This window comes from Azospirillum endophyticum (genome assembly GCF_016595245.1).
Taxonomy (GTDB): Bacteria; Pseudomonadota; Alphaproteobacteria; order Azospirillales; family Azospirillaceae; genus Azospirillum; species Azospirillum endophyticum.
Genome location: NZ_JAENHM010000090.1, coordinates 1 through 52831 on the forward strand (window position 1 = coordinate 1; position 52831 = coordinate 52831).

Here is a 52831-nt window from a genome sequence, read left to right on the forward strand (position 1 = left end):
CCGCCAGGTCACTCAGGCTCAAGAGACGCTCCATACACGAAGCTCATGCTTGCATCTTCACCACTCATTGCGAACGCCCCGGCTCACAAAAGCCGGGGCGTTCGCGCATTTGATCATGTGAGCACCCGCGGCTTTGCCATGTCGGGTGCTTCGGCTCCAACTGCGGGCGGTTCCGTCGTGAGCATTTCGGCCTGGAAGGCCGCCACGCGCTCAGACAGCCAACTCCAGGCCTCCCGCTCCCGTGTTCCGGCGGTTTTCTCGACGGCGATGGCAAGGTAAGCCATTTCCCGTTCTACCTTATCCCTCGGCAGCAAATGCAGCCGGCTGCACAGGATCGCAGCTTCGATCACGGCGGCGGCGGCGCGGTTGTGGCCGGCGAATGGCCGGTGCGTCTCCTCATGGACGGTCTGGCAATGGAAGCGTGGGCGCACCGGGTCGGTCTCGATCCGCACCACCTCCAGTTCCCAATGGGCGAGGCTGTCGGCCAGACGCACGCCGGCGATGACGGTCGCCGGGACCAGCGGCCAGTCGCGCCGCCCGGTCAGGCAGCCGGCGAACAGCCGGGCGTCGTCGGTGTGGTTGACCACGGCCCGGCCGGTGGCCTCCAGCGCGTCGAGCGTGACGGAGGGGCGGAAGGGGGCGATCACCAGATCATCCCCGGCCCGTGTGACGCCGAAAGGAGCGATGTGCGGGGTGCCATCGGCGCCCAGCGTGGTGACGATGGTTTCCAGGATCATGATTTCTTTCCGCAGGCCCGGCGGCGCTCCTGCAACGTTGCGCCCGCCGTCTTGAAGCCGTGGACATCGCTGTCCGCCTCGCCCCCCGCTTCCACCGCGCATCCCCAGGCGAGATCCTCGTCCTGGACATAGCGCTTGCCGAGCTGCCAGGCGAGGAAGGCCTTCTGCAGTTCGACGCCCATGTAGAAGGCGTGCCCACCGTCCTCTGCCAGATCGAGCAGCGGATAGAGGCGATAGGGATCGGTCGCCACATGGTGGCCGTCACGGTTGTAGACATGGACGCCGTCCTCCGCCACCTCCACCCGGAAGGAGGGGTCGCGGATGCTGCGGGCGGTCTCCGCGATCTCGGCCGGGGTGCCCGCGAAGGGGCGGCGGTCGCGCAGGGCCATCAGCCCGTCGTCGATGCCCTTGGGCAGGCTGCCGCTTTCCGCGGCGGCATGCATGATCCGCCGCGCCCGGTCGGCCTCGCGCACCGCGGTGCGGGCGTGCGGGCTGACCTGGAGGGTGAGGACGGCGCCGATCGACAGTTCCGACACCATGCCCATCAGCAGCGCCGTGGTGCCGGTGGTGTCTGCGTCGGTCAGTTCGGTCAGGTTGCCGATGCCCATCAGGATTTCGATGTCGGGATAGCGTCGACGCAGGACGTGATAGCGGACCACCGAATCCGTGAAGCCGTAATGGATGGGGTCGAGCACGGGATCGGCGAGGAAGCGCCGGCCGGAGGCTTGCAGGCGGTCGACGGCGCGGCAGAGGGACTCAAGGTCGCGCGCTTTCCCCGGAATCAGGATCGGGGTCGCCCCCGTCCGTTCCAGCACCCACAGCGTGTCCTCGCTGAGGCTGAGCATGTAGGAGGCGCCGGCTGCCGCCCCGCGCAGCAGCTCCTCTGGGTCGGCGCTGTCGACGCTGACGGTGTGACCGGCGGCGACCAGGGCGCCGACTGCGGGTTCCAGCCCCTCGAACCTTTCGCCCGGATGGCAGCCGAGGTCGATGACGTCGGCGCCGTCGCGGCGCAGCCTTGCGGCGGTCTCCAGCAGATTGTCGACGGAGCGGTGGGGAGCGTCGACGATCTCGGCGAAGATCGTCACCGCATGGCGGGACAGGTCGGCTCGCGCCGCCCGCCCGCCGAGATAGGCGGGGAGGTCGCGCAGTTCCTCCGGTCCCCGTTCGAAGGCGACGCCGAAATGGTCGGACAAGGCCGCCAGATCGCAGCGGGTCCGGCCGGGCAGGATCACCCGGGTGCCCGGCGGCGGCGGCGGCAGGCGGCGTTTGATCAGCTCCCCGGTCATCAGGGCGGCGACGCTGACGCCGATCTGCGCCACGTCGAAGCTGAAGGGGGTGGACGCCATCCCGCCCAGCACCGCCCGCAGGCGCGGCTCCGCCAGCTTTCCGGTCACGAAGACGAGGTGGTCGGACATTCAAGGCGCGCCTTCAGCGCGGATTCGAGTTCGGGCACGGTTTCGACGACGGTGGTCGCCTCGAACCCGCGCAGCCGGTCGACATTCTCCAGGTCGATGCGCCGGGGATAGACCGGCACCATGCCGTGCGGCGCCTCGGTCATCATTTCCGGCGCGGTGTCGCAGGCGAAGACGATGCAGGGCACCCGGCATTTGCCGGCCTGGGCGAAGGCGTTGGTCGGCAGCGTGTCTGAGATCCCCTGCACGCATTTGGCCACCGTGTTGGAGGTGGCCGGCCCCACCACCAACGTGTGGTATTCACCGAAATAGAACCGGCCGATCTGCGGTGCGCTGGCGGCGCGGTCGCGGAACAGGCGGGTGCCGGGGGGAAAGTTGCCGTCGCGGCGGCGGTACATGCGCATCACCTCCTCGGCCGCCCGGCTGAGGAAGACGTCGAGCGGCGCCAGCCGCGCCATCAGGTCGAGCGTCTCCTTGATGTAATGGCCGGATCCGGTCAGCGCCCAGGCCAGCCGTGGCGGAGCGGGGAGGCGGGTGATTTCGTTCATGCCCGCACGCCCGGCCGAGCCTCCACCTCCGGGCTGCGCAGCAGGGGGCAGCCGGGACTGCCGCGGCCCGCCAGCGCCTCTTCCATCAGGGCATGATCATCGCGATGGATGCACCAGCTCTCCCCGGCGAAGCGCGCGCGCCAGAGCGGGAAAGCCGCGTCGACCAGCCCGTCGCGGGCCAGCGCAGCCGCATCGGTCGCGGCGCAGGGGCAGGGTCCCGACTTGACCAGAACCAGCGCCGCCGCCTCCAGCTCCACCGCCAGCCACGCCGCGAGACTATCGGAAGTGACGTCCCAGCTTTCCGCGATTTCCGGCTGGTCGAGCGCCATGGCGGACGGCAGCCACACCGCCGGCATCCGCGCCCGGATCAGCGACCGCAGCCGCTCGCGCGTCGTCGCCGTTTGCAGGGCCGGGCAGATGCCGTGCAACATCAGCCCGAACTGCTCCATCGCCAGCAGGGCCATGCGGTGGGCGAGCCGGTCGTCGAAGCGCCAGTTGTCCTGGGCGTCGCGCACCGCATCGGCGAAGGGGCCGCCGCCCGGCACGATGACCAGGGGATGGCGATGGCCGGGGCGGGCGATCAGATCCAGCCAGGTCCCAAGCCGGTGCCAGTCCGACAGGCTGCCGCCGATCTTGACCACCCAGGGCCGCGCCGCGGCGTGTGGCGATCTGTGGGCCGCCGACGACTCGTCAGGCAATTTGTCGGTGGGCGATGCGTTGGCCGTCATCGGGTCAAATCCGCCGGTCTGTCATGGGCATCAGGCGGCGTGACGCCGGCAGGGATTGGCCCGGCATCTGGTCGCGTGTCCGTTCCAGCCGGATGCCCGGAACCGCGACGCCGTCATAGATGTCGAGTTTCGCCACCGACACGCGAGCCGACTGCACCTGGTCGTGGGCCAGGCACAGGCGGGCGATCTTCTCCGCCAGCATCTCGACCAGGTTGGTATGCTCGTCCAGCAGGACCCGCTTCAACCCGGACAGCAGATCGTCGTAGGACAGCACGGCGCCGATATCGTCGGAAAACTGGGCGCCGTCCTGGCGCACGTGCAGCAACAGGTCGATCCGCACCCGCTGAGGCTCATCGCGCTCGTGATCGAAGACGCCGATCCGGCAGGGCAGGACGACGTTCTCCAGGAACATCTCGTAGAGGCCGGCGGGGATGGCGGCTACGTGGGAGTCTGCGGCCGCGCCGCGCGCGCATTGGGCGGAAAGGATCGTTTCGAGCATCGGTGCCGTCCTCCTGGCTGTTGTCCGGCGGGGCCGGACGCGGATCGGGTGCCGGGCAGGCCTTTTCGTACCTTAGCAATATCCGGGGAGCGGCATCTGTTCGAAAGCGACACCGAACTGGCGATTTCCGCCGCCTCCCTGTTTTCCCGAAGCCGGCCCCCCTCCGCTGCATCAGGTCAGGCCGGCGAACTCGTGTGCGGCGGCAAGCGGACTGTGCCGCTGGTTCTGGCGGTCGCTGCGCGGAGCGATGCCGAAATGGTCGCGATAGCATTTGCTGAAATGGGTGGCGGAAATGAAGCCGCAGCTGATCGACACCTCCATCACCGACATGCGGGTTTGGCACAGCAGCTGCCGCGCCCGCTTCATCCGGAGACCGAGATAGTATTTGGCCGGCGAGCAGTTCATGTATTTGCGGAACAGCCGTTCCAGATTCCGGCGGGACTGGCCCAGTTCGGCGGCGAGCGTCAGCAGATCCAGCGGTTCCTCGATGTTGGCCTGCATCACCGCCACGGCGGCATTGAGATCCTCGTGATCCAGCAGCGGGTTGACGTGAAGTTCTTCCTGCTGACGGATGCTGCCGGCGCGGATTTTGGTGTGTAGGAGCTGCTCGGCGATGTCCATCGCCAGCTTGTCGCCATGACGGGCGGCGATCAGGTGCAGCATCATGTCGGTGGCGGCGGTGCCGCCGGCACAGGTGAAGCGGTTGCGGTCGATGGTGAACAGCTCGCCCGTCGCTTCGATCTCCGGGAAGGTCTCGGCGAAGCCGGCCATGTTCTCCCAATGGATGGTGCAGCGGTAGCCGTTGAGCAGGCCGGCCCGGGCAAGGATGTGGCTGGCCGTGCACAGGGCGCCGAAGGCGATCCCCTGGGCGGCCGAACGCCGCATCCACGAGAACATTGCCCGATCCTCGTACCAATGGCCGCCGATGCCGCTGCACACCATCACGGTGGACAACGGGGGGGCTTCGGCGATGGCGTGATCGATGCAAAGTCCGATGCCGTTGCTGGCCTGCAGAACACCGCCCTTCGGGGAGAGCAGCACCCAGCGATACAGCTCCTTTCCGCTGATGTGATTGGCAAGGCGAAGAGGTTCCACCGCCGCGGTGAACGCGATCATGGAGAAATCGGGAATTAGAAGAAAACCGATGGTGTCGACTTTGGAAACGCCGGATTGCTGTTCATTGCACTTCATCGTCCCGTGCCCCTCTTCCGCTTTCCTGTTCGTATCGTCGTGGGTCGCGAATGGTCGGCGAACACGCTGTTTTCCCGCGGCCTGTTTGTTGAGGCAGCCACGTTCGGATGGGCGGGAGGTCGATCTCTTTCCGCACCATCTAGTTTTTATGACAAGCAGCCTACGCGGGAAGCGGCCCGGCGACATTGAACAAAGCGGACATAATTCTTGAAGGAGCGCGACGTTGATCGAGTCGGGACTGTTTTTAATACAAATCATCCGCCCTGGCGAGTGATGAGGGCACTCAGCGGGGTAACCCAGCTTCCTTAATGCGGCCGCATTCGGATGAGGTCCGGGCCGGAGCTTTCAAACGCAGGCAAGCAGCTCGCCGCGTCCGCCAAATCCGCGGTCGCCCAGCCAGCGGCGCGCCCGCCCGGTCAGGCCCCGGCAGGCGGGCGGAACCCCGTCCAATCCGAACAGATGCTTGTCCAAAAGCGACAGGAAGGGCAGCTGGTTGAGGCCGCAATCGGCGAAACCCGGCAGCGGATCGATTTCATCGCGCAGCAGGATGGTCCCGTTGCGCATGCCATGCCCGATGGCGGCACCCGGTTTGCCGCCGACGAGCAGGCTGCCGGCATTCATGTGCAGGGCGGCATAGGCTCCGGCATTGCCGCCGATGGCGATCAGCCCGCGGCGCATGCGTTCGCCGGCACGGTCGCCGACATTGCCCTGGACCAGGATCCGCCCGCCCGTCATCCCCGTCCGCTCACCGGGCAGGGCGCCGCCCAATTCGCAGCCGGCATCGCCGCCGATATACAGTACGCCGCCGCGCATGGCGGCGCCCGCCGCCAACCCGGCCGATCCTTCCACCAGCAGCGTGCCGCCGCTCATGCCGGTGCCGGCACGGTGGCCGAGCGGTCCGGCGACCCGGATGGTGCCGCCGTCCAGTCCCGCGCCGACGAAGTCGAGCCGCCCGTCGCCCTCCAGTTCGACGGTGTCGCCGGGGCTGCCCGACAGGTCGAACAGGTCGCCGGCCGCGACATGGCTCCGGCCGAACCGCAGCGGCAAGGCGGCGATCTCCGACAGGTTCAGCGCCGCCAGCCGGTACGGCAGCAGGGAGGAGGCGTCGATGCGGCCGGGCAACGGCCCTTTCAAGCGGAAGCTCAGCACGCTCATGACAACAGCTCGTGAAGGTGGAAATGGTGGCGGCCCAGCTTGCCGCCGTAATTGCCGGCGGTGACGCCCCAGATGCCGGAGCCGCGGCCGCGGCCGATCAGGCATGCCAGCCCGGCGGTCATGGCGGCGGCGACGTCGGCGGCGCTCAGCCCGTCGATGACGATCTCCAGCACCGATTCCACCTCCGCCGGCAGGCGCGAGCGGGGCAGGCCGCGCAGCGTCGGGCAATAGGCATCGTTGGTGGAGGCCGGCATCCCCTTGTACTTCGCGCCGATCTTGGAGCCGGAGCGGACGACACCGCCGGGGAAGGGCAGCACGACGTTGGGCACGGCGCGCATGGCGTCCGCCGCCGCTTCCGCCGCCTCCAGCGCCGCCATCCGGGCGTCGGCGAGGATCAGCAGGTTGCCGCCGCCGACGGCCGGGACGCTCCAGCTCGATTCCTCGCACAGGAACTCGCCGTCCATCACCGGAATGCGCCAGTAGCGCCGGCCGTCCAGCAGCTTCGACATCTGCTGCCCATCGCCGAAATAGCGCAGCTTCTGGCCCATCGGCACCAGATCCTCCCTGGCGCCGCGCGGCACGCCGGAAAAGCAGGCGGTGCCGGGACAGGTCAGGATGCACTGGCCGAGCCGGGTCTCGACCTGCTTGCCCAATACGCCGCGGCCGGTGGCGAAGAACAGCAGGGCGACGCCGGGGCGCCCGTCCGGCGTCTCGTCGGGTGCCAGCTCCCGCTCGATCCCGGCCTCGCAGCCGCAGGCGATGACCGAGGTGGCGAAGCCGGTCGCAGCCATGCCGGCGTGGCGCGCCCAGGCCGGCGTGTCGGCGGTCACGATCAGCCGGGTCGCCTTCATGTCGAAGGCCTCGGCATAGCTGTTCTCGATGTGGATGCCGTTCAGAAGCATGAGTCGGATGCCGTCAGGGTCGGAACGATGGACAGCCCGCCGTGGTCCCGGTCGAGGATCTCGCCGTCGGCAATGCGGAAATTGCCGAGCCGCACGGTCTGGTGATCCTCGAACCACGGCTTCAGCCGTCGTTCGATGGCGATATCGAACTCCGGCCGGACGACGATGGTGTCGCCCCAGCCGGTTGCGGCCAGTTCTCCGTTGCGCGCCACCAGCCGGCCGTTCTTGAACACCCACGCGGGTGCTGCGAACATCGCCTCGCGGTCGGGCAGGTCGTCGTAGACCACCACGTCGGCGACGGCGCCGGGACGCAGGTGGCCGCGGTCGCGCAGCCCCAGCACGCGGGCGGGGCCGGCGCGGGTCATGACGGCGATCTCCTCCAGCGTGTATTCGCGCCCGATGGAGCCGAGCCGGCTGTGCGCCGCGACATCGGGGTTGATCCGCGCCAGCTGCTCGTTGCGGAAGCTGCGGTCCATCAGCAGCCGGATCAAATGCGGATAGCTGGTGAAGGGGCCGCCGTTCGGATGGTCGGTGGTCAGGTAGACCCGCCAGGGATCCTCGATCAGCAGGAACAGCTCCAGCCCGATCGCCCATTGCAGGGCGTTGACGAAGGCCTTGTCGCGGTAGCGGAACGGCACAAGCCCGCAGCCGCCGTCGCATTCGATGTCGGCGCACACCCATTTGCGCGGGCTGGCGAGGCCGCTGTTGCGGAACTGCGACATGATGTCGGCCGATGCGGTGATGGTCTGGCCGAAGATGATCTGGCCGACATCGACCGAGATGTTCGGGCTGCGGTTCACCGCCTCGGCGATCTCGGCGGCGGCCGAGGAGAACCGGCGGTCGCCCTCCGTCCCGTAGCTGTGGAATTGCAGGTGGGTCAGGTGGGCGGGCAGCCCGTCCAGCGCGGCGATCGTGTCGCGCGTCACCGCTTCGTTGCCGGGGATGCCGAGGTTGTTGCAGTGGATGTGCAGCGGATGCGGCACCCTCAGGTCGGACAGCGCGGTGGCCAGCATGGTCAGGATGCGGCGCGGCGTGATCCCGTAATGGGGATGCGCCTCGTCCAGGTCCAGGCGGCGCTGGTTGAACTTGAAGGCGCTGATGCCGCCGGGATTGACCACCTTGACGCCGACCGCCTGGGTGGCGTGCAGGATCCAGGCGACATAGTCGTTGACCTCCGACTGCGTCGCCCCGGCAGCCAGCCGCTCCAGCAGGAAGTCGTCGTTGCCGAGGACGGCGTAGCAGCCCTTGTCGATGATCGGGACGTCGCTCAATTCCAGATGGGTGTGGCGCGCATTGGACGGCAGCATCGCCGGCTCGAAGGCCGCCGTGTAACCCATCTCGGCATAGCGGTAGCCGGTGACGAAGCTGGACGGGGTGAACAGGCCGCTGCCCGACCGGCGCAGCCCGTCCGGGCCGCTGCCGTGCTCGCGGTGCTCCTCCGGCAGCAGCAGCCTTGCGAGGTTCACCTTGCCGCCGCCGATGTGGCTGTGGATGTCGATGGCGCCGGCCATGACGATGCGGCCGTCCAGGTCGACCACTTCCCCGATGCGGACACCCTCCGGAGGCGTTGCGGCGATGCGGCCATCCTTGAGATAGAGGTCGCGCAGGTCGCCGCCGTCCGCGGCCCCGATGGGATCGCAGACCCGGCCGCCGCGCAGCAGGGTGTAGGTGTCAGACATGTGCCGTCTCCCGGATCAGGACGGGAGGCGGGGCGGCGGGAAGCCGGTCGCACAGGCCGTTCAGCACCGCCGCGGCCGGCGGCAGCATGGCGGCGGGCCGCAGCCGACGCAGCGGCAGGGCGGCGACACCGTCGCCGCGGTGGATGCTGCCGCTATGGTCGAGGCCGGGGACGGCGACCGGGATCAGCACCTCGGGGTCGCGGGGCAACGGCTGGCCGGGACGGGCCAGCACGATCATCGGCGTACGGGTGTCCGGCACCTCCGCGCCGTTCAGAGCCGACAGCCAGACCAGCGCATCGACCTCGCCCCCGGCCAGCAGGCTCTTCAGCCGGTAACGCAAGGGATCGTGCTCCGGTGGGCCGGCGCCCAGGCGGGACCGCAGCGGCACGCCGTACTGCCAAGCGCAGACGTAATTGGCGCCCAGCGCGTTGCCCTTGCCGCCCAGAGCCAAGCCGGCGCAGCGGGTGGATGCATTGGTGGTCACGACCAGCCGGTTGAAGGACTCGACCGCGACATCGCCGGCCGCCGGGTCCAGCGTGGCGGCGATCCAGCCGACGACCCCGAAGCGTGCCTCCCGCAGTGCCGTCGCGACACGGGCGAGATCCTCCATCACGATGCCGCCAACCCGATCACCACGCGGCCTTTCGCCGGCCACCAGCTGTGACAGCGCGGCGGCGATGACGGGGGCGTGGACCAGGTCGGCGGTCAGGCGTTCGAACCCGTCCGACGTCGCGCCGTCGTCGGGACCGATGAGAAAGCCGCGCGCCGCGCCGGGCTCGCGGAACAGGGCCGTCGGCGGACGAACGATGCGGTCGAACAGGCGGGGGGCGTGACGGTCGAACTCCGAGCCGAACAGCACGAACAGGTCGGCCCGGTTGCGCAACTCGCCGAAGGTAGCGGTCATGGCCCCGGTCACCTGGAGCGCGCGCAGGCCGTGGAACAGGCTGTCGGACGCGGCGTGGTCGACCACCGCACCCAGCCGTTCGGCCAGCGCCAGGGCTGCGGAGATCCCGTCGGTGTCGGCGGCCAGCCCGCCGACGGCCGGCGAGGCGGCGTTCCGCAGCAAGGCCGCCGCCGCGTCCAGTGCTGCGTCGAGCGGCACGGCGCGGCCCCTGATGAAGCAATGGGCCGGCAGCGCCGGAAGGGCGAACAGGCTGCGCGCCCGCGCACAGCCGTTGGCGGTCACCCTGAGCTGGCCGCCCCGATCGCGCATGACCGCGAGGTCGTCGCAGGCCATTGCGCAGAACGGGCATACGACATCGCCAGTCGAAGTCTGCAAGTGGGTTTCACCGGGTTCGCTGTCCATATCCTAAACCCCGCAGGTGACGTCGCATGTGGAGGGTTTGCAAAATGGCATGAAAACCCCATCTCGCTTCTATAGGGAAGCGAGAAAAACAATATAAAGCGAGTTCATATATTTAAAGGAGTAAGAATTTTTCTCTCTGTACTCATTGATTTTATGATCGTCAACTTTATTATGGATGAAAGGCGGCTGGTCGCCTTGGCTTTTGCGACAGGTAGGCCATGATTTGCGGCGAACAGCGCATGAGGGTCGACGCGGTGCGGGTGGAGGTGCCCGCCCGGCTGCATCTTGGATTCCTCGACATGGAGGGCGGGCTGGGCCGGCGCTTCGGCAGCCTGGGCCTGACGCTCGACGGGCTGGGTACGGAGCTGACGCTGGTCCGGGGCGACCCGGCGGGCGATGGTCCGGGCCGGGACTGCGACCGGGCGAGGGGATATCTCGACCGGCTGTGCGAGGCGCTGGATCTGGAGACCGGTTTCGCCCTGCGTCTGGGCCGGACCATCCCGTCCCATTCCGGGCTGGGATCGGGCACCCAGCTGGCGCTGGCCGTCGGGGCGGCGCTTTCGGCGCTGACCGGCCGGGCCCTGCCGCCGCGCCGGGTCGCCAGCCTGCTCGACCGGGGGGCGCGGTCGGGCATCGGGGTCGGTGCCTTCGAACAGGGCGGCGTCATCCTGGACGGCGGCAAGGGTGCTCTCGACGAACCGCCGCCGGTCATCAGCCGGATGGCCCTGCCGGAGGCATGGCGGATGCTGCTGGTGTTCGACGATGCCAACCGCGGCCTGTCCGGCACGGCCGAGACGGTTGCCTTCCGCGACCTGCCGCCCTTTCCGGCGGACAAGGCGGCCCATCTGTGCCGGCTGGCGCTGATGGTCGGGCTGCCGGCCCTGGCGGAAGGCGATGCGATGCGGTTCGGGGCGGCGGTGACGGAACTCCAGAGCGTGGTCGGCGACCATTTCGCTCCCGCGCAAGGAGGACGCTTCAGCAGTCCGGATGTCGCCGAGGTGTTGCGCTGGCTGCCTTCGGTCGGCGCCGCGGGAATCGGGCAGAGCTCCTGGGGGCCGACCGGCTTCGCCATCTTCGGCGATGCCGGAACGGCGGAAGGGGCGGCGGAGGATGCGAGGGCGCGCTGGCGGGGGCAGGCCAACCTGCGCTTCGTCGTCTGCCGGGGGCGGAACCGGGGTGCGGTGGTGGAAACCGTCTCCGGGCGTGGCGAAGTCGCTGCCGAATACGAAAAAGTCGCAAAAAAGACAGCATGAGAAGGTAAGGTAAAAGAGAGTGGCAGGAAGCGATCCAGGGGCTTCATGTCATGGAAAAACCATACATCATTCACGCCATTACTCCGGTGAAGGCGGTCAGTCCATTCGACATCAACATGGCTTACGATGCCGGCTATGGGGTCGTGGTCCCTTACACCAATGTCGAGACTGCCGAGGTCCCGGGTCTTGTCCAGGACATGATCTTCTCGCGTGCGCCGAGTGACACCAAGCGGACCGGGCTGTTCATCGCCGGTCGCGACATCCTGAAGGCGCTGGACATGCTGGAGGCGGCCCGTCAGGCCATGGTGCCGCCGTTCGAAATCTCGGTTTTCGCTGATCCGTCCGGGGCCTACACCACCGCCGCGGCGATGATCGCCAAGGTCGAGGCCCAGCTTGAAAAGGCCGGAATGGGGTTGGCAGGGGCACGGGTCGCTGTGTTCGGCGGCAAGGGGCCGGTGGGCGGCATCGCGGCGGTGCTGGCTGCGCGCGCCGGAGCGTCGGTGCGGCTGATCGGCCATGATGGCGCCGCCTCCGTCGCCGAGCGGGCCGCCTCCTACCATCAGCGGTTCGGCGTGACGCTGGGGGCGGTGGATGGGTCTACCGACGCCCACAAGTCCGCCATTCTGGCGGAGACCGACGTGGTGCTGGCGGTTGCCCGCGCCGGCGTGCAGGTGCTGAGCCGCGCCCAGATCGCCGCCGCCCCCTCGGTGCGGGTGGTGGCCGACGTCAACGCCGTGCCGCCGGCCGGAGTGGAGGGGGTGGACGCCTTCAGCGACGGCGCGCCCATCGACGGGACCGATGCGGTCGGCATCGGCGCGCTCGCCATCGGGAATGTGAAGTTCAAGACGCAGCATGGCCTGTTCAAGGCGATGCGCGAGGCGGCGAAGCCGGTCTATCTGGCTTTCGACGACGCCTTTACCCTGGCCCGTACCCAATGCCGGAAAGTGGCATGATCCTGGTCGCCGCCCTGTCGGGTCGCGCCATCGCCCAGGCGGTGGCGCGCACCGGCGCCGTCGTGGCGACGCTGGACCAATTCGGTGATGCCGACCTGCCGGCGCCCGCCCGTCGCGTGCCGGGCGATCCCGTCGCCGGCTTCGACGGAGACGCGCTGATCGCCGCCGCCCGGGCGCTGGCCCCACCGGGCAGCGGCTTGGTCGTCGGATCGGGGTTCGAACAGGCTCCCGATCTGTTGGCCGCCCTGATCAAGGCCGGTCCCTACCGCTTGCTCGGCAACGGGCCGGAGGTGGTGCGGGCGGTGAAGGATCCGACCGACTTCGCCGCGCGGCTGGCGGCTCTGGGGCTGGAGGAGTTGAGCATCGGCCATCCGGAGACACGGACGGAGCCTCCCGGTGACGCGGTTCCGGGGGAATGGCTGGTCAAGCGCACCGGGGCGGCCGGGGGCTGGCACATCGTGCCCTGGGATGGCGGTCCGTTGCCGGGCGGACATTACCTGCAACGACGGGCGGCAGGCCGACCGGCCTCCGTCGCCTTCATCGCCGACCGATCCGGCCGGTGCGAGTTGGTGGCGGTCAGTCGGCAATGGGCCGATTCGGCGCCGGATGCGCCCTACCGCTATGGCGGGGCGGTGCTGCCGGTGGCGGTTCCGCTGTCGCTGGCCGACCGGCTGGCGGAAGCGGCCCGCCGCATCGCGGCGGAGTTCGGGCTGGTTGGGCTGAACAGCCTGGACCTGCTGGTCGATGGTGGAATGGATGGTCCATCCGTGACGGTGCTGGAGGTCAATCCGCGTCCGGGTGCCACGCTCGACCTGCTCGAACGCCATCGGCCGGGCGGGGTGATGCGCGCCCATCTCGACGCCTCGTCCGGGCGTGACTGGAGCCTGGGGGCGCCTCGTCCGGGCGTCATCGCCGGAGCGGTGGCCTACGTCACCGCGGCGATGACGGTGCCGGTCGGTTTCGCCTGGCCCCCCTGGTGCGCCGACCTCCCGCGAGCCGGCAGCGTCGTGGAGGCCGGGCAGCCGCTGTGCAGCGTCACCGCCTGGGGCGGCGACGAGGGGGAGGCGAGGCGCCGCCTGTCCAGCCGGATCGAACGCATCGTCGCGGACTGCGCGCGGCGGGCCTGCCTTTTGGAAGAAACTGGCTCCAGGGAGAAAACCGGCGATGTCCTCGCTTCCCTTCAGTGTTAACCGGCTTGCCGCTCCCCTGGTCCATGCGCTGGTGGCCGATGCTGGCATGTTGCGGATCGAGGTGGAGCAGCATCCCGCCGGCTGCACCGTGATCGATGCCGGCATCGACCGGCCCGGCAGCCTGGAGGCCGGTCGCCGCATTGCCGAGATATGCCTGGGCGGTGCCGGCAACGTGCGTATCGCCATGGACTCCCCCTTCGCCCATTGGCCGGCGCAGGTGACGGTCGGCGCCGCCGATCCGGTCCTGGCCTGTTTGGGCAGCCAATATGCCGGCTGGAGCCTGTCGGGGGAGAAGTTCTCGGCCCTGGGGTCCGGCCCTGGCCGTGCCCTGGCGGTGAAGGAACCGCTGTTCGCCGAACTCGGCTATCGCGACATGGCCGACCGTGCCGTGCTCGTGCTGGAAACCGACAAGCGGCCGCCGGCGTCGGTGGTGGAGAAGGTGGCGCGCGATTGCGGCGTGCCGGCCGAGCGCGTCACCCTGATCCTGACGCCGACCCGCAGCCCGGCCGGCATCGTCCAGATCGTCGCCCGCGTGCTGGAGGTGGGGCTGCACAAGCTGCACGCCCTGAACTTCCCGCTGGATCGGGTGCGCGACGGCGTCGGCTGCGCCCCGTTGCCGCCGCCGGGCCGCGACTTCGTCCAGGCGATGGGCCGCACCAACGACGCCATCCTGTTCGGCGGCACCGTCCATCTGCTGGTCGACGGGCCGGACGACGATGCGGCCGATCTGGCGGCCCGTCTGCCCAGCTCGGCCTCCGCCGACTACGGCCGTCCCTTCGCCGACCTGTTCGCGGCGAGCGGCTTCGACTTCTTCAAGATCGACCCGATGCTGTTCAGCCCGGCCCGCGTGATCGTCACCGCCTTCGAGAGCGGCCGGAGCTTCAGCGCGGGAGCGCTGGCTCCGGCGCTGCTCGACCGCTCCTTCGGCATCGGCGTGTAGGGGGCCGACGATGGGACGGAGCCGCATCGCCATCTTCGTGGACGGGGCCGACTGGCACACCCGGCGGCTGACCGCCGCCTTCGCCCGGCGGGGTGCGAAGGCGGCTGCGGTGTCGCTCAGCGCCTGCGGCTTCGGTCCGGACGGGCCGATAATTCCCGGCTTCGACGGTGGATTGCCCGACGCCTGTCTGGTCCGCACCATCTCCGCCGGCAGTTTCGAGCAGGTGACGCTGCGGCTGGGCGTGCTGCATGCGCTGGCCCATGCCGGGGTGCCGGTCGCCAACAATCCGGTTTCCATCGAACGCTGCGTCGACAAGAGCGCCACCGCCTTCCGGCTGGCTGCCGCTTGTGTGCCGACCCCGCGCACCTGGACCGTCGCCGATCCCGTCCAGGCGTCCGCCATCCTTGCCGCCCTCCATGCCGAGGGGCGGGCCGCAGTGCTGAAGCCGCTGTTCGGCTCGCAGGGCAAGGGGCTGCGCCGGCTCGATCCCGGCATGGGCCTGCCCGCTGCGGAGGAGGTCGCCGGCGTCTACCATCTTCAGGAGTATGTCGGGGCGGCGGATGGCGGCTGGTTCGACTGGCGCGTCTTCGTGGCGGACGGGCGACCGCTGGCCGCGGTGGTCCGTCAGGGCGACCACTGGATCACCAACGTCAAGCAGGGGGCGCGCTGCCACCCGGCCAATCCGGCGGGCGTGCTGGGCGATCTGGCGGTGGCCGCCGCCGCTGCGGTCGGCGCCGACTATGCCGGGGTGGACGTGATCCGCGCACCCGACGGCCGCTTCCTGGTGCTGGAGGTCAACAGCATGCCGGCTTGGCGCGGGCTTCAGGCGGTGACGCCGGTCGACGTGGCGCAGGCGCAGGCCGATCTGGTCCTGGCCCGACTGGCTTCGGCCTCACCTGTGTCGGCGGATGCGCGGAGGGCGGGATGAGCGCCCTGCTGCCGAACCCCGGCCATGATTGCCGGGCCTTGGTGGAGGAGGCCGTCTTCACCGCCTGCCGGCTGGAGCTGATGGCGCTGAAGCCCGGCAACGTCCACATCCACGCCGAAGGCCACGGCATGAGCGTGGCGCAGTTCCTGGACAGCGCCGCCGCCATCGCTCCCATCCTCGCCATGCCGGGCCGCCGGGTGGGGGAAGCGATCCTGGATGCCGTCGGGGCGACGCGGGAGATCGCCGGCTGCAATACCAATCTCGGCATCGTCCTGCTGCTGGCGCCACTCGCCGCTGCCGCGCTGTGCCGTGACAAGGGCGAGCCGCTGCGGCTGCGGCTGGCGCGGGTGCTCGACGGGCTGGATGTCGCCGACGCCGCCGACGCCTTCGCGGCGATCCGCCTCGCGCTGCCCGCCGGGCTGGGAGAGGCGGATCAGCATGACGTCGCCGAGGCGCCGCGCATCGACCTGCGGGCGGCCATGGCGGCGGCGGCCGACCGCGACCTGATCGCGCGGCAGTACGCCACCGCCTTCGCCGACGTCTTCACCTTCGGCGTGGCGCGCGGCCGCTCGGCCCTGCGCCGCGGCGCCGGCGCGGCGGAGGTGGCGAGCGCCATCCATCTGGGATTCATGGCGCTGCACCCCGACTCCCACATCGCCCGCAAGCATGGCGGGGCGGTGGCCGAGCGGGTGCGGCAGCAGGCGTTCCGGCTGGAGCGGCGCCTCGCCGTCGGCCCCTCCTTCGGCGGCAATCCCGATGCCGCCCGCCGGCTCCTTGCTTTCGACCGCGCGCTGAAGCGGCGCGGCCTCAATCCGGGCACCTCCGCCGATCTGACGGTGGCCTGCCTGTTCGTACTTCGGCTGGCCGGCGAACTGCCGGCCGGACCGTGGCCGCCGGACGATAACCGGCGGAGCTGCCTGAAACCAATCATCGTGAAACCAACCGACACAGGGGAAACGCAATGCCCAAGATCGACAAGGTTATGGTCGGCGAAGCTCTGGTGGGCGACGGCAACGAGGTCGCTCACATCGATCTCATCGTCGGTCCGCGCGGCAGCGCCGCCGAGACCGCCTTCTGCCAGACCCTGACCAACCAGAAGGAAGGCGTGAACGGCCTGCTGGCCGTGCTGGCGCCCAACCTGATGGTCAAGCCCTCCACCGTCATGTTCAACAAGGTGACGATCAAGAACGCCAAGCAGGCCGTGCAGATGTTCGGCCCGGCCCAGCGTGCCGTCGCCCTGGCGGTCGCCGAATGCGTTGAGGACGGCACCATCCCGGCGGACGAGGCCGACGACCTGTTCATCTCCGTCGGCGTCTTCATCCACTGGCAGGCGGAGGACGATCGCAAGATCCAGGACTACAACCACGAGGCCACCAAACTGGCGCTGAAGCGCGCGGTGGCCGGCAGCCCGACCGTCCAGGAGATGTTGGACGGGATGGCCGCCGCGGTTCACCCCTTCGCCGCCTCCTGACCGGCCGCGAAGGTTTCAGACGCGAAGCGGGCGAGCGTCCCGGCGTCAAGACGCCGGTCGTGGAGCGCGCTGGCCACCAGCACGGCATCGGTCCCGTGCGCGGCCAGCGCGTCCAGATCCGCCGCGTCGCGCACGCCGCCGGCCCCCCACACCCGGACCCCCGGGCGCCGGGCCGCCAGCGCCGCGATGCGGTCGAGGTCCGGACCCTCGCCCGAACCGACCCGGTCCAGCGTCATGGCGATCACCCGTGCGGGCCAGCGGCCGGCGTCCTCGTGCAACGCCGCCGGCCCCAGCGCTTCGCCCTGCCGGACGTCCAATGACAGCGCCACCCTGTCCTCTCCGGTCAGCGCCAGCGCCGCCTCCAGCGTCGTACCGTCGGTCTGGCTCTCGCTGCCGATCACCAGATGGCGGAGGCCGGCGTCGAGCCAGCGGCGGCAGTCGTCCGGCGTCGCCAGCCCGGCATCGATCCAGAAGGCGACCGCCGGCCAGCGTGCCTGGAGAGCGGCGACGGTGGCGCGATGGTCGCCGTTTCCGCGGATCGCGTCGAGATCGGCGACATAGCAGGCGCGGAAGGGTTGCAGCGCCAGCAGCGCGGCCACGATATCCTGCGGTGCCGATCCTGGGGTCAGCGCGCTTTCGATGGGGCGGTAGCGGTCGCGCTCCCCCCGCTTGGCATGAACCACCTGCCCGCCCAGCAGGTCGATGACGGGAACGATGTCCATGGAGAACAGCCTTCGTCGGGTTCTGGTCTGCGAGTATGTCACCGGCGGCGCGCTGTGCAACGCGCCGCTTCCGACGGAGCTGATGGCGGAAGCCAACGCGATGGTCGCGGCTCTCGTCGGCGATCTGGTCGCGCTGGATGGAATACACGTCACGCTGTGCTGGGACAACCGCCTTCCCCCGCCGTCCTTCCCGGCCGACCGGGTCGCCCTGTTCCCGGTGGCGCCCGGCGAGGATCCGGAAGCGCGCTGGCGCGCGGCGGCCGCCCTGTGTGACGTGGTCTGGCCGATCGCGCCGGAAAGCGATGGGCTGCTCGGGCATGTGGCGGCCCTGTTCCGGGACACTGGCCGGCCGGTGGTCGCCTGCGCCCCCGATGCCATCGCCCTCGCGTCGTCGAAGACGGCCACGGCGGAACGGCTGGCCGCCCACGGAATCGCCGTCATTCCCACCGTTCCCTTCGGTGCCCTGCCGCTGCCTGCCGCCCGCCATGTGGTGAAGCCGGACGATGGCGCCGGCTGTCTCGACACCTTCGTCGTCGACGACCTCGCCGCCTGGACGCCGCCGCACCCCGGCCGCTGGATCGTCCAGCCGCTGGTGGAGGGGGAGGCGTGCAGCCTGTCCATGCTGGTCGACAAGTCCGGCGGGGTGCGGCTGCTGGGCTGCAACCGGCAGAAAGTGGAGCGTGGTGAGGGGAGCTTTTCCTTCCATGGCGTGGAAGTCGGGGCGATGGAGCACCGCCGTGCTGCCTGGGAACCGCTGGCCCGCGCCATCGCCGCCGCGATTCCGGGGCTGCGCGGCTATGTCGCCGTCGACCTCATCGACCGGCCTGATGGCCCGGTGGTGGTGGAGGTGAACCCGCGCCTGTCGGTCGGCTATTCCGGACTGTCGCGGGTGCTGGGCTGGAACCCGGCTCGCGACATCCTGACTCTGTTCGACACCATGGCGGCCGACACCGGCCGGGAGGCCGCGCATGTCTGAGACTCGTGGATCGGCCGTGATCGGCTGGGACATCGGCGGCGCCCATTTGAAGGCCGCGTGGGCGGAGCAGGGGAGGTTGCGCGATGCAGTGCAGGTGCCCTGCCGGCTCTGGCAGGGGCTTGGAGAACTCGATGCTGCGCTGACCGAAGCACTGGCCCGTCTGCCGGCCGATGCCGACCATGTGATGACGATGACCGGCGAGCTGGTCGATCTGTTCGATGACCGCGCCCAGGGCGTCCACACCCTGATCGACCGCATCGGCGCGGCCTTGCCGCAGGGGCGCCTGCGCGTCTATGCCGGTCGGCGCGGGCTGCTGGCGCCGGCCGAGGCGCGCGGACAGGTGATGGACGTCGCCTCGGCCAACTGGATGGCGACTGCCGCCGTCGTCGCCCGGTGCCTGCCGGCGGCACTTCTGATCGACATGGGCAGCACCACCACGGACATCGTGCCCGTGCGGGACGGCAGTGTGGTGGCGCGCGGCGTCACCGATCACGAGCGGATGGCGGTGGAGGAACTGCTCTATACCGGGCTGACCCGCACGGCGGTGATGGCGATGGAGCGCACGGCGCTGGTGGCGGGCGAGCGGCTGCCGATGATGGCCGAGTATTTCGCCACCAGCGCCGACCTCTACCGCATGCTCGGCCGGTTGGACGAGGCCGCCGACCAGCACCCGGCGGCCGACAACGGGGCGAAGACGGTCGAAGCGAGCCTGCGCCGTCTGGCCCGCATGGTCGGGCATGATGCCGGCGACTACAATCCGGCGGTCTGGCGGGCGATGGCGGGCGATCTGACCGAACGCCAGCTGCGCCGCATCCACGATGCCGCCTGTCGTGTGCTGTCGGCCGGGGCGCCGCCCCTGCCGAGCGATGCGCCGGTGGTCGGGGCCGGCGTCGGGCGTGCCGTCGTGAAGGAGGTGGCCGCCCGGCTTGGCCGTCCCTATCTCGATTTCTGCGATGTGGTCGGCGCCCCCGGTCAGGACTGGGTCGCCAGTTGCGCCCCCGCCGCCGCCATGGCACTGCTCGGGTAAGGGGGCAGGGATGAGCCGAGCCTTCGTCAAGGAAAGCGACGCCGAAACCGAGGGGCCGTTGCCGCAGATCAACGGGCCCCTGCATGTGTCGGCCGCCACCGTCGCCGCCTGGCAGGAGGAGCTTGCCGCGGCCGATGCGGACATCGCGACATTGCGGGGCTGTGATGCGCCGGAGGACCGGCAGGCAATGAGCAGCGCCAAGCGGCGCGGCGACCTGCTCCGCGCCCGTTTGGCCGCCGCCGTGGTGGTCCGTCCGTCCGGTCCGGCGGAGGAGGCCGGCTTTGGCTCCGTCATCGTCGCCGAGGATGAAACCGGGCGGCGATGGACTTTCACGCTGGTAGGCGGGGAGGAGGCCGATCCCGCCGCCGGCCGCATCAGCTGGCAATCGCCGTTGGGGGAGGCCCTGATCGGTGGACGGGCCGGGGACGTGGTGGACTGGCCACGCCGGGACGGCCCTCTGTCCCTTACCATCCATTCGGTCTCGTCACATTGACCACTCGTAGAAATCCGAAGAAAAACTTAGGTATAGACGACGGACTCAGGTCGATCTGCGACAGATATTGAAAATTAGATTCAGTGGACACGTGTAACTAATCTGTCATAAACTGCGCCTCTCAACTGAAAATCTTGGGCAGTTCAGGGTAATTCCCAGAACAGTCGGTACCACGCCAACGCGGTGGTTCCGGTCTCGAAGAATCGTGTCTTTGAACAGGGAAAGAAAGGGCGCAGATGAAGACGTTTTTCCGGTCCGCGCTGCTCGCGGGCATGGTCGCGATGGCCCCGGTGGCGGCCATGGCCCAATCCGCCACCCCGCAACCGCTCGCCCATTGGCCGGCGGAAGCGGCGGCAAGCCTCAAGACGCTGGTGTCCGCCAATGCCGGCAAGGGCGCCTATGCGGTGTTCGACGCCGACAACACGCTCTACCGCTACGACCTCGAGGAATCCCTGCTGCCCTATCTGGAGCGCAAGGGCGTGCTGTCGCGCGAGAGCATGGATCCGTCCTTGAAGATCATCCCCTTCAAGGACGTGAACGGGCACAAGGAAAGCCTCAACAGCTATTATTACCGGCTGTGCGAGATCGACGATCAGGTTTGCTATCCCTGGGTGGCGCAGATCTTCTCCGGCTTCACCCTGGCCCAGTTGAAGGGCTTCGTCGACGAGATGCTGGCCGACGGCAAGCCGGTCCCCGCCACCTATTACGAGGGCGACGCGGTCAAGACGGTCGAGGTCAGCCCGCCGAAATTCTACACCGGCCAGCAGGAGCTGGTGAACCACCTGACCGCGAACGGGATCGAGGTCTATGTGGTGACCGCCGCCAGCGAGGAGCTGGTGCGGATGGTCGTCTCCGACCCGAAATACGGCTACAACGTCAAGCCGCAGAACGTCATCGGCGTCACCATGCTGCTGAAGAACCGCGCCACCGGCGAGGTGACCACGGCGCGCAAGCTGATCGCCGACGGAAAATACGATTGGGCGAAGACGATGGACCTGGAACTCGGCACCTATCTGTGGGCGCCGCTGACCTGGTTCGCCGGCAAGCAGGCGGCGATCCTCACCTACATCGACCAATGGAAGAAGCCGGTGCTGGTGGCGGGAGACACCCCGACCAGCGACGGCTACATGCTGCTCCATTCCACCGACGCGGCGAATGGCGGCCTGCGGGTCTGGGTCAACCGCAAGGACAAGTACATGAAGCAGATCAAGCAGATGTGGGAGACGGCCGCCGCCGGCCAGGCGGCCCAGCATCTGCCGGTCCTCGCCGACCGGAACTGGGTCGTCGTCCAGCCGAACGACATCCAGTGAGGCCAGCGGCTCTTGCCGGCCATCCTTGAAAGCACGAAGGCCCCGGTCGCATTGCGGCCGGGGCCTTCGCTTCAGCCGCTCGGTTGTGATCGGCCCCCATCCAGCGCACGCAGCAGCGGACGGATCTTCACCATCATCTCGTCATGCTCGCGGCCGGGATCGGAATCGGCGACGATGCCGCCGCCGGCCTGGGCGATGACGCGGTCGGCCGTGACGGTCAGGGTGCGGATGACGATGCTGCTGTCCATCGCCCCGTCGAAGCCGATCCAGGCGACCGAGCCGCAATAGGCGCCGCGGCGGGACACCTCCAACTCGTCGATGATCTCCATGGCGCGGATCTTGGGGGCACCGGTGATGGAGCCGCCGGGGAAGGTGGCGCGCAGCAGGTCGACCGGCCCCAGGCCCGGTTTCAGCCGTCCTTCGACCACCGACACCAGATGGTGGACGGAGGCGAAGCGCTCCACCCCGCACAGGACCGGCACCGTGACGCTGCCGATGCGTGCCACGCGACCGATGTCGTTGCGCAGCAAATCGGTGATCATCAGGTTCTCGGCCCGATCCTTGATGCTGCGCTCAAGCTCGCGGGCCAGGGCGTCGTCCTCTTGCGCGGTGGCGCCGCGTGGGCGGGTTCCCTTGATCGGACGGGCTTCCATGCGGCCGTCGGCATGCAGCCGGATGAAGCGCTCGGGCGAGGCGCTGGCGAGGCCGGCGCCGCCAGGCAGCGATAGGCAGGCCGCGAAGGGGGCGGGGCTGAGCGCCAGCAGGCGACGGTACAGGTCGAGCACCGACAGACCTTCCGGCCGGTCGGCCAGGAAACGCCCGGTGAAGTTGGCCTGGAAGATGTCGCCGGCGCGGATGTACTCCAGCACCCGATCCACCCGATGGCAATAATCGTCGCGTGCGATCTCCGGCCGCCAGGGCGCGGTGGCGGAGCGGGGCGGCGGCAGGGCGGGGGGCGCCGCCGCCAGGGTATCGGCGAAGGATTGCAGGCGGCGGGCGGCGCGGAGGCGGCGCCGGATCGGGCCGTGTTCGGGAAATCCGCTGGACAGGATCCAGCCGCGCCGATCCCGGTCGTCGAAGACGATGACGGTATCGTAGAGGCCGAAGGCCATGTCGGGCAGGCCGGTGTCGTCGCCATGGCGTGCCGGTAGACGCTCCAGCACCTGTCCCAACTCATAGCCGAGGAAGCCGACGGCGCCACCGGCGAAGGGAACGGGCAGGTTGGCGGGAATGGGCGCGCGGTGGGCTTCCAGCTGCCGTTCCAGCACGGTGAACGGATCGCCGGCGACGGCATCGCCGTCGACCGTGACGGAGCCGCAACGGGCTTCGACGGTGCGGAAGGGGTCGACGGCGACAATGCTCCACCGGCCCCGACCGCCTGCCTCCGCGGCACTGTGCAGAAGGGTGGCGAAAGGCCGGCCCGACCAGGGGGCGAAGGCGGCGACCGGATCGCGATAGGGGATCTCGCGGATCAGCAGCGGACAATCGTCGCCCGCGCTCTCTCCGGCCGGAAGGTCCCTAGCCGGAATGTCGAGGACCAGGCCATCCTGGGGCATGCGTCATGCTCCGATGCTGGCGGCGAGGGACTTCACCCAGAAGCGGAGCGGTTTGGCGGTCTCCTCGCGGTCGCAGGCGTCGCACCAGGACAGGGCGCCGCCGATTTCCGGCTCCAGCCGATAGCCCAGCCGCCGCCATGCGGCATCGGGCGTCCGGTATGACTTGGGCCGGCGGGGATGGTCGGTGGAGCGCACGATCTCACCGAAGGCGACAGCCGCGAACCGGCCGCCGCGGATATGGGATTCGCCGATCTCAAGCAGCGCTGTCCCGACACCCCTTCCGCGATGGGAGGGCAAGACCACCACCTCGCCGAAATAGAAGATCGAGCGCGGATCGCGGCCTGCATGGATGAAGGGGTCGCGCAAGGCGTCCAGTTCCTGGTCGAGCGGTGCGCCGGTGGCGGCCGCGACCATGCGGTGGCGGTCGAAGGCGGCCAGGATGAGCCCGCCCGGCAGGCTGGCCAGCCCCGACAGATAGCGTTCCTCGTAGGCGGCCGACCCGGGATAGAGATAAGGGAACTCGCCCAGCACCGCCAACCGCAGGACCGCCAACTCCTCCAGCCGGCCGGCCAGTGCGGCGCCGGCCAGCCGTTCCACCCGGATGTCGCCCGGCGGCGCATCGTCCACCGCCGTGTCGTCATTCAGCCGCGGCCCGTAGGGTGGCGCGGGCCGCGCCGGAAGGGCGGCGGCGACGCCCCCTTCCGGAAGAACCCCCGCGCTCACCGCGCCGGCACCGGCAGGAAGCGCCGCAGCAACGCGAAGCGTGCCGGGCGTGCGGCTGCAGCGGTCCGGCCGAAGCTCTGGGTGATGCGGTCGAGGATGATCGCCAGCAGCACGACGCTGAGACCGCTTTCGAAACCGAGGGCGATGTCCAGGCGCTGGATGCCCTGCAGCACCACGTTGCCCAGGCCGCCGGCACCGATCATGGACGCGATGACGATCATCGACAGCGCCATCATCATGGTCTGGTTCACGCCGGCCATGATCGAGGGCAGGGCGTTCGGCAGCTGTACCTTGAACAGAAGCTGGCGGTCGTGGCAGCCGAAGGCCTTGCCGGCCTCCACGATCTCGGCCGGCACCTGCTGGATGCCGAGCGCGGTCAGGCGGACGGCGGGCGGCATGGCGAAGATCACGGTGGCGAGGACACCCGGCACCCGGCCCAGCCCGAAGAACATCACGGCTGGGATCAGATAGACGAAGGCCGGCATCGTCTGCATGAAGTCCAGCGTGGTGCGGACGACGCTCTCGACCACACGGTTGCGCGCCATCCACACGCCCAGCGGCACACCCAGCAGCAGGCAGAGCAGGGTGGAGGTCAGGACCAGACCAAGGGTGGAGGCGGTCTCCGTCCACAGCCCCATGCCGACGATCAGCAGGAGGGACGCGACCGTGAAGACGGCGAAGCCGATGCCGACGCGCCAAAGGGACGTCGCGACGATCAGCCCGATCAGCAGCCAGGCCGGCGCCCCGACCAGCACGAAATCGACGGCGCCGCCGAAGCCGTTCACCACGGTCGCGATCGCGTCGAAGGTCGGCTGGAAATGGTCGAGCATGAAAGTGACCAGATCCTCGACCCATTTGCCGATTCTGATTTCGAAGTCCATCGGTCAATCCCCCCGAACCAAGGTGTGGAGCATGAGGGCGCGTGAGATGGCGCCGAGGAAGTTGTGGTCGTCGTCGACGACGGGCACCGGCCATTCGGTGTCGGCGACGAGGCCGAGCAGGGCGTGGATGGGCGTCGCGGCATTGACGGTGCGGACGTCGGGCAGGAAGGCGTTGACGAAGCGGGGCTGCGGCCCGTTCAGCTCGCGCTCCAGCGTCGTCTGCGAGACGACGCCTTCGAAGCGGCCGTCCTGGGTGCGGACATAGCCGAAATTGTGGTGGTTCTCGCGCAGCTGGTGCAGCGCCGGGGTCAACTCGCCGGGCAGGCGGATGACGGTGTTGCTCGCTTCGAAGCGTGCCACGTCGCCGGCGCGTAGCACCTTCGAGGCATCGACGTTGCGGAAGAAGGAGCGGACGTAATCATCGGCCGGGCGGCTGAGGATCTCGTAGGGCGTGCCGACCTGCACGATGCGCCCGCCTTCCATGATGGCGATGCGGTCGCCGATGCGCATCGCTTCGTCCAGGTCGTGGGAGATGAAGACGATGGTGCGTTGCTGCTCGCGCTGCAGGCGCAGCAGCTCGTCCTGCATCTCGGTGCGGATCAGCGGGTCCAGCGCGGAGAAGGCTTCGTCCATCAGCAGGATGGTCGGGTCGTTGGCCAGCGCACGGGCGAGGCCGACGCGCTGCTGCATGCCGCCGGACATCTCGCGCGGATAGCGATGGGCGTAGGTACCCAAGCCCACCTGTTCCAGCGCCTGCTGTGCCGCCTTGTGGCGCTCCGCCTTGGAGGCGCCGGAGATCTCCAGACCGAAGGCGGCGTTGTCCAGCGCGCTCAGATGGGGCATCAGGGCGAAGGACTGGAAGACCATGCCCATGTTGCGGCGGCGGGCCTGGATCAGCTCGGCCTTGGACATGCTGACCAGATCCTTGCCGTCCAACAGGATCTCGCCGCTGCTGGGCTCGATCAGCCGGTTCAGCAGGCGGATCATGGTGGATTTGCCGGAGCCCGACAGCCCCATGATGACGAAGATCTCGCCGGAGCGGACCTGAAAGCTGGCATCGAGGACGCCGACGTTGACGTTCAGCTTTTCGAGAACCTCCGCCTTGCTGGCGCCCTGGCGCAGCATCGACAGGGCGGGCTTGGGATCGGCGGAGAAGACCTTGTAGACGTTCCGCACCTCGAGGCGGATTGCCGCGTCGTCGCCGGTGCCGCTCCTGGCGGCTCCGCGGGGAAAGCCCAGGCTGGCCGGACCGCCGACCGAAACCGTGCTTCGCATCATCGTGGTCATCGACAGGCCTCCCCTGGCTTCGCGACAGCGTGACCTGTGATGCCGGGAGGATCGTTGTGCATGGTCATGGCAGTATTCCCTGTTCGACGAGGCTGTCGTAGATGGCCAGCGCTCCCGCTTCAGCTGTCGGGTTGACCAGCAGTTGGCCTTTTCCGCTCTTGCTCTCGGTCGCCGCCTTCAGCCGGTCCAGGGCCGAGCCGCCGCGTTTCACGCGCATCAGCTTGGGCTTTGGGCGCCATGGCCGATGCTCGCAGTCCGATAGGAAGAGATCGGCGGCCGCCTGGGCCGCCACCGGCTCGATGACGCCCCGCCGGGCGGGTCCGAAAGCGGACGGGCGCGCGGGCGGGGCGGACGGATGGATGGTCGCGACGAAGGGGCCGGTGACGATCAGCGCCCGTCGCTGTCCGCGCGGCAGCGCCTGGACGAGGTTCGCAGAGCCCGGCTTGGTGTCAGGCGCGTCGGCGGGGCCGATCCGCACCACATCCGGAACGACGGCGGCGTCGAGACCGCGGGCGATCAGATAGGGCAGCATGCCGCTGCCCTCGCCGTCCTCCGCCTGCCGGCCGGTCAGGATCAGCGACGGGGCGAGGCGGCGCAGATGGGCGACCAGCGGTTCGACCGGATCGCCTCCCTCCGGCAGGACCAGCAGAGTCAGTCGCTCCAGACCCATGCCGAGATAGGCCCGCAGCGCCTCGCCGTCGGCCACCGGTCCGGCATGGATCGCCGTCAGCCGCCGCGGGCGCAGCGCCAGCGCCATCTCCAGCGCCTGCGCGTCGGTGGCGGCGCGGCGGGCGCGGCCGGAGACCGGATGGCGGCCGATGGACAACAGGACGGCGACATCGAGCATGGCCCAGTCAATCATGGCTGCATCGGGCATGGCTGCATCAGGCATGGCGGCGCTCCCGGATCAGCCGGATCAGGGCGGGCATGACGGCCTGGGCATCGGCGACGATGGACAGGTCGGCGCGCTTGATCATCTCGGCATGGAGGTCGGTGTTGACGGCGATCACATGGCGGACGCCGGTGATGCCCTGGAGATGCTGCGGCGCTCCGGCGATGCCGAAGGCGAGGTAGCAGCGCGCGCCGACCACCGTGCCCGACGCGCCGACCTGCCGGTCGCGCGGCAGATGGCCGGCGTCGCAGACCACGCGGCTGCCGGCACGGGTGGCGCCCAGCGCCTCGCCCAATTCGGCGAAGCTCCGCCAGTCGGTGACGCCGTTGCCGGCACTGAGGATGAAGTCGGTTTCCGACAGCGACAGGGCGTCGGGATCGACGGCCAGCCGGCGGGCACCGCCCAGGCGGGGCAGGATCTCCTCCCCAGCCACCAGCGGGGTGGCGAGGTCGAGCGGCCGGGCCTCGTGCCGCACGCCGTCGAGCGGGGCGAAGGCGTCCGCCGCGACTGTCATCAGCGTGGTCGGGCGGTGCCCGGTCTCCCGCGAGCCGCCGGCCGACTGCCGGGTCGCGCGGTCGGGGCCGAGACCCTGCACGCCGGCGAACAGCCGCTCTCCCGCCGTGGCCGCGACCCGACGGGCGACGTCGCCGCCGTCGGCACTGTCCGGGAACAGGACATGACGGGGCGACAGCGCCGTCATCAGTGCCAACGTGGCGGCGGCGCGCCGTTCCGGCACGTAATCGTCGGCCCAGCCGTCGGGCAGGGCGACATGGCGGTCGGATCCGGCCTCGGCCAGCGCCTCGCCCGAGCCGGTCGAGACGGTCACCACCGCCCCGCCCCCGTTACCGCTGCCGCCCCCATCGCTGCCGCCATCGGCCAGCAATCGGGCGGCAGCGATCACCTGACGGTCGTGCTCGCTCACTTCCCCCCCGGGACGGTCGAGCATCGCAAGGACCAGATAGGCCGGCTCGGCAATCACCTGCAGCGGAATGGCGGGGACCGCGGCGACGAAGACGCCCGCCGCAGACGGGGTGCCGGCGGACGCGGTGTCGCGGGTCCAGTCGTAGCGCGGGCGCGGCTGACGCTGGACCAGGGCGGCCTCGTGAACGGCGCGGGGGTCGCGGCGACGCTCGTTGACCACCGCATTCGCGGCCGGCTGGCGCAGCAGGCGTGGACGGGAACCGGCCAGGACGGTGCGGGCGGCACGCTCGGCCCGGGGATCGACACGGCGGCGGGTGGTTGGGGGCTGGCTCATCGGGCGGTCTCCGTCGCGGCGAGCACCAGTTCGGCGATCTCCGCCACCTCCGGCCGGGGGCCGACCACGCCCTCCAGCATCACGACGCAGTTGGGGCAGGCGACGGCGACCATCGCGGCGCCGGTCTCGCGGGCATGCTCCATGCGGACGTCGGGGATGCGGCGCTCGCCCGCCACGTCGGTCAGCGGGGCGCCGCCGCCGCCGCCGCAGCAGCTCGACCGCAGGCCGGAGCGCAGCATTTCCCGGCGCTCCACCCCGATGGCGTCGAGCAGGGCGCGCGGCGCCTCGATCTCGCCATTGTAGCGGCCGAGATAGCAGGGGTCGTGGAAGGTGACGCTGCGTCCGACCGGCTTGGTCACCGTCAGCGCGCCGCTGCCGACCAGCTCCAGCAGCAGGGCGGTATGGTGGACGACGGTCCAGCGGCCGCCGAAAGCCGGATATTCGTTGCGCAGCGTGTGCAGGGCGTGCGGGTCGGCGGTGACGATGCGGGTGAAGCGCCGGGCGTTCAGCGCCGCCACGTTGCGGACCGCCAGCGACTGGAAGGCCGCCTCGTCGCCCAGCCGGCGGGCCACGTCGCCGCAATCCAGCTCCTCGTCGCCCAGCACGGCGAAGTCGACCCCGGCACGGCGCAGCAGCTGAACGAGCGCCCGCAAGGAGCGCTGGACCCGCAGGTCGAAGGCGCCGTCGCCGACCCACAGCAGGGTATCGCAGGACCCGCCGGCCGGCAGCCGGGGCAGCGACAGGTCGGCCGCCCAGTCCCAGCGCCGGGCGAGCGCGCGTCCGCCGGGAGTGTCGGTGGCGCGCAGCTCCTCCAGCATGACGGCGGCCTTGGCCGGAGTGGCGCCGAGTTCCAGCGTCTGGAAGCGGCGCAGGTCGACGACGGCGTCGACATGCTCGATCATCATCGGGCATTCCTGCACGCAGGCGCGGCAGGTGGTGCAGGACCACAGCGTGTCGGGATGGATCATCGCATCATGGCCGACCAGCGGCAGCGCCGCCCCGCCATGGGCCTTGCCGATTCCCCGGCCGGGGTGGGGGTTGCCGGCATAGGCGGCGTCGCTGGCCTGACCGTCCATGGCGACGACCAGATCCTGCACCAGCTTCTTCGGGTTCAGCGGCAGGCCGGCGGCATAGGCCGGGCAGACGGTTTCGCAGCGCCCGCATTGGACGCAGGCGTCGAAGCCGAGCAGCCGGTTCCAGGCGAAATCGACGGGACGCTCCACCCCCAGCGCGCCCGGCTCCCCGATGCCGGCATCGCCCTGCGGAGCGAGTGGCAGCGGCTTCAACCCGGTATCGCGGCCCGCGCCGTCGTGGAAGCGGGCCGGACGCGGATGGAAGGCGAGGTGCAGCGCCCCGTGTACGGCGTGCTTCAGCGGTCCTTTCCACACCCCCCACACCAGATCGGCCAACGCCACGCCGGCAATCGCGACCAGCACCAGGGCCAGCGTCTCCGGCATCACCCCGCCCATAGCTTGGTCGAGCGCCACCACCAGCAGGCAGCCGGAAAATCCCAGGAGCGACAGCGGAAGGCGGGCGAAGCGGCCCTGCGACAGCTCGCGCGGGCGGACCACCCGGCGCCGGTGCCGGACCATCAGGGCGCCGGCCAGCATCGCCGCGAGAACCACCGCCAGCAGCAGCCAGACGATACGCCACCCGGCGATGCCGGCACCCATCGCCACCAGCAGCGCGAGCGATGCGAGGAAGCCGCCGGCGACCAGCGCATGGAAGCGGGCGTTGAACGGGGTCCGTCCCACCACATGGTGGACATCCACCAGATAGCGGCCGGGCAGGGCGCGCAGCCCGGCGACCACATCGACCGCCGCCGGACGGCCGGCCAGCCAACGCCGCGACTGCCAGACGGCCAGCGCCGCGCCGATGGCGAGGACGGCAAGGACGACGGTGGTGAGAGCGGTGGCGATCACGTCGGACGGCTCCTGTCGCTTGGCGGGGGTGTAGGCGTCAGATGTCCTTGCAGAGACGCGCCGCGTCGTAGATCGCGGCATGGATGTTACGCCCGGCCACCGCGTCGCCGATGCGATGCAGCGTGTAGCCGCCATGGCCGTTGGCCTGGACCGGCTGCGGCCGGCCGGCGATCAGGCTGTCCAGATCGGTTTCGCCGCGGTTCAGCGAGTGGTCCTTCAGGTCGAAATAGAGGGCGTCGTTGGGCAGGGTGCCCAGTTCCACCACGATCTGGTCGACCAGCCGCTCCTCCTCCTCGTGGGTGTATTCGTTGCGCAGGACGGCGACGCGACGGTTGCCCTCCCGGTAGATCTCCACGAGCTGATGGTTGGTGGTCATCACCACGTTCAGCTTGTACAGCTCGCGCAGGTGGATCGGCTGGTTGGTGGTGCCGACCTCCTCGGCGACCATGCGGTCGGGGGTGGCGATCTCCACCAGCGCGCCGCGCTTGGCCATGAACTCCGCGCAGGACGCGCCGTGATGCTGGCCGGTGCCGTCATACATCAGCACCGTTCCCGTCGGCTCCACCGCCCCGGTCAGGACGTCCCAGCTCGACACCGCCAGATCGGCGCCCTTGAAGTCGCCGCGGTTGGGACGGCCGCCGGTGGCGAGGATCACCACGTCCGGGTTCTCGGCCTCGACGGTCGAGCGGTCGGCCTCCACGCCCAGGCGCACATCGACGCCCAGCTTGGCGGTCTGCTGCGACAGCCAGCGGGTGATGCCGCTCATCGCCTCGCGCCAAGTCGCCTTCGCCGCGATACCGATCTGGCCGCCCGGGGCGGCGTTGCGTTCGAGCAGCACGACCGAATGGCCGCGTTCGGCGCAGACGCGGGCGGCTTCCAGCCCGCCGGGTCCGCCGCCCACCACGACCACGCGGCGCTTGCGCTCCGCCTTCGGGATCACGTGCGGCATCGTGCGCTCGCGGCCCGTCGCGGCGTTCTGGATGCACAGCGCGTCGCCGCCGACATAGATGCGGTCGATGCAGTAGCCGGCACCGACGCACTGCCGGACGTCGTCCAGTCGCCCCTCCATCAGCTTGCGCACCAGATGCGGGTCGGCGATGTGGGCGCGGGTCATGGCGACCATGTCGACATGGCCCTCCTCCACCGCGCGGGCGGCGGTGGCGAGGTCGGTCACGCGCTGGGCATGGAAGACCGGAATGCCGGCCTCGCGCTTGATGCCGCTGGCCAGATGCAGGAAGGGGGCGACCGGGAAGGACATGTTGGGCAGCGAGATGGCATGCGCCAGATGATCGCGCGCCTGCCCGCCCAGAACGTTGACGAAATCGATCAGCCCGCGTTCGGCATAGCTGCGGGCGATGGCGATGCAGTCCTCGTGGCTGAGGCCGTCGTCGATCAGCTCGTCGCCCGACATGCGCATGCCGATGACGTAATCGTCGCCGACCTCGGCGCGGATCGCCTCGAACACCTCGATGCCGAAGCGCATGCGGTTTTCCAGGCTGCCGCCGTACTTGTCGGTGCGCCGGTTGACCGAGGGGCTCCAGAACTGGTCGATCAGGTGGCCGTGGGCGGCCGACAGCTCGAAGCCGTCGAGGCCGCCTTCCTTGCAGCGGCGGGCGGCGGCGGCATAGCCGGCGATGATCCGCTTGAAATCGAAATCCTCCATCTCCTTCGGCGTGTTGCGGCTCGCCGGTTCGCGGGCTGCCGAGGCGGAGACGGTGGGAAGCCAGTTCTCGGTGTCCCAGCGGGTGCGCCGGCCCATGTGGGTCAGCTGGATCATCAGCGCCGCGCCATGCCGGTGCACCCGATCGGAGAACTCGCGGAAGAAGGGGATGACGCTGTCGTCGGCGACGGAAATCTGGCTCCACGGCGCCGCCGGGCTGTCCACCGCGACGGAGGAGGAGCCACCGAACATCGTCAGGCCGATGCCGCCCCTCGCCTTTTCCTCGTGGTAGAGCTGGTAGCGTTCCTTCGGCTTGCCTTCGGACCCGTAGCCTGGCGCGTGGCTCGTGCTCATCACGCGGTTACGGATCGTCAGATGCTTGATCTGCAGAGGCTTCAGCAGGGCTTCGGCGGGTGAGGACATGGCAGGAACGATCCCCAGTATTGAGCCTGCCAAGTATTCAGCGCCGGCGTCCCTGTCGCGTTGCCCCCCGCGACCGGGAATTACCTTTTTGCGACAGCGGCCGAACGACCCGATGCGGCCCTGTCAAATATCTGAATCCTTGGGGTAAATTGGAGTGATGCGCTACCCCTTCAGTCTATCCGTGCGACGTCCCGGGCCGTCGGCGCCGGATCCTCGAACAGGCGGCGGTCGGGCAGGAGGGAATCGCCGTTCGTGCGCCGGAACGCGTCGAGCGGCGAGACGTGCGGATCGGCCTCCACATCCGGCCCGGCGGTGCGGCGCACCTCCGACGGCGAAACGGCGAACAATTCGCGGAACTGGCGGGAGAAATGCGCGCAGTCGGCGAAGCCGGCCTCGTTCGCGATGGCGGTGACGGAACGCTTGGTGTTTCGCAGCAGCCAATGGCCATAGCGCAGGCGCAAGCTGCGGTAATAGGTGGCCGGGCTGGTGCCCACGGCCAGCCGGAACAGCCGTTCGAACTGCCGGGTGCTGACGTTCAGCCGGCGGACGATCTCCTCCACTGAAAGCGGGTCGCTGATGTGCTGCTCCATCAGCAGCAGGGCACGGCGGACGCGGTCGTTGGTGATCTCCACCATCGTCGGCGGCTGCGGTTGCGATTGGCTGGCGGGACGGGCCTTGTCGATCAGCAGGATGTGCATGGTTTTCTGGGCGGTGGCGCGGCCGAGATGGCGCTCGATCAGGAAGGCGGCCAGATCGGCCACCCCGGCACCGCCCGAACAGGTGATGCGGTCGCGGTCGACCACGTAGAGTTGGTCGGCCACCGGCACCAGATCGGGAAATTCCTCGATGAAATCGCGGTGATGGTACCAGCTGACGCAGCAACGCCTGTTCTTCATCAGGCCGATGCGGCTCAGCACGAAGCTGCCGGTGCACACGCCGACCAGGGTCACGCCATAGGAGGCCGCGGCGCGCAGATACGCCAGCGCCTCGTCGTCCAGCTGGGGGCCGGCATGCAGCAGCCCGCCCACCACGACCACATAGTCGAAGCGGCGGGGATCGGTCAGCGGTTCCCAGCGGGCGACGCCGATGCCGCAGCTGGACATCACCAGCTCGGCCCGCGACCCCATGATGGTCCAGCGGCAGCGGATCTGCCTTGATCGGTCACCCTCGTCGGCCGCCAGCCGCAGGGCGTCGATGAAGGGGGCGAGCGCGGTCAGGGTGAAATTGTTGGTCAGGATGAACCCGACCGACAACAATGCGCGTTCCTCCTGCCGGGGGGCGGGACCGCTACCGCCGAACCGGCGATATTCCACTGTCTTCCCCACCAGGACATCCTCCCAGTCTGACGGCGCTGTTCCGCCCTTCGGAATGCTAGCGTCAGCGGCTTGCCCCCGGAAGACAATTCATTGACGATGCTTCTAACGCTCTATCACCAGATCGCTGGTCGGGCGGCTGCAGCACAGCAGGATCAATCCCTGGTCGATTTCGCGTTTGCGGATGCCGCCGGTATGATTCATCTCCACCGTGCCGGAGATCAACTTTGACTTGCAGGTTCCACACAGCCCGCGCGAGCAGGAGGTCGGAACCCGGATGTCGGCGGCCGATGCCGCATCCGCCAGGGCCATATCCGGCGGACAGGTGAAGATCTTGCCGGTCTTGGCGAATTCGATGCGGAACCCGGCCGAAGGCGTCACCTCCTGGGCCGATGCGGCCTCGACCGGCGGTTCCCCCGCGGCAAGTTCGGCCGACAGTTCCTCGAAGTTGAAGCTTTCCTGATGGTAGCGGCCCATATCGAAGCCGCCCTCCTCCAGGAAGGCGCGCACGGCCTTCATGAACGGGCCTGGACCGCAGACATAGACCTCCCGCTCCATGAAGTCCGGGGCGATCAGGCCCAGCATCGGCAGCGACAGCCGGCCGGTGAAGCCGGCCCAATGGGCTTCGCTTCCGACGCCCTCGCAGACATGGGCGACACGCAGGCGGCGCCCGGGACCGGTCAGCGCGTCCAGTTCGCGACGGAAGACGATGTCGGCCGGCGTCCGGGCGGCGTGGACGAAGACGACGTCGTGGTCCTCGCCCAGATCGTCGAAGGTCCGGGTCATCGACATCAGGGGCGTGATGCCGCTGCCGCCGGACAGGAACAGGAACTTGCGCGGAGCCTCGGAGCCTCCGGGAGTGAACTCGCCGAGCGGGCCGACGGCGCGGACCGTGTCACCCGGCTTCAGGGTGTCGTGCAGCCAGTTCGACACCGGGCCGCCGGGCACGCGCTTGACGGTGATCGACAGCCGGTGCGGCCGCGCGGCGGAGGAGGAGACGGTGTAGCTGCGATGGATGGTTTCGCCGCCGATCGGCAGTTCCAGCGTGATGAACTGACCCGGCTTGAACCGGAACAGGCAGGGGTGCCGCGCCGAGAAGACGAAGGTCTTCACGTCGTGCGTTTCGTCCCGCACCGCCCGGCACACCAGCGTGTCGTCGGTTTCGGGATCCCAGTCCCGGACCGCCGGCGGAGCCGCATCCTGCTGCATCGTCATCCCTCCCTGAACCGAAAACCCTTGCATCGCGTCATTCCGCGGCGACGCCCACTGCCGCCGGCTTGCCCAGCAGATGCTCGGCCATGCGGCCGACGTACCACTCCGTGAACTTCTCGACGAGCGGCTCGGTGTAGGGCGAATAGGGACCCGGCTCGTAGGCGGGGCTGAGGGCGCCGTTGTGCGAGATCTCGACCAGATCGGCATCCTGCTGGTTGGTCGCCTCCCACACCTCGGTCAGGCGGTTCAGGTCGTAATCGACGCCTTCCACCGCGTCCTTGTGGACCAGCCAGCGGGTGCGCAGCAGATTGCGGTCGGGACCGAGCGGGAACACCGAGAAGGTGACGATGTGGTCGCTCATGAAGTGGTTCCAAGAGTTCGGCTGGGTCCAGAAGGACAGGGCGCCCAGCTTGCGCTCGGTGATCGACCCCAGCAGTTTCTGCGAGGCGCTGCGGGTATCCTTGGTGTGGGCCTCGCCGGCGCCGTCCAGCGGCAGGCGTTCGGCGCGGAAACCGGTGGTATCGGTCAGATGCTCGATCTCGCGGCTGGGGAAACCCGCCGCTTCCCAGCCGGTATGGCAGGATTGCACCAACGCATCGTACTTGGCGGCATGCTCCATCCGCTTCGGGTTGGTGCCGTCGGGGGCGAAGCCGAAGCCGTACTCGAACAGCGGGATGGTTAGTTCCGGATGGTTGCTGACGCAGTGGTAGCATTCACGATTGTTCTCCATCGTGAGCTTCCAGTTGCCCTTTTCGATCAGGTCGACGGTCTTGGCGATCTTGCAGTTCTTCAGATCGTGCGGAAGGATGTAGGGCTCGATGGCCGCCGCCATGCGGTCGATGTCGTCCGGGGCCTCTTCCGCCAGGCAGATGAAGATCAGGCCGCCGACCGACCGGATGTGCACCTTTTTCAGGTTCCGGCACTTGCGGTCGAAATCGTTGCCCATATGCTCGGCGAACAGAAGCTCGCCGTCCTGGCCGTAGGTCCACTGGTGATAGCTGCACACCAGATTGCCGACCGAAGTCTTCTCCTTGAGGATGATGCGCGCCCCGCGGTGGCGGCAGACATTGTGGAAGGCGACCAGCTCCATGTCGTCGTCGCGCATGACGATGACGGAGGTCTTGCCGATATCGACCACCATCACGTCGCCCGCTTCCGGCACATCCGGCTCGACGCCCACATGCAGCCAGTGCCGGCCGAAGATGATCTCCATGTCCAGCTTGAAGATCTCCTCGCTCGTGTAGAACGGGGCTTCCAGGCTGTGCCCCGTCTTCCGGCGCGTCAGCAGGGCTTCTATGGAAATCTCGGACGACATGGCGGTTGACCTTCTGCGGGAGTGGGGCCGTGTGTTCGTGGAACCGCTTCAACCTTGACCGGGCTGTCCTTTTTCGATTCCACGACCCACAGCCTGCCGCCGGCAGCGGGAGATCGCGTTCTGGATTGCGACATCAACTTTAAAAAGGCCGACAGGCGCTCCTGTCTTTTTGCGCATGCAGGACTTCGGCAATGGCCGGTTTGCGACATGCCGCGATTGTTCGGGAGTGATGGCCACTTCGTTCAATCGGGAGAATGGCAATCCGAAGGGGGGCATTCGGCGTCCCAAGTGTTTCATCCCGGGGGAGACTGTCGAATCGTTTCCCTATATCCACGGCAGATTTTCAAATATCCGTTCGTAAACTGAACAACATTCGTCTGCAGGGCGGGGTTCATACGAGGCTGTCGCAAATGCGATACCAAATGCCGCTCTGATGAAGGTTTTTTGCTTTCAGGGCCGCCATTCTTCCTCAATCGATACTGATGCCTGCGACGTTTCGCATCGGTTGGATCAGCTTTCCCTCCCAATTCCGGAGGGTGGTCGGCCATCCGTTCCACGGGCGCCGTCCGTCATCCAGTCGCGTTCACCGAAGGCATGAGGTGATTGCCCGGGCCACTCGCATGCGTCCGGTCCAAGTCTCGGCACGGCGGAACGGCCAATCGAAACGGACGAGCCCAAACAAACAAGTCCAAACAAACAAATGACAAGAGGAGGCTTCTTGATGAAAATCTTCGGTAAAGCCTTGGGCATGCTGCTGTCGGCGGCCATGACGGTCGGTCTGGGGACCGGCGTGATCGCCAGCCCGGCGCAGGCCGCTGAGAAGTCCATCAACATCGGCTGGACCGCTTGGTCGGACGCCGAGGCGGTGACGAAACTCGCCAAAGCGGTGATCGAGGAGCGGTTCGGCTACAAGGTCGAACTGACCATGGCCGACATCGGCATCCAGTACCAGGGCATCGCCAGCGGCAAGCTGGACGCCATGCTGATGTCGTGGCAGCCGCTGACCCACAAGCCCTATCTCGACAAGGTCGGCAAGGACATCGTCGATCTCGGCCCGCTCTATACCCGCGCCCGCCTGGGTTGGGTGGTGCCGGACTACATTCCCGTCGACCAGGTCAAATCCATCGAGGATCTGAAGAAGCCGGAGGTGCAGAAGCAGCTGGGCAGCAAGATTCAGGGCATCGATCCGGGGTCGGGGCTGATGCAGGCGTCTGAAAAGGCGCTGAAGACCTATGATCTGAAGGGGATGCAGCTGGTGTCGGCCAGCGACGCCGCGATGCTCGCCGCTCTGGAGCGCGCCATGAAGCGCAACGAGTGGATCGTCGTGACGAGCTGGAGCCCGCACTGGATGTTCGCCAACTGGAAGCTGCGCTACCTGGAGGATCCGAAGGGCGCGCTGGGCGGACTGGAAAGCGTGAACGCCATCGTCCGCAAGGGCTTCTACCAGGACCATCCGGAAGTTTTCGAGTTCCTGAACCGGATGGTCCTGCCGATCGGCGATCTGGAGGCGATGATGCAGGAAGCCCGCCAGACCAGCTATGAGAAGGCGGTCGACAACTACATCAAGAACAACAAGGCCCGGATCGACTACTGGGTCACCGGCAAGCTCTGACCGGCCGCTGCGCCACTGCCGCCTGAGCGGTGGCCGCGCGCCCTTTCCCGCCCCGCTCAAGGAGACGGTCCGTTCGAAGCGCGGTCGCGTGCCGGACGGCCGTCTCCAGCCATTCCCATCTTCAGCCAGCCGATGATCGAGGTCGCCGATGGACTCGTCCGCTCGCAGTGAGGGCACCGCGTTGGCCGGCACCGGGATGTTGTCGGCTGAAGGGCTATGCAAGGTGTATGGCTCGGACGCCGCCCGGGCCTTGGGCTTGTCGCGCACCGGGATGGACCAGGCCGGCATCCGGCGGGAGACCGGCGCGACGGTGGCCGTCGCCGATGTTTCCTTCGGCCTGTCGGCCGGCGAGATCCTTGCGGTGCTGGGCCGGTCCAATTCCGGCAAGTCCACCCTGATCCGCATGGTGAACCGTCTGGTCGAACCGACCGCCGGGACCGTGGTCCTGAACGGGCGCGACATGGGGGCGATGACGCCGGCCGAACTGGTGGCGGCTCGCCGGGACGCCATGGCGATGACGTTCGGTGCCGTGGCGCTGATGCCGAACCGCACCGTCTTGGAGAACGTGGCCTTCGGGCTGGAAGTCGCCGGTCTGCGCCGGCGAGACCGTCAGGACCGCGCCTTGGCCCTTCTGGAGCGCATGGGTCTGGCCCATCTCGCCGACCGGCGGCCGCAGGAGATTCCGTTCGAGGCGCGCTTGCGCGTCGGGCTGGCGCGGTCCCTGATCGGCGATCCGCCGCTGTTGCTGATGGACGTGCCCTTCGCCGGGGTCGATCCCGTGCTGCGACTGGAACTGGAGGCCGAATTCCTCGACTGGCAGCGGGCGCACCGTGCGGCGGTGCTGCTCACCACGCAGGACGCGGAGGAGGCGATGCGGCTTGGCCACCGGATCGCCGTCATGGAGACCGGGCGCATCACCCAGATCGGCACTCCGGACGAAATCCTGGGGAACCCCGTGAATGACCATGTTCGATCCGCCTTCCAGGACATCGCCACAAGGCGCCGCCAGAGCCTGCGCGCCGCCCGTCTGGAGGAGCTGATCGCCCATTTCGAACGGACGGCGATGGATGGGCTGGACACGGTCGATTCGTCGGCAGGTGCGCTCGACGGCACCGCGCGGCAGCTGACCGGCATCATCGACCGTACCAACGAACAGGCGGGCGCCACCGTCGTGGCGGCGGAGCAGATCGCCAGCAACGTCCAGTCGGTCGCCGCGCTGGCCGACGACACCTTCCGTTCCCTGGAGGGAATCCGCCGGCGCATCGACGATTCCGCCCGCATCGCCCTGTCGGCGGTGGAGCAGGCCCGCAACGCCGACCAGTCGGTGCACAGCTTGCGGCAGTCGGCGCAGGATATCGGCAACGTCGTGCGCATCATCGACGAGATCACCGGACAGACCAATCTGCTGGCCCTGAACGCCACCATCGAAGCCGCGCGCGCCGGCGAGGCCGGCAAGGGCTTCGCGGTGGTGGCGCAGGAGGTGCGCCAGCTGGCCAGCCAGACCGCCAAGGCGACGCAGGATGTCTCGCTGCGCATCCAGGCGATGCAGGACGCGACCGGCAACGCTGCCCAAGCCCTCCAGAGCATCACCGCGGTGATCGAGGAGATCAGCACCATCTCGCTCGCCATCGCCCGGTCGATGGAGGCGCAGGCCGCCGCATCGGCCACCATTCACGGCAGCATCGACCAGGCGGCGGCCGGAGCGGGCGTGGTCGCCAGCAACGCCCGGCATGTCACCGGCGGCGCCCGCGACACCGAAAGCGCCACGCGGCATGTCCTGACCGCCGCTGCCGACCTGGCCGGCCAGACCGAACGGCTGCGCCGCAGCATCGAACAGTTGCTGGACGGCATCCGCGCCGGATGACCGGCAACCTCACCCTTTTCGAGAGAGCAACGATCCCATGAGCACTCCGCTGTTCCATGTCGGCGAAGCCACCGTGTTCGCCAAGGAAGGCCAGTTCACCGACGCCATGCCGGAGATCGTGATCGGCACGGTCGATGGTCCGGCCGGCCACGCGTTCGCCACCATGATGGGGCAGACCGCCGGCCACACCCGCATGTTCGCGGTGCGCGATTGCAACCAGATGGTTCGTCCGGCCACCATGATGGTGTCCAAGGTGACGATGAAGTCCAGCGCCTATGTCGACCTGTTCGGCGGCATCGTCCAGGCCGCCACCGCCGACGCGGTGCTGGACTGCGTCATCGACGGCGTCCTGCCGCGCGACCGGATCAACGACCTGTGCATCCTGGTGATGGTCTGGATCGATCCGCGCTGTGCCACCGATCCCAATCTCGATCGGGCCGATCTCTATCGCACCAACTACGAGGCGACCAAGATCGCCGTCGGCCGGGCGATGCGCAACGAACCTACCCTGGATGAGTTGATCGAAAACCGGCACAAGGTCCGGCACTTCATGCTGGACCCGCAGGAATGATCTATCGTTTCAACGGGGCAAATTAAGGCTTCGAAGGTTCGGTCCCGGGGGCGGCGTCGCCGATGCCGCCCCTGGGCTTCTCCTTGCCTGCCGCAACGCCGTCCAGAGGGCCGGCAATCGGTGCCTGGGGGAGGAAGGGGAGGCGCTGCTCGATGGGGACGGGGGGCCGGACCGTCATCCGCCAGAGCGCGAAGGATAGCGCGGCCGCCGCCACCAGCGCCGAGAACAGGAACAAGCCATCCTGTTCGAACACCGCCATCACCAGCGAGGCCAGGAACGGGCCGACGATGGCGCCGATCGAGAATCCCAGCACCATGCCGCCGCTCGCCGGCACCATCTCGGCAGGCGTCAGGAAGTCGTTGGTGTGCGAGACGCAGATCGGATAGATCGCGAAGATGATCCCGCCGAACAGGGCGACGCCGCCGACGAGAGGGGCGAAGCCGCTCTGCGGAAGCATCGTCATGCCGATGCTGACGAGGATCAGGGCGGCGAACAGGCCGACCAGCACCAGCCGCCGGTCGAACAGGTCCGACAGCTTCCCGAAGGGCCATTGGAGCAGCATGCCGCCGATGATGGCGGCGCTGACGAAGCTGGCGGACTGGCCGAGATCGTAACCCAGATGCCGGATATAGACCGGACCCAACCCATAGAAGGCGCCGACCACCAGCCCGCTGATCACGGTGCCGGCGAACCCCAGCGGGCTTGCCCGATACAGGTGGGCGATGCGGACGGGCGCCAGCTTCTGGAGAAGGGGCGGGGCCTTGCGGCTCAGCGCGACCGGGAGAACGGCCAGCGATATCAACATCGCCACCAGGACGAACTGCCGGAAGCCGTGCGGATCCTCGACGACCATCAGATACTGGCCGGCCCCCTGCGCCCCGTAGAGCGCGATCATGTAGAGGGCCAGGATCTGCCCGCGCGTGGCCGACGTGGCGCTCTGGTTCAGCCAGCTCTCGATGCAGACGAACAGGCCGGCCATGCAGCAGCCCTCGACGAGGCGGAAGGCGATCCAGGCCGCGGGATCGGACCCCAGACTGTGCCCCAGGGTTGCCGCGACCATCACCGTCGCGCAGGCGCTGAAGGCGCGGATGTGGCCGACCTGCCCGACCAGCCGGTAGGCCTGCGTCGAGCCGATGGTCACCCCCAGGTAATAGGCGGCGGTCAGGGCGCCGAGCAGGATGGGCGACGCGCCCGCGGCATCCAGGCGGACGCTGACGATGGTCGTCAGCGCGCCCGTGCCGCCCATCATCAGGAACACCGCGACGAGCAACGGGACGATCGGTTGGATGAGGGACATCGCGTGATCCGCCGGAGAGGGAAACGCCCGCATGTCGGGGCCGACATTCCCGGCCGGGCGGGAACGGCGTCCTTATAACCGGGTGGTGCCGCCTTGGGCACTGGCGAGGAGGGCTTCGACGGTGGCGAGCGCCATGCGGTCGTCCTCGATGACGACATGCCGGCGCAACTCCTGCACCGCCGCGGCGAGGCCGCCCGCCGTGAAGGCCCGGCGGACCGCCTGGGTGGCGTTTTCGTCGATGAGCTGCATGATCGGGGACTCCTTCGGAAAAGGCCGCGCAGGGCCGGCACCATGCTGCGGTGAGGGGCCACGGGGTTACCGCAGCACGATGGCCCGCTGGTCGTGCAGCATGACGCGCGCCTCGATGTGCAGCCGGATGGCGCGGGCCAGGACGACGCTTTCGATGTCGCGGCCGATGGCGACCAGATCGTCGGGCGACATGGAGTGGTCGACGCGCGCCACCTCCTGCTCGATGATCGGTCCTTCGTCGAGGTCGTCGGTGACGTAATGCGCCGTTGCGCCGATCAGCTTCACGCCGCGCGCGTAGGCTTGGTGATAGGGCTTGGCGCCCTTGAAGCTGGGCAGGAAGCTGTGGTGGATGTTGATGACCCGTCCCGCCATCCGGGTGCAGAGATCCTGCGACAGCACCTGCATGTAGCGGGCGAGCACGACCAGCTCGACGTCGTTCGTCTCGACGATCTCCATCAGGCGGAGTTCCTGCTCCCGCTTGGTGCCGGCCGAGACCGGGAGATGGTGGTAGGGAATGCCGTGCGATTCGACCAGCGGGCGGAAGGCTTCGTGGTTGGAGACGACGCCGACGATGTCGATGGGCAGTGCGCCGATGCTGTGGCGGTACAGAAGGTCGTTCAGGCAATGGCCGAACTTCGACACCATGATCAGGATTCTCGGTCGCCGCCGGGCGTCCCGCACCGTCAGGGTCATCGCGAAGCGGTTCACGATGGGTTGCAGCTCCTCGATCAGAACGGTGTCGTTCCGGATGGTTTCCGGAGCGTCGAAGGCCATCCGCAGGAAGAAATGCTCGCCATCGTGATCGACGAACTGCGCGCTTTCCATGATGTCGCAGCCGCGGTCCGAGAGGTAGGTCGAAAGGGCGGAGATGATCCCCGGCCGGCTCCGGCAGCTGACGGTCAGGTAGAACGGGTTGTGGTTGGGGCGCATCGCGGGCCTCGCGCTGAAGGAAGGGCCGGGAAGGAATGGCCGGGGCGGTCAGGCGAGCTCGACGATCGTCGGCTCATAGCCGAGCCGGCGCAGGAAGGCCGACAAGTCGTCGGGGTGCATCGACAGCGTCGCGCGGTTCGTCATCGGATGGAAATTGACGGTGTCGCCGGCGAGGACGCGCCGTTCCAGCACCAGACGGACGCGGCGCTCCTTGTCCGCCACCAGGGCCAGCGGGCTGACCCCGCCCGGCTCGATGGACAGGACCTGTTCCAGCGTGACCGGCGAGGCGAAGGACAGCTTGGCCGAGCCGATGACCGGGGCCAGCTCCTTCATGTTCACCGACTGGTCGTGCGGCAGCACCACCAGCCACAGCACGCCCTTGGCATCCTTCAGCAGCAGGTTCTTGGTGTGCACGCCGGGAACGCTGCGCCAATGCTCCTCGGCATCGGCGACGGTGCGCACCGGCGGATGGGCGTGCAGGCGCATCGGCGCCGATGCCAGGGCGAGTTCCCGGCACAGTTCCTCGGGAATGCCGGCTTCGCGCCAGTGCATCTGCAGGGTGTCGTTGTCGTCGAGCATGGTCGCCATTCTTTTCTGTCCGGGTCTGTCCGGCAAGCCATGGAAGGCGGGTTGCCGAAGGGCGGGTCGCGGTCACGGCGGATGCTTTGCGCTCCCGACCGTTTCATCGACCGCAGCATGGCGAAAGGATCCACCTGCCGATTGTATCGGTGCGTCACCGGCGTTGAATGAAACGGCCCTGTCGGTGTCTCAGCCCTTGCGGAAGACCGACGGCGTCATGCCGCGGCGTTCCTTGAAGGCGCGGACGAAGTGCGACGAATCGCAGAAGCCGACGGCGGCGGCGATTTCGGTCACCGACTGCTCGGTGTTGCGCAGCAGGAATTCGGCATGCTCCAGCCGCATGATCCGGTAGGCCTCGGTCGGCGTCATCCCCAGCGCGTTCTGGAAATGCCGTTCCATCTGGCGCCGGGCGGCCCCCAGCCGGCGCGCCATCTCGGCCACCGACAGCGGCATGTCGATGTTCTGCTGCATCAGCAGCAGCGCCTTCCGCACCACCTCGTCGTTGGTGGTGAAGTCGAGCGGGATGCCGGGCTGCGGCTTCTCTCCGCGCAGGGCGTCGTCGATGATCATGATGTGCAGGCTCTTGCGTGCTTGGGCGCGGCCGACATGCTTCTCGACGAGATAGGCTGCGAGATGGGCCGAGCTGGTCCCGCCCGAACAGGTCAGCCGGTCGCGGTCGACGATGAAGATCTGGTCGGACACCGGCGTGATGCCGTCGAACTGCTCCAGGAAATCGGCGTGATGGAACCAGCTGATGCAGCAGCGGTAGCCGTCCATCAGCCCGGCGCGTTGCAGGATGAAGGCGCCGGTGCAGACGCCGACCAACGGGATCTTCGACGCCGCCGCCTGACGCAGGTAGCGGATGTAGTCGGGGCTGAGGTTGGAGATCTCGTCGATCAGTCCGCCGATCACCACGATGTAGTCGAACTTCGCCGGATCGCCCAGCCGTTCGGTCGGCTGGACCAGCATGCCGCAGCTCGACGCCACCGGCCGCATCTGGTCCGACAGCATGGCCCACTCGCACAGGATCGGCCGGCTGCGGTCGCCCTCGTCGGCGGCGAGCCGCAGCACGTCGACGAAATTGGCGAAGGCGCACAGCGTGAAGCGGTGGGCGAGGATGAAGCCGACGGACAGGCGCGGCGCCGCCGGGCGGTCCGGGAACCGGCTAGGCCTCATGCCGTTGGTCATGTCGCCTCCATCAAACGCAGCGTCGCACCGGTGACATTAAACTGACGCATCCATTCTGTCCAACGAAGGGTCGCTTCCCGATACTGTCAGCACGTTGAACTTCGCGGTGCTGCCATGACCCGCTTCTCATTCTCCTCGCTGCTGACCAACGCGCTGACCGGCAACAAGAACTGGCAGCCCCAATGGCCCGATGCGGAACCGAAATCCGAATATGACGTCGTGATCGTCGGCGCGGGCGGGCATGGTCTGGGTGCGGCCTATTACCTCGCCAAGGAACACGGCATCACCAACGTCGCGGTGGTGGAGAAGGGCTGGCTCGGCGGCGGCAACACCGGCCGCAACACCACCATCATCCGCTCCAATTACCTCTACGACGAGAGTGCCCGGCTCTACGAGCATGCGGTGAAGCTGTGGGAAGGGCTGAGCCAGGAGCTCAACTACAATGTCATGTTCTCGCAGCGCGGCGTGATGATGCTGGCGCACACGGTCCATGACATCCAGAGCTTCAAGCGCCACATCCACTCCAACCGCCTGAACGGCATCGACAACGAGTGGCTGACGCCGGAGCAGGCCAAGGAATACTGCCCGCCGCTGAACATCGCCGCCAACGCCCGCTATCCGGTGATGGGGGCCGCGTTGCAGCGGCGCGGCGGCACCGCCCGCCACGATGCGGTCGCCTGGGGCTATGCGCGGGCCGCGTCGGCGCGCGGGGTGGACATCATCCAGAACTGCCCGGTGACCGCCATCCGTCGCGACGCCTCCGGCCGCGTCACCGGCGTAGAGACGGCGCGCGGCTTCATCAAGGCCAAGAAGGTCGCGGTGTCGGCCGCCGGCAACACTTCGGTGGTGATGGACACCGCCGGCGTCCGGCTGCCGCTGGAAAGCTATCCGTTGCAGGCGCTGGTGTCGGAACCGATCAAGCCGGCCTTCCCCTGCGTGGTGATGTCCAACACGGTGCACGCCTACATCAGCCAGTCCGACAAGGGCGAGCTGGTCATCGGGTCGGGCACCGACCAGTACACCTCCTACAGCCAGCGCGGCGGTCTGCCGCTGATCGAACACACCGTCGCCGCCATCTGCGAGGTGTTCCCGATCTTCAACCGCATGCGCATGCTGCGCAAATGGGGCGGCATCGTCGATGTCACGCCCGACCGCTCGCCGATCATCGCCAAGACGCCGGTGCCGGGGCTCTACGTCAATTGCGGCTGGGGAACCGGCGGCTTCAAGGCGACGCCGGGATCGGCCAACGTCTTCGCCCACACCATCGCCCGCGACGAGCCGCACCCGATCAACGCGCCCTTCACGCTGGAGCGCTTCAAGACCGGCCGGCTGATCGACGAGGCCGCCGCCGCCGCCGTCGCGCATTGAGGAGACGACCATGCTGCTCATCCGCTGCCCCTATTGCGAAGCAGAGCGCCCGGAAGTGGAGTTCACCTATGCCGGCGAGGCGCACATCGCCCGCCCGGCGGATCCCTCCGCCCTGTCCGACGACGAATGGCGCGACTTCCTGTTCATCCGCACCAACCCGCGCGGCCGCCATTTCGAGCGCTGGCGCCACATGCACGGCTGCGGCCGCTTCTTCAACGCGGTGCGCGACACCGTGACCGACAAGTTCGCCATGACCTACAAGGCGGGGACCCCGCGTCCGGGCGACGAGGAGATCGCGCTCGCCTCCGCCAGTGCCGCCGCCGACTCCGCCGCCAGCGTCAAGGATGCGCGTCCATGAGCAATTTCCGCATTGCCGGCAAGGGCAGGGTCAACCGCAGCCGCCAGCTCCGCTTCAGCTTCGACGGCGTCGATTATACCGGCTGCGAAGGCGACACCCTGGCGTCCGCGCTCCTGGCGAACGGCGTCCATCTCGTCGGGCGCTCCTTCAAGTACCACCGCCCGCGCGGCATCCTGACCGCCGGGTCGGAGGAGCCGAACGCGCTGGTCGGCAGCAACCGCGGCAACGGACGGTTCGAGCCGAACACGCGGGCGACGGTGCTGGAGGTCTTCGAAGGGCTGAAGACCGAGAGCCAGAACCGCTGGCCGTCGCTGACCCGCGACATCGGCGCGGTGAACGACGCGCTCTACGTGCTGTTCTCGGCCGGCTTCTACTACAAGACCTTCATGTGGCCGAAGAGCTTCTGGGACAAGGTCTACGAGCCGGTCATCCGCAACGCCGCCGGCCTGGGCAAGGCGCCGACCGCCCCCGATCCCGACACCTACGCCAGCCGTTTCGCCCATTGCGACGTGCTGGTCGTCGGCGGCGGTGCCGCCGGCCTCGCCGCGGCGCTGGAAGCGGGCCGCAGCGGTGCGTCGGTCATCCTGTGCGACGAGCAGTCGGAGCTTGGCGGCTCGCTGCTGTCGGAGCCGACGGCCGAGATCAACGGGCAGCTCGCCTGGGACTGGCTGGAGGATGCCAACGCCGCGCTGGCGGCGATGCCGAACGTCACCGTGCTGCCGCGCACCACGGCCATCGGCTACTACCACCAGAATTTCGTCGGGCTGTGCCAGCGGCTGACCGACCATCTGCGCATCGTGCCGGACGGCGCGCCGCGCGAACGGATGTGGAAGGTGCGGGCCAAGCAGGTGGTGCTGGCCCAGGGCGCCATCGAGAAGCCGCTGGTGTTCGCCGGCAACGACCGGCCGGGCGTGATGCTGGCCGGGGCCGCCCGCACCTACCTGAACCGCTACGGCGTCAAGGTCGGCAACCGGGCCGTCGTCGTCACCAGCCATGACAGCGCCTGGCATGCCGCCTTCGACCTCGCCAAGGCGGGGGTGGAGGTCACGGCCATCGTCGATGTCCGCGGCACCGTGCCGACCCAGCTTGTCACGGCGGCCGATGCGCTGCGCATCAGGACGCTGATCGGCTGGACCGTCACCGGCACCAAGGGCCGGCTGCGCGTGTCCTCGGTGCGGGTCAACCCGGTGACGGCCGGCGGCAAGGTCGGCGGCGCCGAGACCATCGCCTGCGACGCCCTGCTGATGTCGGGCGGCTGGACCCCCAGCATCCATCTGTTCTCGCACACCCAGGGGTCGCTGACCTGGAACGAGGACGGCCAGATGTTCCTGCCCGGCCGCGGCAAGGAGGAGTGCCGTCTGGCCGGCGCCGGCAAGGGCCGCTTCGGGCTGAAGGCCGCCTTCGAGGACGGTGCCGCCGCCGGTGCCGCTGCCGCGGCGGATGCCGGGTTCAGCACCCAGCCGGCGACCTACCATGTGGAGGGCGAGCCGTCCTTCACCGGGGTGACCGGCCGCGAGCTGCCGACCGACCTCGATCCCGGCCACGCCAAGGCGTTCGTCGATTTCCAGAACGACGTGATGGCCAAGGACATCCGGCTGGCGGTGCGCGAGGGCTTCAAATCCATCGAACACATCAAGCGCTACACCACCAACGGCATGGCGACGGACCAGGGCAAGCTGTCCAACATCAACGGTCTGGCCGTCGCGTCCGATGCGCTGAAGCGGCCGATCCCGGCGGTGGGCCTGACCACCTTCCGTCCGCCCTACACCCCGACCAGCTTCGGCACCTTCGCCGGCTACAACAAGGGCGCGCTGTTCGAGGTGACGCGCAAGACGCCGATCGACGGCTGGGCGGAGGAGAACGGCGCGGCCTTCGAACCGGTCTCGCTGTGGCGCCGTGCCTGGTACTTCCCGCAGGTCGGCGAGGACATGCATGCGGCGGTGGCACGCGAATGCAAGGCGGTGCGCGCGTCGCTCGGCATCTTCGACGCCTCCACCCTCGGCAAGATCGAGATCGTCGGTCCCGACGCCGCCGAATTCATGAACCGCATGTACACCAACGCCTGGACCAAGCTGGCGCCCGGCCGCTGCCGCTACGGCCTGCTGCTGGGCGAGGACGGCTTCATCCGCGACGACGGCGTGATCGGGCGTCTGGCCCAGGACCGCTTCCACGTCACCACCACCACCGGCGGCGCCGCCCGCGTGCTGACCATGATGGAGGATTACCTCCAGACCGAATGGCCCGACCTGAAGGTCTGGCTGACCTCGACGACCGAGCAATGGTCGGTGATCGCGCTGCAAGGTCCAAACGCCCGCAAGCTGATCGAGCCGTTCGTCGAGGGCATCGACCTGTCGGACGGTGCCTTCCCCCATATGGCGGTGGCGACCGGAAAAATCTTCGGCGTGCCGACCCGGCTGTTCCGCGTTTCCTTCACCGGCGAACTCGGCTTCGAGATCAACGTGCCGGCCCGCTATGGCCGCGCGGTTTGGGAAAAGCTGTTCGAGGCCGGGCAACGCTTCGGCATCACCCCCTACGGCACCGAGACGATGCACGTCCTGCGCGCCGAGAAGGGCTACATCATCGTCGGCCAGGACACGGACGGCACGCTGACGCCGGACGACGCCGGCTTGGCCTGGGCCGTCGGCAAGACCAAGCCGGACTTCGTCGGCAAGCGGTCCCTGTCCCGGCCGGACATGCTGGCGGCGAACCGCAAGCAGTTGGTCGGCCTGCTGACCAGCGATCCGAAGACGGTGCTGGAGGAAGGGGCGCAGATCGTCCTCGACCCGAACCAGCCGGTGCCGATGGACATGGTCGGCCATGTGACCTCGTCCTACTGGAGCGCCGAGCTGGGCCGGTCCATCGCCTTTGCGGTGATCCAGGGCGGCCGGTCGCTCCAGGGCAAGACCGTGCATGTGCCGATGCCGGACAAGGTCCATGCCGCGACGATCACCGGCATGGTGTTCGTCGATCCCGAGAACACGCGTCTCAGCGCATAGGAGGCTTACCCATGCTTCTGGCCAATCACCCGTTGCTGGGCAAGACGATCACCGGCGACACCGCAAGCCGGCTGAGCATCCGTGCCGCCGAGGATGTCGCCCGCTTCAGCCTGCGCATCGATCCGGCATCCGCCCCGTCGGCCGGGGCCGCCTTCGGCACGCCGCTCCCCACCCGCATCGGCGGGATGGTGGAGGCCGGCGGACGGACGGCGCTCCAGCTCGGCCCCGACGAATGGGTGCTGACGGCGCCGGGCGCCGACAGCGACGGCATCGCCGACGCCTTCGCCGCCCTTCAGGAGCCGCACAGCCTGGTCGATGTCGGCCACCGCGAGGTCGGCATCCTGGTGGAGGGGGAGGCCGCGGCGCTCGCGTTGCGCTCGGCCATCGCCTTCGACGTCGAGGCGATGGCGGTCGGCACCGGCTGCCGCACCCTCTTCGACAAGGCGCAGATCGTCCTGATCCGCGAGGACAAGAACCGCTTCCGGATCGAGGTCTGGCGTTCCTTCGCCGACCATGTCTGGGGAATCCTGCACGCCGTCAGCCGCGAAATCGCGCTCGGCCTCTGATCGAGAGAACCGCACATGACCCGTCATCAGTCCCTGCCGAAATCCGATCTCACCGACGCCGCGATCGCGGCGGCCATCGGGCGCGAGCTGAACCGCCAGAAATACGAGATCGAGCTGATCGCCTCGGAGAACATCGTCTCGGCGGACGTGCTGGCCGCCCAGGGGTCGATCCTCACCAACAAATATGCCGAGGGCTATCCGGGCCGCCGCTATTACGGCGGCTGCGCGTTCGTGGACGAGGTCGAGACCATCGCCATCGACCGCGCCAAGCAACTGTTCGGCGCCGGCTTCGTCAATGTCCAGCCGCATTCGGGCGCCCAGGCCAATCAGGCGGTGTTCCTGGCCCTGCTCCAGCCGGGCGACCGGGTGATGGGCATGTCGCTGGCCCATGGCGGCCACCTGACCCACGGGTCGCCGGTGACGATGTCGGGCAAGTGGTTCGACATCGTCAGCTACGAGGTGCGCGAGAGCGACCAGCGGATCGACTATGACGCCCTGCGCGCCAAGGCACTGGAAACCAAGCCGAAGCTGATCGTCGCCGGCGCCTCGGCCTATCCGCGGGTGATCGATTTCGCCGAGTTCCGCCGCATCGCCGACGAGGTCGGCGCCTATCTGATGGTGGACATGGCCCATTACGCCGGGCTGGTCGCCACCGGCACCTACCCGGACCCGCTGCCGCATGCCCATGTGGTGACCACCACCACGCACAAGACCCTGCGCGGTCCGCGTGGCGGCATGATCCTGACCAACGACGAGGCGCTGGCCAAGAAGTTCAATTCGGCGGTATTCCCGGGCAACCAGGGCGGACCGCTGATGCATGTCATCGCCGCCAAGGCGGTTGCCTTCGGCGAGGCGCTGACCCCCGAGTTCAAGGCCTATGCCGCCCAGGTGGTGGCCAACGCCAGGGCGCTGTCCGACACGCTGGTGAAGGGCGGGCTGGACATCGTTTCCGGCGGCACCGACTGCCATATGGTGCTGGTCGACCTGCGGCCGAAGGGGGTGAAGGGCCGCGACGCGGAACGCGCTTTGGAGCGGGCGGGCCTGACCTGCAACAAGAACGCGATTCCGTTCGACCCGGAAAAGCCGGCGGTGACCTCCGGCGTCCGGCTCGGCACCGCGGCGGGCACCACCCGCGGCTTCGGCGAGGCGGAGTTCACCCGCATCGGCGAACTGATCCTGACCGTGGTCGACGCCCTTGCCGCCGCCGGTCCGGAGGGCAATGCCGAGGTCGAGAAGCGCGTGCATGGCGAGGTTCGCGAACTGTGCGAGCGCTTCCCGATCTACGGCTGAGAGTTTGTGAGTTTTAGTGAGTTCTGGCGAGAGATGCTTCACGTTTGAACCGCTTCACATCGGATCTCGTCATGAGCGTCTCTTGGCCGTCATTCCCGCGGAGGCGGGAATCCAGTCGTTTCAAGCGCCTGAACCGGAAGCCTGGATCCCCACCTCCGCGGGGATGACGGCCGATGCTACCCTCCGGAAACTCAAAAGCTCTGACGAGGCGCCCGATGTTTCTCAGCGTTTTCGATGTCTTCAAGATCGGCATCGGCCCGTCCTCGTCGCACACGATGGGACCGATGAGCGCGGCGGTGCGGTTCCTCGACATGCTGCGGGCGCAGGCGGATGCGGCGCCGGTGGCTATTGGGGTGCGGCTGCACGGCTCGCTCGCCTTCACCGGTAAGGGGCATGCGACCGACCGCGCCGTGCTGCTCGGGCTTCTCGATTACCGGCCGGATAACCTCGACGTCGACGAGGCCGAAGGGCGCATCGCCGAGCTTCTGCGGACGCGGAGGTTGCATCCCGCCGGACTGCCGGCACTGGACTTCGATCCCGAAACCGATCTGGTCTTCGATTTCGGGCCGCCGCTGCCGGGGCACGCCAACGGGCTGGTGTTCCAGGCGCTGGACAAGGCCGGCCGGGTGGTGCTGTCGGAGATCTTCTATTCCATCGGCGGCGGCTTCGTCGTCACCGCAGCGGAGCGGGAATCGCCGCCGGCGGCGTTCGAGACCGGGTCCGCCGGCTGGCCCTATCCCTTTCACAACGCCGCGGCGATGCTGCGGATGGCTCGGGAAAGCGGTGCCTCCATCGCCGCCATGAAACGGGCCAACGAACTCGTCGTCCGGTCTGCCGCCGAGGTGGACGAGAAGCTCGGCGGCATCTGGGCGGCGATGAACGGCTGCATCGAGCGTGGCCTCAGCCTGGACGGCCAGCTGCCGGGCAGCCTGAAGGTCAAGCGGCGGGCCAAGGCGATCCACCAACAGCTCCTGCGCGAGCGCGGGGCGAATTCCAGCCTGCCGCATGTCACGTCCGACTGGCTGAGCATCTATGCGATGGCGGTCAACGAGGAGAATGCGGCAGGCGGCAAGGTGGTGACCGCGCCGACCAACGGGGCGGCGGGCGTGGTGCCGGCGGTGATCCGCTATTACCTCGATCATTGCGCCGGGGCCGAACCGGCGAAGGTCGCCGACTTCCTGCTGACCGCTGCGGCGATCGGCGGCCTGATCAAGCACAATGCGTCGATCTCCGGCGCGGAGGCGGGTTGCCAGGGCGAGGTCGGATCCGCCGCCGCAATGGCCGCGGCGGGACTGTGCGCCGTGCTGGGCGGAACGCCGGAGCAGGTGGAGAATGCGGCGGAAATCGCGCTGGAGCATCATCTCGGCATGACCTGCGACCCGGTCGGCGGTCTGGTCCAGGTGCCGTGCATCGAGCGCAACGCCATCGGTGCGACCAAGGCGGTGGCCGCCGCGTCCCTGGCGTTGCGCGGCGATGGCCAGCACTTCATGCCGCTGGACAACTGCATCCAGGCGATGCGGCAGACCGGTGAAGAAATGAGCACCAAGTTCAAAGAGACCAGCTTGGGCGGGCTCGCGGTGAATCTGCCGGAGTGCTGACGCTCTCCGCCGATCTGCCGTCAGCATCGCTTGCTTCAACCGCGGTCGATCGCATGGGCCACGGCGCCAAGGTATCTGTCGCCCTCGACGGCGACTTGGGGCCATCACTGGCCTGTGGTTGGCTGTTGTCCGGTGACGCCGGGATCTGCGCACGCGCTTCATGGGCCGTCCGCCCGCCGTTCGGCAGGCCCTTGTCGAACAATCCAGCCTATTGGAATGCGCGATGCGCAGCGACTATTTGTTTGGTTGCGGAATGTCCGGTACGGCTCTGGAATTCGATCGGCTCCGAGTGGCGGCTGACCGGTCTTCTCAATCATACGCCGGGGGCGATGCTGTTTTCGCTATGAGTGCGACCAAATAGCAATTCAGTTGTCACGGCGCAGCGCGAGTTCGGCAAAGACCAAATCCTGTCGCCGCAACCAGTTCATCGAAAAGCCCGCCTCTATAAGAGGCTGACCGGAAATAAAGTTGCGTAATTTCGCCGACCTGTGATTCGTTCAAGTTGC

Annotated in this window: 48 protein-coding genes; 21 read left to right on the forward strand and 27 right to left on the reverse strand. The window is 68.5% G+C overall.

The features are described 5' to 3' along the window. Positions 1-113: 113 nt before the first annotated feature. From JHL17_RS35485 to JHL17_RS35530, 10 genes are all read right to left on the reverse strand, one after another. Entirely contained in the window at positions 114-737 is a 624-nt protein-coding gene (locus JHL17_RS35485) for a DUF447 domain-containing protein (RefSeq protein WP_200199375.1), read from the reverse strand. Next, positions 734-2152, reverse strand: a complete 1419-nt coding sequence (locus tag JHL17_RS35490; protein ID WP_200199376.1) for a DUF6513 domain-containing protein — start codon at positions 2150-2152, stop codon at positions 734-736. The genes JHL17_RS35485 and JHL17_RS35490 overlap by 4 nt, the downstream gene beginning before the upstream one ends. Beyond that, positions 2128-2697, reverse strand: coding sequence for a flavoprotein (locus JHL17_RS35495; protein ID WP_200199377.1), 570 nt, complete (start codon positions 2695-2697; stop codon positions 2128-2130). Before JHL17_RS35495 ends, JHL17_RS35490 begins: the two co-directional genes overlap by 25 nt. Beyond that, complete coding sequence (locus JHL17_RS35500; RefSeq protein ID WP_247894054.1) at positions 2694-3425, reverse strand: amino acid kinase family protein; 732 nt, start codon at positions 3423-3425, stop codon at positions 2694-2696. The genes JHL17_RS35495 and JHL17_RS35500 overlap by 4 nt, the downstream gene beginning before the upstream one ends. 4 nt (positions 3426-3429) lie before the next feature. Continuing rightward, a complete protein-coding gene (locus JHL17_RS35505) occupies positions 3430-3924 on the reverse strand; it encodes a dihydroneopterin aldolase (protein ID WP_200199378.1) in 495 nt (164 codons plus the stop codon). 171 nt (positions 3925-4095) lie between these two features. Next, complete coding sequence (locus JHL17_RS35510) at positions 4096-5040, reverse strand: GlxA family transcriptional regulator (RefSeq protein WP_247894055.1); 945 nt, start codon at positions 5038-5040, stop codon at positions 4096-4098. Positions 5041-5460: 420 nt separating this feature from the next. Then, positions 5461-6270: a formylmethanofuran dehydrogenase subunit C gene (locus tag JHL17_RS35515; RefSeq protein WP_200199380.1), complete on the reverse strand. Its 810-nt coding sequence runs from the start codon at positions 6268-6270 to the stop codon at positions 5461-5463. Next, positions 6267-7172, reverse strand: coding sequence for a formylmethanofuran--tetrahydromethanopterin N-formyltransferase (gene fhcD / locus JHL17_RS35520; protein WP_200199381.1), 906 nt, complete (start codon positions 7170-7172; stop codon positions 6267-6269). Before fhcD ends, JHL17_RS35515 begins: the two co-directional genes overlap by 4 nt. Then, positions 7163-8851, reverse strand: coding sequence for a formylmethanofuran dehydrogenase subunit A (locus JHL17_RS35525; protein ID WP_200199382.1), 1689 nt, complete (start codon positions 8849-8851; stop codon positions 7163-7165). The genes fhcD and JHL17_RS35525 overlap by 10 nt, the downstream gene beginning before the upstream one ends. Next, on the reverse strand, positions 8844-10064 hold the full coding sequence (locus tag JHL17_RS35530; protein WP_247894056.1) for a molybdopterin-binding domain-containing protein: 1221 nt from the start codon (positions 10062-10064) through the stop codon (positions 8844-8846). Before JHL17_RS35530 ends, JHL17_RS35525 begins: the two co-directional genes overlap by 8 nt. A 332-nt stretch (positions 10065-10396) precedes the next feature. On the opposite strand from JHL17_RS35530, the gene JHL17_RS35535 reads away from it, so the two are divergent. Genes JHL17_RS35535 through fae (JHL17_RS35560) form a run of 7 tightly spaced genes read left to right on the forward strand, consistent with a single transcriptional unit; the run spans position 10397 to position 16892 of the window. After that, positions 10397-11410: a beta-ribofuranosylaminobenzene 5'-phosphate synthase family protein gene (locus JHL17_RS35535; RefSeq protein WP_247894057.1), complete on the forward strand. Its 1014-nt coding sequence runs from the start codon at positions 10397-10399 to the stop codon at positions 11408-11410. 50 nt (positions 11411-11460) lie between these two features. Continuing rightward, a complete protein-coding gene (locus JHL17_RS35540) occupies positions 11461-12363 on the forward strand; it encodes an NAD(P)-dependent methylenetetrahydromethanopterin dehydrogenase (protein WP_200199385.1) in 903 nt (300 codons plus the stop codon). Beyond that, positions 12360-13553, forward strand: coding sequence for an ATP-grasp domain-containing protein (locus JHL17_RS35545; protein ID WP_247894058.1), 1194 nt, complete (start codon positions 12360-12362; stop codon positions 13551-13553). Before JHL17_RS35540 ends, JHL17_RS35545 begins: the two co-directional genes overlap by 4 nt. After that, complete coding sequence (gene mch, locus JHL17_RS35550) at positions 13528-14493, forward strand: methenyltetrahydromethanopterin cyclohydrolase (RefSeq protein WP_200199387.1); 966 nt, start codon at positions 13528-13530, stop codon at positions 14491-14493. Before JHL17_RS35545 ends, mch begins: the two co-directional genes overlap by 26 nt. Positions 14494-14503: 10 nt before the next feature. Next, the gene (locus JHL17_RS35555; RefSeq protein WP_200199388.1) at positions 14504-15421 is read left to right on the forward strand and encodes an ATP-grasp domain-containing protein; all 918 of its coding nucleotides are present in this window, start codon (positions 14504-14506) and stop codon (positions 15419-15421) included. Continuing rightward, positions 15418-16509, forward strand: a complete 1092-nt coding sequence (locus JHL17_RS37500; RefSeq protein WP_247894059.1) for a triphosphoribosyl-dephospho-CoA synthase — start codon at positions 15418-15420, stop codon at positions 16507-16509. The genes JHL17_RS35555 and JHL17_RS37500 overlap by 4 nt, the downstream gene beginning before the upstream one ends. Beyond that, the gene (gene fae / locus JHL17_RS35560) at positions 16404-16892 is read left to right on the forward strand and encodes a formaldehyde-activating enzyme (RefSeq protein ID WP_247894060.1); all 489 of its coding nucleotides are present in this window, start codon (positions 16404-16406) and stop codon (positions 16890-16892) included. Before JHL17_RS37500 ends, fae (JHL17_RS35560) begins: the two co-directional genes overlap by 106 nt. Here fae (JHL17_RS35560) and JHL17_RS35565 read toward each other — a convergent pair. Continuing rightward, positions 16871-17614, reverse strand: a complete 744-nt coding sequence (locus JHL17_RS35565) for a HisA/HisF-related TIM barrel protein (RefSeq protein ID WP_200199390.1) — start codon at positions 17612-17614, stop codon at positions 16871-16873. The genes fae (JHL17_RS35560) and JHL17_RS35565 overlap by 22 nt on opposite strands. On the opposite strand from JHL17_RS35565, the gene JHL17_RS35570 reads away from it, so the two are divergent. From JHL17_RS35570 to JHL17_RS35585, 4 genes are all read left to right on the forward strand, one after another. Next, on the forward strand, positions 17613-18590 hold the full coding sequence (locus JHL17_RS35570; protein ID WP_200199391.1) for an ATP-grasp domain-containing protein: 978 nt from the start codon (positions 17613-17615) through the stop codon (positions 18588-18590). The genes JHL17_RS35565 and JHL17_RS35570 overlap by 2 nt on opposite strands. Continuing rightward, a complete protein-coding gene (locus JHL17_RS35575; protein WP_200199392.1) occupies positions 18583-19617 on the forward strand; it encodes a hydantoinase/oxoprolinase family protein in 1035 nt (344 codons plus the stop codon). Before JHL17_RS35570 ends, JHL17_RS35575 begins: the two co-directional genes overlap by 8 nt. Before the next feature lie 10 nt (positions 19618-19627). Beyond that, positions 19628-20110: a GreA/GreB family elongation factor gene (locus JHL17_RS35580; protein WP_200199393.1), complete on the forward strand. Its 483-nt coding sequence runs from the start codon at positions 19628-19630 to the stop codon at positions 20108-20110. Positions 20111-20346: 236 nt separating this feature from the next. Next, positions 20347-21420 carry an HAD family hydrolase gene (locus JHL17_RS35585; RefSeq protein WP_200199394.1) on the forward strand — a complete coding sequence of 358 codons (1074 nt, stop codon included), beginning with the start codon at positions 20347-20349 and terminating at the stop codon, positions 21418-21420. Between the two features lie 71 nt (positions 21421-21491). On the opposite strand, the gene pabB is transcribed toward JHL17_RS35585, so the two are convergent. The 11 genes from pabB to JHL17_RS35640 all read right to left on the reverse strand — a co-directional run bounded on the left by pabB (position 21492) and on the right by JHL17_RS35640 (position 35859). Then, positions 21492-22976 (reverse strand): aminodeoxychorismate synthase component I, encoded by a 1485-nt coding sequence (gene pabB, locus JHL17_RS35590; RefSeq protein ID WP_200199395.1) that lies wholly within the window; start codon positions 22974-22976, stop codon positions 21492-21494. Between the two features lie 3 nt (positions 22977-22979). Continuing rightward, a complete protein-coding gene (locus JHL17_RS35595; RefSeq protein ID WP_200199396.1) occupies positions 22980-23699 on the reverse strand; it encodes a GNAT family N-acetyltransferase in 720 nt (239 codons plus the stop codon). Beyond that, positions 23696-24580, reverse strand: a complete 885-nt coding sequence (locus JHL17_RS35600; RefSeq protein WP_200199397.1) for an ABC transporter permease — start codon at positions 24578-24580, stop codon at positions 23696-23698. Before JHL17_RS35600 ends, JHL17_RS35595 begins: the two co-directional genes overlap by 4 nt. A 3-nt stretch (positions 24581-24583) precedes the next feature. Continuing rightward, positions 24584-25867 carry a glycine betaine/L-proline ABC transporter ATP-binding protein ProV gene (proV, locus tag JHL17_RS35605; RefSeq protein WP_247894061.1) on the reverse strand — a complete coding sequence of 428 codons (1284 nt, stop codon included), beginning with the start codon at positions 25865-25867 and terminating at the stop codon, positions 24584-24586. A gap of 64 nt (positions 25868-25931) precedes the next feature. Continuing rightward, entirely contained in the window at positions 25932-26759 is an 828-nt protein-coding gene (locus tag JHL17_RS35610) for an electron transfer flavoprotein subunit beta (protein ID WP_247894062.1), read from the reverse strand. Continuing rightward, the gene (locus tag JHL17_RS35615; RefSeq protein WP_200199398.1) at positions 26752-28014 is read right to left on the reverse strand and encodes an electron transfer flavoprotein subunit alpha/FixB family protein; all 1263 of its coding nucleotides are present in this window, start codon (positions 28012-28014) and stop codon (positions 26752-26754) included. The genes JHL17_RS35610 and JHL17_RS35615 overlap by 8 nt, the downstream gene beginning before the upstream one ends. Beyond that, positions 28011-29936 (reverse strand): DUF3483 domain-containing protein, encoded by a 1926-nt coding sequence (locus JHL17_RS35620; protein ID WP_200199399.1) that lies wholly within the window; start codon positions 29934-29936, stop codon positions 28011-28013. The genes JHL17_RS35615 and JHL17_RS35620 overlap by 4 nt, the downstream gene beginning before the upstream one ends. A 37-nt stretch (positions 29937-29973) precedes the next feature. Continuing rightward, positions 29974-32019, reverse strand: coding sequence for an NADH:flavin oxidoreductase (locus JHL17_RS35625; protein WP_200199400.1), 2046 nt, complete (start codon positions 32017-32019; stop codon positions 29974-29976). A gap of 170 nt (positions 32020-32189) precedes the next feature. After that, a complete protein-coding gene (locus JHL17_RS35630) occupies positions 32190-33272 on the reverse strand; it encodes a GlxA family transcriptional regulator (protein WP_247894063.1) in 1083 nt (360 codons plus the stop codon). Between the two features lie 165 nt (positions 33273-33437). After that, positions 33438-34541: an FAD-binding oxidoreductase gene (locus JHL17_RS35635; protein ID WP_200199401.1), complete on the reverse strand. Its 1104-nt coding sequence runs from the start codon at positions 34539-34541 to the stop codon at positions 33438-33440. A gap of 37 nt (positions 34542-34578) precedes the next feature. After that, a complete protein-coding gene (locus JHL17_RS35640) occupies positions 34579-35859 on the reverse strand; it encodes an aromatic ring-hydroxylating oxygenase subunit alpha (RefSeq protein ID WP_200199402.1) in 1281 nt (426 codons plus the stop codon). A 721-nt stretch (positions 35860-36580) separates the two neighbouring features. Between JHL17_RS35640 and JHL17_RS35645 the strand changes: the two genes are divergently transcribed. The 3 genes from JHL17_RS35645 to fae (JHL17_RS35655) all read left to right on the forward strand — a co-directional run bounded on the left by JHL17_RS35645 (position 36581) and on the right by fae (JHL17_RS35655) (position 39906). Continuing rightward, positions 36581-37471 (forward strand): glycine betaine ABC transporter substrate-binding protein, encoded by an 891-nt coding sequence (locus JHL17_RS35645; protein ID WP_200199403.1) that lies wholly within the window; start codon positions 36581-36583, stop codon positions 37469-37471. Positions 37472-37619: 148 nt separating this feature from the next. Then, positions 37620-39335: a methyl-accepting chemotaxis protein gene (locus JHL17_RS35650; protein WP_200199404.1), complete on the forward strand. Its 1716-nt coding sequence runs from the start codon at positions 37620-37622 to the stop codon at positions 39333-39335. Between the two features lie 37 nt (positions 39336-39372). Then, a complete protein-coding gene (gene fae / locus JHL17_RS35655) occupies positions 39373-39906 on the forward strand; it encodes a formaldehyde-activating enzyme (protein WP_200199405.1) in 534 nt (177 codons plus the stop codon). Positions 39907-39928: 22 nt separating this feature from the next. Here fae (JHL17_RS35655) and JHL17_RS35660 read toward each other — a convergent pair whose 3' ends face one another. From JHL17_RS35660 to JHL17_RS35680, 5 genes are all read right to left on the reverse strand, one after another. After that, positions 39929-41203, reverse strand: coding sequence for an MFS transporter (locus JHL17_RS35660; protein ID WP_247894064.1), 1275 nt, complete (start codon positions 41201-41203; stop codon positions 39929-39931). A 72-nt stretch (positions 41204-41275) separates the two neighbouring features. Then, on the reverse strand, positions 41276-41452 hold the full coding sequence (locus tag JHL17_RS35665; RefSeq protein WP_200199406.1) for a hypothetical protein: 177 nt from the start codon (positions 41450-41452) through the stop codon (positions 41276-41278). Positions 41453-41518: 66 nt separating this feature from the next. After that, positions 41519-42382, reverse strand: a complete 864-nt coding sequence (gene purU / locus JHL17_RS35670; RefSeq protein WP_200199407.1) for a formyltetrahydrofolate deformylase — start codon at positions 42380-42382, stop codon at positions 41519-41521. A 48-nt stretch (positions 42383-42430) separates the two neighbouring features. After that, the gene (locus JHL17_RS35675) at positions 42431-42970 is read right to left on the reverse strand and encodes a YbaK/EbsC family protein (protein WP_247894065.1); all 540 of its coding nucleotides are present in this window, start codon (positions 42968-42970) and stop codon (positions 42431-42433) included. Between the two features lie 180 nt (positions 42971-43150). Continuing rightward, on the reverse strand, positions 43151-44149 hold the full coding sequence (locus tag JHL17_RS35680; protein ID WP_200199408.1) for a GlxA family transcriptional regulator: 999 nt from the start codon (positions 44147-44149) through the stop codon (positions 43151-43153). Positions 44150-44263: 114 nt separating this feature from the next. On the opposite strand from JHL17_RS35680, the gene JHL17_RS35685 reads away from it, so the two are divergent. The 7 genes from JHL17_RS35685 to JHL17_RS35715 all read left to right on the forward strand — a co-directional run bounded on the left by JHL17_RS35685 (position 44264) and on the right by JHL17_RS35715 (position 52672). Further along, the gene (locus tag JHL17_RS35685; protein WP_109047642.1) at positions 44264-45517 is read left to right on the forward strand and encodes a sarcosine oxidase subunit beta family protein; all 1254 of its coding nucleotides are present in this window, start codon (positions 44264-44266) and stop codon (positions 45515-45517) included. Between the two features lie 10 nt (positions 45518-45527). Beyond that, positions 45528-45875 carry a sarcosine oxidase subunit delta gene (locus tag JHL17_RS35690; RefSeq protein ID WP_200199409.1) on the forward strand — a complete coding sequence of 116 codons (348 nt, stop codon included), beginning with the start codon at positions 45528-45530 and terminating at the stop codon, positions 45873-45875. Further along, entirely contained in the window at positions 45872-48871 is a 3000-nt protein-coding gene (locus tag JHL17_RS35695; protein ID WP_200199410.1) for a sarcosine oxidase subunit alpha, read from the forward strand. The genes JHL17_RS35690 and JHL17_RS35695 overlap by 4 nt, the downstream gene beginning before the upstream one ends. Positions 48872-48882: 11 nt before the next feature. Next, positions 48883-49437, forward strand: a complete 555-nt coding sequence (locus JHL17_RS35700) for a sarcosine oxidase subunit gamma (RefSeq protein WP_200199411.1) — start codon at positions 48883-48885, stop codon at positions 49435-49437. Positions 49438-49452: 15 nt separating this feature from the next. Continuing rightward, complete coding sequence (gene glyA, locus JHL17_RS35705; RefSeq protein WP_200199412.1) at positions 49453-50727, forward strand: serine hydroxymethyltransferase; 1275 nt, start codon at positions 49453-49455, stop codon at positions 50725-50727. A gap of 215 nt (positions 50728-50942) precedes the next feature. Then, positions 50943-52325 carry an L-serine ammonia-lyase gene (locus tag JHL17_RS35710; protein WP_200199413.1) on the forward strand — a complete coding sequence of 461 codons (1383 nt, stop codon included), beginning with the start codon at positions 50943-50945 and terminating at the stop codon, positions 52323-52325. Next, positions 52319-52672, forward strand: coding sequence for a hypothetical protein (locus tag JHL17_RS35715; protein WP_200199414.1), 354 nt, complete (start codon positions 52319-52321; stop codon positions 52670-52672). Before JHL17_RS35710 ends, JHL17_RS35715 begins: the two co-directional genes overlap by 7 nt. The last annotated feature ends 159 nt before the right edge of the window (positions 52673-52831 follow it).

What these genes read in the sequence shown, in the direction of transcription:
- JHL17_RS35485 (WP_200199375.1), bottom strand. Translation starts at nt 737, where the DNA reads ATGATCCTGGAAACCATCGTCACCACGCTGGGCGCCGATGGCACCCCG.
- JHL17_RS35490 (WP_200199376.1), bottom strand. Translation starts at nt 2,152, where the DNA reads ATGTCCGACCACCTCGTCTTCGTGACCGGAAAGCTGGCGGAGCCGCGC.
- JHL17_RS35495 (WP_200199377.1), bottom strand. Translation starts at nt 2,697, where the DNA reads ATGAACGAAATCACCCGCCTCCCCGCTCCGCCACGGCTGGCCTGGGCG.
- JHL17_RS35500 (WP_247894054.1), bottom strand. Translation starts at nt 3,425, where the DNA reads ATGACGGCCAACGCATCGCCCACCGACAAATTGCCTGACGAGTCGTCG.
- JHL17_RS35505 (WP_200199378.1), bottom strand. Translation starts at nt 3,924, where the DNA reads ATGCTCGAAACGATCCTTTCCGCCCAATGCGCGCGCGGCGCGGCCGCA.
- JHL17_RS35510 (WP_247894055.1), bottom strand. Translation starts at nt 5,040, where the DNA reads ATGATCGCGTTCACCGCGGCGGTGGAACCTCTTCGCCTTGCCAATCAC.
- JHL17_RS35515 (WP_200199380.1), bottom strand. Translation starts at nt 6,270, where the DNA reads ATGAGCGTGCTGAGCTTCCGCTTGAAAGGGCCGTTGCCCGGCCGCATC.
- fhcD (WP_200199381.1), bottom strand. Translation starts at nt 7,172, where the DNA reads ATGCTTCTGAACGGCATCCACATCGAGAACAGCTATGCCGAGGCCTTC.
- JHL17_RS35525 (WP_200199382.1), bottom strand. Translation starts at nt 8,851, where the DNA reads ATGTCTGACACCTACACCCTGCTGCGCGGCGGCCGGGTCTGCGATCCC.
- JHL17_RS35530 (WP_247894056.1), bottom strand. Translation starts at nt 10,064, where the DNA reads ATGCGCGATCGGGGCGGCCAGCTCAGGGTGACCGCCAACGGCTGTGCG.
- JHL17_RS35535 (WP_247894057.1), top strand. Translation starts at nt 10,397, where the DNA reads ATGAGGGTCGACGCGGTGCGGGTGGAGGTGCCCGCCCGGCTGCATCTT.
- JHL17_RS35540 (WP_200199385.1), top strand. Translation starts at nt 11,461, where the DNA reads ATGGAAAAACCATACATCATTCACGCCATTACTCCGGTGAAGGCGGTC.
- JHL17_RS35545 (WP_247894058.1), top strand. Translation starts at nt 12,360, where the DNA reads ATGATCCTGGTCGCCGCCCTGTCGGGTCGCGCCATCGCCCAGGCGGTG.
- mch (WP_200199387.1), top strand. Translation starts at nt 13,528, where the DNA reads ATGTCCTCGCTTCCCTTCAGTGTTAACCGGCTTGCCGCTCCCCTGGTC.
- JHL17_RS35555 (WP_200199388.1), top strand. Translation starts at nt 14,504, where the DNA reads ATGGGACGGAGCCGCATCGCCATCTTCGTGGACGGGGCCGACTGGCAC.
- JHL17_RS37500 (WP_247894059.1), top strand. Translation starts at nt 15,418, where the DNA reads ATGAGCGCCCTGCTGCCGAACCCCGGCCATGATTGCCGGGCCTTGGTG.
- fae (WP_247894060.1), top strand. Translation starts at nt 16,404, where the DNA reads ATGGTCGGCGAAGCTCTGGTGGGCGACGGCAACGAGGTCGCTCACATC.
- JHL17_RS35570 (WP_200199391.1), top strand. Translation starts at nt 17,613, where the DNA reads ATGGAGAACAGCCTTCGTCGGGTTCTGGTCTGCGAGTATGTCACCGGC.
- JHL17_RS35565 (WP_200199390.1), bottom strand. Translation starts at nt 17,614, where the DNA reads ATGGACATCGTTCCCGTCATCGACCTGCTGGGCGGGCAGGTGGTTCAT.
- JHL17_RS35575 (WP_200199392.1), top strand. Translation starts at nt 18,583, where the DNA reads ATGTCTGAGACTCGTGGATCGGCCGTGATCGGCTGGGACATCGGCGGC.
- JHL17_RS35580 (WP_200199393.1), top strand. Translation starts at nt 19,628, where the DNA reads ATGAGCCGAGCCTTCGTCAAGGAAAGCGACGCCGAAACCGAGGGGCCG.
- JHL17_RS35585 (WP_200199394.1), top strand. Translation starts at nt 20,347, where the DNA reads ATGAAGACGTTTTTCCGGTCCGCGCTGCTCGCGGGCATGGTCGCGATG.
- pabB (WP_200199395.1), bottom strand. Translation starts at nt 22,976, where the DNA reads ATGCCCCAGGATGGCCTGGTCCTCGACATTCCGGCTAGGGACCTTCCG.
- JHL17_RS35600 (WP_200199397.1), bottom strand. Translation starts at nt 24,580, where the DNA reads ATGGACTTCGAAATCAGAATCGGCAAATGGGTCGAGGATCTGGTCACT.
- proV (WP_247894061.1), bottom strand. Translation starts at nt 25,867, where the DNA reads ATGACCACGATGATGCGAAGCACGGTTTCGGTCGGCGGTCCGGCCAGC.
- JHL17_RS35610 (WP_247894062.1), bottom strand. Translation starts at nt 26,759, where the DNA reads ATGCCTGATGCAGCCATGCCCGATGCAGCCATGATTGACTGGGCCATG.
- JHL17_RS35615 (WP_200199398.1), bottom strand. Translation starts at nt 28,014, where the DNA reads ATGAGCCAGCCCCCAACCACCCGCCGCCGTGTCGATCCCCGGGCCGAG.
- JHL17_RS35625 (WP_200199400.1), bottom strand. Translation starts at nt 32,019, where the DNA reads ATGTCCTCACCCGCCGAAGCCCTGCTGAAGCCTCTGCAGATCAAGCAT.
- JHL17_RS35635 (WP_200199401.1), bottom strand. Translation starts at nt 34,541, where the DNA reads ATGCAGCAGGATGCGGCTCCGCCGGCGGTCCGGGACTGGGATCCCGAA.
- JHL17_RS35640 (WP_200199402.1), bottom strand. Translation starts at nt 35,859, where the DNA reads ATGTCGTCCGAGATTTCCATAGAAGCCCTGCTGACGCGCCGGAAGACG.
- JHL17_RS35645 (WP_200199403.1), top strand. Translation starts at nt 36,581, where the DNA reads ATGAAAATCTTCGGTAAAGCCTTGGGCATGCTGCTGTCGGCGGCCATG.
- JHL17_RS35650 (WP_200199404.1), top strand. Translation starts at nt 37,620, where the DNA reads ATGGACTCGTCCGCTCGCAGTGAGGGCACCGCGTTGGCCGGCACCGGG.
- fae (WP_200199405.1), top strand. Translation starts at nt 39,373, where the DNA reads ATGAGCACTCCGCTGTTCCATGTCGGCGAAGCCACCGTGTTCGCCAAG.
- JHL17_RS35660 (WP_247894064.1), bottom strand. Translation starts at nt 41,203, where the DNA reads ATGTCCCTCATCCAACCGATCGTCCCGTTGCTCGTCGCGGTGTTCCTG.
- JHL17_RS35665 (WP_200199406.1), bottom strand. Translation starts at nt 41,452, where the DNA reads ATGCAGCTCATCGACGAAAACGCCACCCAGGCGGTCCGCCGGGCCTTC.
- purU (WP_200199407.1), bottom strand. Translation starts at nt 42,382, where the DNA reads ATGCGCCCCAACCACAACCCGTTCTACCTGACCGTCAGCTGCCGGAGC.
- JHL17_RS35675 (WP_247894065.1), bottom strand. Translation starts at nt 42,970, where the DNA reads ATGGCGACCATGCTCGACGACAACGACACCCTGCAGATGCACTGGCGC.
- JHL17_RS35680 (WP_200199408.1), bottom strand. Translation starts at nt 44,149, where the DNA reads ATGACCAACGGCATGAGGCCTAGCCGGTTCCCGGACCGCCCGGCGGCG.
- JHL17_RS35685 (WP_109047642.1), top strand. Translation starts at nt 44,264, where the DNA reads ATGACCCGCTTCTCATTCTCCTCGCTGCTGACCAACGCGCTGACCGGC.
- JHL17_RS35690 (WP_200199409.1), top strand. Translation starts at nt 45,528, where the DNA reads ATGCTGCTCATCCGCTGCCCCTATTGCGAAGCAGAGCGCCCGGAAGTG.
- JHL17_RS35695 (WP_200199410.1), top strand. Translation starts at nt 45,872, where the DNA reads ATGAGCAATTTCCGCATTGCCGGCAAGGGCAGGGTCAACCGCAGCCGC.
- JHL17_RS35700 (WP_200199411.1), top strand. Translation starts at nt 48,883, where the DNA reads ATGCTTCTGGCCAATCACCCGTTGCTGGGCAAGACGATCACCGGCGAC.
- glyA (WP_200199412.1), top strand. Translation starts at nt 49,453, where the DNA reads ATGACCCGTCATCAGTCCCTGCCGAAATCCGATCTCACCGACGCCGCG.
- JHL17_RS35710 (WP_200199413.1), top strand. Translation starts at nt 50,943, where the DNA reads ATGTTTCTCAGCGTTTTCGATGTCTTCAAGATCGGCATCGGCCCGTCC.